General features: G+C 65.7%; 54 protein-coding genes (1 of these 54 running past the window's edge). 35 read left to right on the forward strand and 19 right to left on the reverse strand.

Going from position 1 to position 54,670, the window contains the following annotated elements; genetic code table 11:
• From AC1Q64_RS13915 to AC1Q64_RS13990, 16 genes are all read left to right on the forward strand, one after another.
• Positions 1-1,114, forward strand: partial view of a 3-isopropylmalate dehydratase large subunit gene (locus AC1Q64_RS13915; protein ID WP_492251726.1) — the 3' portion only. It extends 176 nt beyond the left edge of the window; 1,114 of the gene's 1,290 nt are visible here — the last part of the coding sequence; its start codon lies beyond the left edge, outside the window; its stop codon occupies positions 1,112-1,114.
• Between the two features lie 139 nt (positions 1,115-1,253).
• Entirely contained in the window at positions 1,254-1,763 is a 510-nt protein-coding gene (locus AC1Q64_RS13920) for a LeuD/DmdB family oxidoreductase small subunit (protein ID WP_492251727.1), read from the forward strand.
• Positions 1,756-3,462, forward strand: coding sequence for a hydantoinase B/oxoprolinase family protein (locus AC1Q64_RS13925; RefSeq protein WP_492251728.1), 1,707 nt, complete (start codon positions 1,756-1,758; stop codon positions 3,460-3,462). The genes AC1Q64_RS13920 and AC1Q64_RS13925 overlap by 8 nt, the downstream gene beginning before the upstream one ends.
• The gene (locus AC1Q64_RS13930) at positions 3,459-5,543 is read left to right on the forward strand and encodes a hydantoinase/oxoprolinase family protein (RefSeq protein WP_492251729.1); all 2,085 of its coding nucleotides are present in this window, start codon (positions 3,459-3,461) and stop codon (positions 5,541-5,543) included. Before AC1Q64_RS13925 ends, AC1Q64_RS13930 begins: the two co-directional genes overlap by 4 nt.
• Positions 5,540-6,163, forward strand: a complete 624-nt coding sequence (locus tag AC1Q64_RS13935; protein WP_492251730.1) for a cysteine hydrolase family protein — start codon at positions 5,540-5,542, stop codon at positions 6,161-6,163. Before AC1Q64_RS13930 ends, AC1Q64_RS13935 begins: the two co-directional genes overlap by 4 nt.
• A gap of 29 nt (positions 6,164-6,192) precedes the next feature.
• Positions 6,193-7,584, forward strand: coding sequence for an FAD-dependent oxidoreductase (locus tag AC1Q64_RS13940; RefSeq protein ID WP_492251905.1), 1,392 nt, complete (start codon positions 6,193-6,195; stop codon positions 7,582-7,584).
• A gap of 4 nt (positions 7,585-7,588) precedes the next feature.
• The gene (locus tag AC1Q64_RS13945; RefSeq protein ID WP_492251731.1) at positions 7,589-8,464 is read left to right on the forward strand and encodes an isocitrate lyase/PEP mutase family protein; all 876 of its coding nucleotides are present in this window, start codon (positions 7,589-7,591) and stop codon (positions 8,462-8,464) included.
• A gap of 106 nt (positions 8,465-8,570) precedes the next feature.
• Positions 8,571-9,113: a peptide-methionine (S)-S-oxide reductase MsrA gene (gene msrA / locus AC1Q64_RS13950; protein ID WP_492251732.1), complete on the forward strand. Its 543-nt coding sequence runs from the start codon at positions 8,571-8,573 to the stop codon at positions 9,111-9,113.
• Positions 9,114-9,313: 200 nt separating this feature from the next.
• Positions 9,314-9,739 (forward strand): Fur family transcriptional regulator, encoded by a 426-nt coding sequence (locus AC1Q64_RS13955; protein ID WP_492251733.1) that lies wholly within the window; start codon positions 9,314-9,316, stop codon positions 9,737-9,739.
• Entirely contained in the window at positions 9,736-10,419 is a 684-nt protein-coding gene (locus AC1Q64_RS13960; protein WP_492251734.1) for an ATP-binding cassette domain-containing protein, read from the forward strand. Before AC1Q64_RS13955 ends, AC1Q64_RS13960 begins: the two co-directional genes overlap by 4 nt.
• Positions 10,416-11,654, forward strand: coding sequence for an FtsX-like permease family protein (locus AC1Q64_RS13965; RefSeq protein WP_492251735.1), 1,239 nt, complete (start codon positions 10,416-10,418; stop codon positions 11,652-11,654). Before AC1Q64_RS13960 ends, AC1Q64_RS13965 begins: the two co-directional genes overlap by 4 nt.
• Positions 11,655-11,714: 60 nt before the next feature.
• Complete coding sequence (locus AC1Q64_RS13970; RefSeq protein WP_110958661.1) at positions 11,715-11,966, forward strand: hypothetical protein; 252 nt, start codon at positions 11,715-11,717, stop codon at positions 11,964-11,966.
• A 41-nt stretch (positions 11,967-12,007) separates the two neighbouring features.
• The gene (locus AC1Q64_RS13975) at positions 12,008-12,637 is read left to right on the forward strand and encodes a DUF3299 domain-containing protein (protein ID WP_492251736.1); all 630 of its coding nucleotides are present in this window, start codon (positions 12,008-12,010) and stop codon (positions 12,635-12,637) included.
• Between the two features lie 54 nt (positions 12,638-12,691).
• Positions 12,692-13,153 (forward strand): hypothetical protein, encoded by a 462-nt coding sequence (locus tag AC1Q64_RS13980; RefSeq protein WP_492251737.1) that lies wholly within the window; start codon positions 12,692-12,694, stop codon positions 13,151-13,153.
• A gap of 315 nt (positions 13,154-13,468) precedes the next feature.
• The gene (locus tag AC1Q64_RS13985; RefSeq protein WP_492251738.1) at positions 13,469-15,586 is read left to right on the forward strand and encodes a TonB-dependent receptor domain-containing protein; all 2,118 of its coding nucleotides are present in this window, start codon (positions 13,469-13,471) and stop codon (positions 15,584-15,586) included.
• 309 nt (positions 15,587-15,895) lie between these two features.
• Positions 15,896-17,518, forward strand: a complete 1,623-nt coding sequence (locus tag AC1Q64_RS13990) for a PAS domain-containing protein (protein WP_492251739.1) — start codon at positions 15,896-15,898, stop codon at positions 17,516-17,518.
• 63 nt (positions 17,519-17,581) lie between these two features.
• On the opposite strand, the gene modC is transcribed toward AC1Q64_RS13990, so the two are convergent.
• From modC to modA, 3 genes are read right to left on the reverse strand one after another with little or no spacing between them, the layout of a single operon-like run.
• A complete protein-coding gene (gene modC / locus AC1Q64_RS13995; RefSeq protein WP_492251740.1) occupies positions 17,582-18,670 on the reverse strand; it encodes a molybdenum ABC transporter ATP-binding protein in 1,089 nt (362 codons plus the stop codon).
• The gene (gene modB / locus AC1Q64_RS14000; protein ID WP_492251741.1) at positions 18,667-19,350 is read right to left on the reverse strand and encodes a molybdate ABC transporter permease subunit; all 684 of its coding nucleotides are present in this window, start codon (positions 19,348-19,350) and stop codon (positions 18,667-18,669) included. The genes modC and modB overlap by 4 nt, the downstream gene beginning before the upstream one ends.
• Before the next feature lie 39 nt (positions 19,351-19,389).
• Positions 19,390-20,157, reverse strand: a complete 768-nt coding sequence (gene modA / locus AC1Q64_RS14005; protein WP_492251742.1) for a molybdate ABC transporter substrate-binding protein — start codon at positions 20,155-20,157, stop codon at positions 19,390-19,392.
• A gap of 95 nt (positions 20,158-20,252) precedes the next feature.
• On the opposite strand from modA, the gene AC1Q64_RS14010 reads away from it, so the two are divergent.
• Entirely contained in the window at positions 20,253-21,005 is a 753-nt protein-coding gene (locus tag AC1Q64_RS14010) for a TOBE-like domain-containing protein (RefSeq protein ID WP_099730281.1), read from the forward strand.
• Between the two features lie 48 nt (positions 21,006-21,053).
• Here the strand turns inward: AC1Q64_RS14010 and AC1Q64_RS14015 are convergent, their stop codons facing one another.
• Complete coding sequence (locus AC1Q64_RS14015) at positions 21,054-21,449, reverse strand: DUF2845 domain-containing protein (RefSeq protein ID WP_492251743.1); 396 nt, start codon at positions 21,447-21,449, stop codon at positions 21,054-21,056.
• A 120-nt stretch (positions 21,450-21,569) separates the two neighbouring features.
• Between AC1Q64_RS14015 and AC1Q64_RS14020 the strand changes: the two genes are divergently transcribed.
• From AC1Q64_RS14020 to AC1Q64_RS14040, 5 genes are all read left to right on the forward strand, one after another.
• Positions 21,570-22,295 carry a response regulator transcription factor gene (locus tag AC1Q64_RS14020; RefSeq protein ID WP_056744825.1) on the forward strand — a complete coding sequence of 242 codons (726 nt, stop codon included), beginning with the start codon at positions 21,570-21,572 and terminating at the stop codon, positions 22,293-22,295.
• A complete protein-coding gene (locus AC1Q64_RS14025; RefSeq protein WP_492251744.1) occupies positions 22,292-23,689 on the forward strand; it encodes a sensor histidine kinase in 1,398 nt (465 codons plus the stop codon). The genes AC1Q64_RS14020 and AC1Q64_RS14025 overlap by 4 nt, the downstream gene beginning before the upstream one ends.
• A 177-nt stretch (positions 23,690-23,866) precedes the next feature.
• A complete protein-coding gene (locus AC1Q64_RS14030; RefSeq protein ID WP_492251745.1) occupies positions 23,867-24,952 on the forward strand; it encodes an ABC transporter ATP-binding protein in 1,086 nt (361 codons plus the stop codon).
• Between the two features lie 60 nt (positions 24,953-25,012).
• Positions 25,013-25,708 carry an HAD family hydrolase gene (locus AC1Q64_RS14035; RefSeq protein ID WP_492251746.1) on the forward strand — a complete coding sequence of 232 codons (696 nt, stop codon included), beginning with the start codon at positions 25,013-25,015 and terminating at the stop codon, positions 25,706-25,708.
• Between the two features lie 154 nt (positions 25,709-25,862).
• Complete coding sequence (locus AC1Q64_RS14040; protein ID WP_492251747.1) at positions 25,863-26,816, forward strand: AEC family transporter; 954 nt, start codon at positions 25,863-25,865, stop codon at positions 26,814-26,816.
• Positions 26,817-26,825: 9 nt separating this feature from the next.
• Here AC1Q64_RS14040 and AC1Q64_RS14045 read toward each other — a convergent pair whose 3' ends face one another.
• The gene (locus tag AC1Q64_RS14045; protein ID WP_291439802.1) at positions 26,826-27,077 is read right to left on the reverse strand and encodes a hypothetical protein; all 252 of its coding nucleotides are present in this window, start codon (positions 27,075-27,077) and stop codon (positions 26,826-26,828) included.
• Between the two features lie 15 nt (positions 27,078-27,092).
• Positions 27,093-27,734, reverse strand: coding sequence for a pyridoxamine 5'-phosphate oxidase (pdxH, locus tag AC1Q64_RS14050; RefSeq protein ID WP_492251748.1), 642 nt, complete (start codon positions 27,732-27,734; stop codon positions 27,093-27,095).
• 116 nt (positions 27,735-27,850) lie between these two features.
• Between pdxH and AC1Q64_RS14055 the strand changes: the two genes are divergently transcribed.
• From AC1Q64_RS14055 to AC1Q64_RS14065, 3 genes are all read left to right on the forward strand, one after another.
• Positions 27,851-28,423 carry a TetR/AcrR family transcriptional regulator gene (locus tag AC1Q64_RS14055; protein WP_291439805.1) on the forward strand — a complete coding sequence of 191 codons (573 nt, stop codon included), beginning with the start codon at positions 27,851-27,853 and terminating at the stop codon, positions 28,421-28,423.
• A gap of 145 nt (positions 28,424-28,568) precedes the next feature.
• Positions 28,569-29,030, forward strand: coding sequence for a (2Fe-2S)-binding protein (locus tag AC1Q64_RS14060; protein WP_291436760.1), 462 nt, complete (start codon positions 28,569-28,571; stop codon positions 29,028-29,030).
• A 15-nt stretch (positions 29,031-29,045) separates the two neighbouring features.
• Positions 29,046-31,328 carry a xanthine dehydrogenase family protein molybdopterin-binding subunit gene (locus AC1Q64_RS14065; protein WP_492251749.1) on the forward strand — a complete coding sequence of 761 codons (2,283 nt, stop codon included), beginning with the start codon at positions 29,046-29,048 and terminating at the stop codon, positions 31,326-31,328.
• A 110-nt stretch (positions 31,329-31,438) separates the two neighbouring features.
• On the opposite strand, the gene AC1Q64_RS14070 is transcribed toward AC1Q64_RS14065, so the two are convergent.
• On the reverse strand, positions 31,439-32,689 hold the full coding sequence (locus AC1Q64_RS14070) for an alpha-hydroxy acid oxidase (protein ID WP_492251750.1): 1,251 nt from the start codon (positions 32,687-32,689) through the stop codon (positions 31,439-31,441).
• Between the two features lie 114 nt (positions 32,690-32,803).
• Here AC1Q64_RS14070 and AC1Q64_RS14075 point away from each other — a divergent pair, with 114 nt between their 5' ends.
• A complete protein-coding gene (locus AC1Q64_RS14075) occupies positions 32,804-33,703 on the forward strand; it encodes a LysR family transcriptional regulator (protein ID WP_492251751.1) in 900 nt (299 codons plus the stop codon).
• Between the two features lie 89 nt (positions 33,704-33,792).
• Positions 33,793-34,350: a nucleotidyltransferase family protein gene (locus AC1Q64_RS14080; RefSeq protein WP_291436753.1), complete on the forward strand. Its 558-nt coding sequence runs from the start codon at positions 33,793-33,795 to the stop codon at positions 34,348-34,350.
• 17 nt (positions 34,351-34,367) lie between these two features.
• Here the strand turns inward: AC1Q64_RS14080 and AC1Q64_RS14085 are convergent, their stop codons facing one another.
• Entirely contained in the window at positions 34,368-34,892 is a 525-nt protein-coding gene (locus tag AC1Q64_RS14085; RefSeq protein ID WP_291436751.1) for a superoxide dismutase family protein, read from the reverse strand.
• 99 nt (positions 34,893-34,991) lie between these two features.
• The gene (locus AC1Q64_RS14090; protein ID WP_492251752.1) at positions 34,992-35,585 is read right to left on the reverse strand and encodes a gamma-glutamylcyclotransferase; all 594 of its coding nucleotides are present in this window, start codon (positions 35,583-35,585) and stop codon (positions 34,992-34,994) included.
• 107 nt (positions 35,586-35,692) lie between these two features.
• Between AC1Q64_RS14090 and AC1Q64_RS14095 the strand changes: the two genes are divergently transcribed.
• Entirely contained in the window at positions 35,693-36,217 is a 525-nt protein-coding gene (locus AC1Q64_RS14095) for an OmpA family protein (protein WP_291436747.1), read from the forward strand.
• Between the two features lie 114 nt (positions 36,218-36,331).
• Here the strand turns inward: AC1Q64_RS14095 and gloA are convergent, their stop codons facing one another.
• On the reverse strand, positions 36,332-36,745 hold the full coding sequence (gene gloA, locus AC1Q64_RS14100) for a lactoylglutathione lyase (protein ID WP_291436745.1): 414 nt from the start codon (positions 36,743-36,745) through the stop codon (positions 36,332-36,334).
• A complete protein-coding gene (locus AC1Q64_RS14105; RefSeq protein WP_121942929.1) occupies positions 36,742-37,293 on the reverse strand; it encodes a PaaI family thioesterase in 552 nt (183 codons plus the stop codon). Before AC1Q64_RS14105 ends, gloA begins: the two co-directional genes overlap by 4 nt.
• A 73-nt stretch (positions 37,294-37,366) precedes the next feature.
• Between AC1Q64_RS14105 and AC1Q64_RS14110 the strand changes: the two genes are divergently transcribed.
• Genes AC1Q64_RS14110 through AC1Q64_RS14125 form a run of 4 tightly spaced genes read left to right on the forward strand, consistent with a single transcriptional unit; the run spans position 37,367 to position 41,039 of the window.
• Positions 37,367-37,846, forward strand: a complete 480-nt coding sequence (locus AC1Q64_RS14110) for a MarR family winged helix-turn-helix transcriptional regulator (protein ID WP_291436741.1) — start codon at positions 37,367-37,369, stop codon at positions 37,844-37,846.
• On the forward strand, positions 37,836-39,095 hold the full coding sequence (locus AC1Q64_RS14115) for an MFS transporter (protein WP_492251753.1): 1,260 nt from the start codon (positions 37,836-37,838) through the stop codon (positions 39,093-39,095). The genes AC1Q64_RS14110 and AC1Q64_RS14115 overlap by 11 nt, the downstream gene beginning before the upstream one ends.
• Positions 39,096-39,127: 32 nt before the next feature.
• A complete protein-coding gene (locus tag AC1Q64_RS14120; protein ID WP_492251754.1) occupies positions 39,128-39,631 on the forward strand; it encodes a MaoC family dehydratase in 504 nt (167 codons plus the stop codon).
• 31 nt (positions 39,632-39,662) lie between these two features.
• The gene (locus tag AC1Q64_RS14125) at positions 39,663-41,039 is read left to right on the forward strand and encodes an MATE family efflux transporter (RefSeq protein ID WP_291436764.1); all 1,377 of its coding nucleotides are present in this window, start codon (positions 39,663-39,665) and stop codon (positions 41,037-41,039) included.
• Between the two features lie 75 nt (positions 41,040-41,114).
• Here AC1Q64_RS14125 and AC1Q64_RS14130 read toward each other — a convergent pair whose 3' ends face one another.
• Positions 41,115-41,924: an SDR family NAD(P)-dependent oxidoreductase gene (locus tag AC1Q64_RS14130; RefSeq protein WP_492251755.1), complete on the reverse strand. Its 810-nt coding sequence runs from the start codon at positions 41,922-41,924 to the stop codon at positions 41,115-41,117.
• A 530-nt stretch (positions 41,925-42,454) separates the two neighbouring features.
• Between AC1Q64_RS14130 and wecB the strand changes: the two genes are divergently transcribed.
• Positions 42,455-43,612 (forward strand): non-hydrolyzing UDP-N-acetylglucosamine 2-epimerase, encoded by a 1,158-nt coding sequence (gene wecB, locus AC1Q64_RS14135; RefSeq protein ID WP_492251756.1) that lies wholly within the window; start codon positions 42,455-42,457, stop codon positions 43,610-43,612.
• Positions 43,613-43,675: 63 nt separating this feature from the next.
• Here wecB and glmM read toward each other — a convergent pair whose 3' ends face one another.
• Positions 43,676-45,061: a phosphoglucosamine mutase gene (gene glmM / locus AC1Q64_RS14140; protein ID WP_492251757.1), complete on the reverse strand. Its 1,386-nt coding sequence runs from the start codon at positions 45,059-45,061 to the stop codon at positions 43,676-43,678.
• A 302-nt stretch (positions 45,062-45,363) separates the two neighbouring features.
• Here glmM and AC1Q64_RS14145 point away from each other — a divergent pair, with 302 nt between their 5' ends.
• Positions 45,364-46,302, forward strand: a complete 939-nt coding sequence (locus AC1Q64_RS14145) for a hypothetical protein (protein WP_492251758.1) — start codon at positions 45,364-45,366, stop codon at positions 46,300-46,302.
• Positions 46,299-47,117, forward strand: a complete 819-nt coding sequence (locus AC1Q64_RS14150; RefSeq protein ID WP_291436728.1) for a YaiO family outer membrane beta-barrel protein — start codon at positions 46,299-46,301, stop codon at positions 47,115-47,117. The genes AC1Q64_RS14145 and AC1Q64_RS14150 overlap by 4 nt, the downstream gene beginning before the upstream one ends.
• 48 nt (positions 47,118-47,165) lie before the next feature.
• Here the strand turns inward: AC1Q64_RS14150 and AC1Q64_RS14155 are convergent, their stop codons facing one another.
• The 6 genes from AC1Q64_RS14155 to AC1Q64_RS14180 all read right to left on the reverse strand — a co-directional run bounded on the left by AC1Q64_RS14155 (position 47,166) and on the right by AC1Q64_RS14180 (position 54,670).
• Positions 47,166-47,924, reverse strand: a complete 759-nt coding sequence (locus tag AC1Q64_RS14155; RefSeq protein WP_492251759.1) for a Crp/Fnr family transcriptional regulator — start codon at positions 47,922-47,924, stop codon at positions 47,166-47,168.
• A gap of 50 nt (positions 47,925-47,974) precedes the next feature.
• Positions 47,975-49,048: a hypothetical protein gene (locus AC1Q64_RS14160; protein WP_492251760.1), complete on the reverse strand. Its 1,074-nt coding sequence runs from the start codon at positions 49,046-49,048 to the stop codon at positions 47,975-47,977.
• 233 nt (positions 49,049-49,281) lie between these two features.
• A complete protein-coding gene (locus AC1Q64_RS14165) occupies positions 49,282-50,118 on the reverse strand; it encodes a hypothetical protein (RefSeq protein ID WP_492251761.1) in 837 nt (278 codons plus the stop codon).
• Between the two features lie 86 nt (positions 50,119-50,204).
• Positions 50,205-51,242, reverse strand: coding sequence for a polymer-forming cytoskeletal protein (locus AC1Q64_RS14170; RefSeq protein WP_492251762.1), 1,038 nt, complete (start codon positions 51,240-51,242; stop codon positions 50,205-50,207).
• Positions 51,239-52,489 (reverse strand): glycosyltransferase family 2 protein, encoded by a 1,251-nt coding sequence (locus AC1Q64_RS14175; protein ID WP_291436762.1) that lies wholly within the window; start codon positions 52,487-52,489, stop codon positions 51,239-51,241. The genes AC1Q64_RS14170 and AC1Q64_RS14175 overlap by 4 nt, the downstream gene beginning before the upstream one ends.
• A 444-nt stretch (positions 52,490-52,933) precedes the next feature.
• Complete coding sequence (locus tag AC1Q64_RS14180) at positions 52,934-54,670, reverse strand: SulP family inorganic anion transporter (protein WP_492251763.1); 1,737 nt, start codon at positions 54,668-54,670, stop codon at positions 52,934-52,936.

The raw sequence follows: 54,670 nt of genomic DNA on the forward strand, positions 1-54,670 counted from the left end.
GCAGATCTGGGACAAATCCCGCGTGGTCCTTGTCATGGACCACTACCTGCCCGAGCGCGACGAAGAATCCCGCCGCATCGTGCGCATTGCCCGCGACTGGGCGCGCGAGCAGGCCTTGCCCCATGTATATGACGGCCAGGGTATCTGCCATGTGGTGGTACCCCAGCACGGACATATCCGCCCCGGCATGTTCTGCGTAGGCGGCGACTCGCATTCGCCCACAGGCGGTGCCTTTGGTGCCTACATGTTTGGCATCGGCAGCACCGAAATGCTGGGTGTGGTGGTGACCGGCGAAATCTGGCTGCGCGTACCCCTCACATTGCAGATGCATTGGAGCGGACAGCTGGCCCCCGGTGTGACCGCCAAGGACATGATGCTGCACATGATTGGCCGCTTTGGCATGAACGGCGGCCAGTACCAGGCCGTGGAGTTTGCCGGCCCCGCCGTGCAGGCGCTGGGCATGCAGGAACGCATGACGCTCTCGAACATGAGCGCCGAGCTGGGCGCCCAGGCCGGGCTGATTGCCCCCGACGCCACCACGCGCGACTGGCTGCGGACGGCGGGCGTGCCCGACGCAGATCTGCAGGGGCTGGAGGCCTGGCGCACCGACGAGGGCGCAGCCCTCACGCGCCACACCTTTGACGCCACCACGCTCACGCCCCAGGTCGCCGCGCCGCACAGCCCCGCCAACGCAGCGCCGGTAGCGCAGCACGCGGGGCAGGGCATCGACGTGGCCTACATCGGCGCGTGCACGGGCGCCAAGCTGGACGACCTGCGCGCAGCCGCAGCCGTGCTGCGCGGCCGGCGCGTGGCACCCGGCGTGCGCCTGATGGTGGCCCCTGCCAGCCAGCAGGACCAGGCCGCCGCACGCGACGAGGGCGTGCTGCAGGTGCTGCAGGGCGCGGGGGCTGAACTGTTCCCTACCACTTGCGGTGCCTGCGCAGGCTATGGCGACACGGTGGGTGACAACACCACCGTCATCTCCAGCACCGCCCGCAACTTCAAGGGCCGCATGGGCTCGGCCACCGCGCAGGTGTATCTGGCGTCGCCGTACACCGTGGCGGCATCGGCCGTGCGCGGTTGCATCACCGACCCCCGCGAGGTACTCGCATGAGCATGATTCACCCCCTGAGTCGCTTCGCGCCTTCCCCCTCTCTCGCTGCGCGGGAGGGGGACGCCACCGGTGGCCTGGCAAAGCCAGTTCCACGGTGGCACTGGTCTGGGCCTTGCCGGTTTCATACACCGCGCGTTGGATGAACGACATGACGAATATTCACAGGGTATGGCGCCTTGGCGCTGACATCGACACCGATGTGCTCGCCCCCGGCCATGCCATGAAGCACGGCCTGGACGTGCTGGCGCGCCACTGCCTCGAATCGGTGCGGCCCGATTTCGTGGGCGGCGTGCGCAAGGGCGATGTGATCGTTGCTGGCCCCAACTTCGGCATTGGCTCCTCGCGCGAGCAGGCGGCCGCTGTGCTGGTGCGGCTGGGCATTGTGGCGGTCATCGCGCCGTCGTTCAGCGGCCTCTACTTTCGCAACGCCTTCAACCTGGGCCTGCTGCTGTTGACCTGCGCCGAGGCCGATGCACTGGCAGAAGGCGATGCCGTCACGCTCAACTGGCAGACGCCCGCTGTTGTCACCCCCCAGGGCCGTGCGCTGGCCTGCGACCCGATTCCCCCGTTTCTCATGGACATGGTGCGCGCTGGCGGTCTACTGAACCAGCTGCGCACCCGCTTTGGCAAGGAGGCCGTCAATGGCTGAACACAACACCACCACCGCACCGCCCGCTATGGACCCCGTCACCCTGGCCGTCTTGCGCGGCCGGCTGGAGCAGATCGCCGACGAGATGGATGCCACGCTGTACCGCAGCGCGTTCAACCCCATCATTGCCGAGGCGCATGACGCCTGCCACGGCCTCTATGACGCCATCAGTGGCGACACGCTGGTGCAGGGCAAATCGGGCCTGCCCGTGTTTGTGGGGGCGATGGCTTTCGCCGTGCGCGCTGCCATGCGGGCAGCGGGCGAGCGCGGTGGCATCACGGCGGGCGACACCTGGCTGTTCAACGACCCCTACGAAGGCGGCACACACGCCAATGACTTCAAGCTGGTGCGCCCCTTCTTTCGCGGTGGCAAGCTGTACTGCTTTCTGGCATCGGCCGCGCACTGGCACGACGTAGGCGGCAACGTGCCCGGCAACTACAACCCGGCCGCCACCGAGTGCTGGCAAGAGGCCGTTCAGATACCGCCCGTGCGCATCGTGCGCAGCGGCGTGTTCGACGATGACGTGCTCGCCATCCTCAAGGCCAACACCCGCCTGCCCGACAGCCTGTGGGGCGACCTCAATGGCCAGTTGGCCGCGCTCGACCTGGGCGAGCGCCGCCTGCACGACCTGCTGGACCAGTACGGCGACGCCCCGGTGCAGCAGGCCATGGGCGAGCTGCGCACGCGCGCCGTCAAGCTCATGCAGTCGCACATCGCGGCGCTGCCCGACGGGCGCTACACCTTCAGCGACCTCCTGGACAACGACGGGGTGAAGGATGAGCCGCTGACCATCGCCCTCGACATGACGGTGCAGGGCGAGCGCCTCACGCTCGACTTCTCGCGCACCTCGCCGCAGTGCGCCGGGCCCGTCAACATCTCGCGCGCCACGGCCATTGCGGCGTGCTACGTGGCGCTCAAGCATCTGTTCCCCGATGTGCCTGCCAATGCGGGCGTGCTGGACGCGGTGGACTTTGTACTGCCCGAGGGCCTCGTGATCAGCGCCGCGCGGCCGCGCCCGGTGGGTGGCTACACCGAGACCATCCTGCGCATGATCGACGTGATCTTCAGCGCCACCGCGCACGCCGACCCCAGGCGCGCCATGGCGCAGGCCTACGGCACCATCAATGCGCTGTCGATCGCGGGCCACCGCACCGATGCCGCGCGCAAGGGCCAGCGCTGGGTGATGTTCAGCTTCTTCGGCGGCGGTCACGGCGGGCACAGCGATGGCGATGGCCTGAGCCATGGCAATGCACCCATCTCCACCGCCACCATCCCGCCGCTGGAAATTCTGGAGGCTGCGTACCCCGTGCGCTTCACCCAATGGGCACTGCGGCCCGATTCGGGCGGTGACGGCCAGCACCGCGGTGGCCTGGGTGCCATCTATGAGATCGAGCTGCTGGAGCAGGACGCCGAGGTGTTCATCTTTGGCGAGCGTGGCAAGGCTGCACCCCAAGGCATTGCAGGCGGTAGCGCTGGTTCCATGAACGTCTTCAGCTATGAAAACAATAGTGAATGGAAGCGGCCACCCATGCGCTCCAAGATGATTGGTATCCACCTCAAGCAGGGCGAGCGCGTGCGCCTGGAGACCCCCGGTGGCGGTGGCTACGGTGCCCCGGCCGCGCGGGATGCGGCAGCGCGTGAGAAGGATCTGGCGATGGGCTATGTGAGCGCTCCCGCCGTAATGAAAGGCAAGGCATGAGCAGCGGCAAGGTTTCGGACAAGGCTTTGAGCGAGGCATCCTATGTGGTGGGCGTGGACGTAGGCGGCACCTTCACCGACCTGTTCGTGTTGGATGAGCGCGACGGCAGCGCCCGCATCGTCAAGGTGCCCAGCACCCGGGGCGAGGAGGCGCGCGGCTTCATGAATGGCGTGGCGCGCGTGGCCGACTCGGCCGGACAAATCGCCACCATCGTGCACGGCACCACCGTGGGCACCAATGCGCTGCTGGAGCGCAAGGTGGCACGCACCGGCATCATCACCACACGCGGCTTTCGCGATGTGCTGGAGATGCGCCGCCGCGACCGGCCGCAGACCTGGGGCCTGCGCGGCAGCTTCGAGCCCATCGTGCCGCGCAACCTGCGCCTCGAGGTGGACGAGCGCGTGCTGGCCGATGGCACGGTGCACACGCCCGTAGACATCGAGCAGGTCAAGGCCCAAGCGCGCGCGCTGCTGGAGGCGGGCTGCGAGGCTGTCTGCGTCTTCTTCATCAACACCTACGCCAATCCGGCCAACGAGCAGGCCGCCGTGGCCGCCGTGCGCAGCGTGTGGCCCAACCCGCATGTGACGGCCGCCAGCGAGGTGCTGCCCGAAATCCGCGAGTTCGAGCGCTGCTCCACCGCGACGCTCAACGCTGCGCTGCAGCCTGTGGTGGGCAGCTACCTGGAGCGGCTGGAGGGCGACCTGCGCACGCAGGGCTTTGGCGGCGAGCTGCTCATCGTGCAAAGCAACGGCGGCGTGATGTCGCGCCAGACGGCCTGCGATGTGCCCGTGCGCACCGCGCTGTCGGGCCCGGCAGCAGGTGTGATTGCCTGTGCAGCGATTGCGCGTGCGGCAGGTTTCCCCGATGTGATCACCGGCGACATGGGCGGCACCTCGTTCGACGTGTCGCTGGTGGCCAAGGGCGAGGCGGCGTTGGCCGCACAGACGGCCATTGAATTTGGCATGGTGGTGCGCTCGCCCATGATCCAGATCGAGACCATTGGCGCGGGCGGCGGCTCGATTGCCTCGGTGGACGCCAGCGGCATGCTGCAGGTCGGCCCCGAGTCGGCGGGCAGCATCCCGGGCCCGGCCTGCTATGGCCGGGGCAACACGCGCCCCACGGTGACGGACGCCAACGTGCTGCTGGGCCGTATTGCCGCCGACCGACCCCTGGGCGGTGGCCTGCTGGCCGCCATGGACGCGCAAAAGTCGCGCGACGCCATCGAGACCCATGTCGCCAAGCCGCTAGGCCTGGACGTGATGGCGGCTGCCGAAGCCATCCTCACCGTGGCCAATGCCAAGATGGCGGGCGCGGTGCGCGTGGTGTCCATCGAGCGCGGTCACGACCCGCGCCAGTTTGCCTACATGCCGTTTGGCGGCGGCGGTGCGCTGCATGTGTGCGCCATGATGCGCGAGGTGGGCGTGGGCACGGGCATCGTGCCGCGCTACCCCGGCGTCACCTCGGCCCTGGGCTGCGTGATGGCCGACATGCGCCACGACGCGGTGCAGACGCTGAACAAACCCCTGGCCGACCTGGACGTGGCCGACCTGCGCCAGCGGGTGGCCACACTCGCCGCCACCTGCCAGCAGCGCCTGGATTCAGCGGGCGTGAAGTTTGTGGAAGTGCAGGAGATCATTGCGCTCGACATGCTCTACGCCGGGCAGACCCACACCGTGCAGGTGCCCGTGGCGGCGGATGCGCTGAGCCACGAGGGCATTCGCGCCGCGTTTGAGGCTGCCTATTGCGCCGCCTTTGGCCGTGTGCTCGATGGCATTGCCGTGCGGGTGATGAACCTGCGCTACGCCCGTGTGGGCGTGCGCCCCAAGTTCGACCTGACGGTGCTGGCCCCGCAGACCACTACGGTGAACCCATCGCTCGGCGTACAGCGCGTGTTCCACGCCGGCCGCTGGTGGGACGCCGCGCGCCACGCACGGCTGGACCTGCCCGTGGGCACCCGCATCGACGGCCCCGCCATCCTGGAGCAGCCCGACACCACGGTGTGGCTGGAGCCTGGCTTCAGCGCCACGGTGGACCCGCTGGGCAACCTGCTGGTGCGGGCCGGTGGGGAGGGCGCGGCATGAGCCACAGCACCATCGACCCGCGCCACACAGCGCTGGTCATCATCGACCTGCAAAACGACTTTCTGGCCCCGGACGGCGCCTACGCGCGCGGCGGCGCGGTGAGCGCTGCCGCCCAGGCCTTGCCACCCCGGGTGGCTGCAGTCGCCAAGGCGCTCAAGGCCGCAGGCGGCATGGTGGTGGGCAGCCAGTTCACCCTGTGGCCTGACGCGCAGGGGGAGCCTATGGTGTCGCCCCACCTCAAGGCCTTGCGCCCATTTCTGCGCCGCGGCGACTTCGCCCCCGGCAGCACAGGCCAGGCGCATGTGGCCGAGATCGCACCGTGGGTGGACGTGTCGGTGTGCAAGGTGGCGTATTCGGCCTTCTTCAACACCCAGCTGGACTGGGTGCTGCGCCGCGCGGGCATCACCACCGTGGCGGTGTGCGGCATTGTCACCAACGGGGGCGTAGCCAGCACGGTGCGCGATGCACACATGCGCGACTACCAGACGCTGGTGCTGTCCGACGGCTGCGCGGCCTTCAAGCAGGCAGTGCACGACACCTCGGTGGCCGACATGGCCAACGTGGCGCAGGTGTTGAGCTGTGCCGACTTTTCTACTGTTTTGGCGGCTGCCTCCGCATGAGCACGCCCCGCATCTGCAAGGCCGAGCACATGCCCGGTACGGTGGCGCAAGACGCGCAAGACGCGCATGTGCCTGTGCTCATCTTGGGCGGTGGCGCTTGCGGGCTCACAGCCGCGCTGATGCTGCACGACGCCGGTGTGGACTGCGCGGTGCTGGAGCGCGACGCCACGCCGCTGGGCTCATCCGCTCTGTCGTCGGGCTTCATCCCCGCGCCCGACACACTGGTACAGCGCGCGGCGGGCATTGATGACAGCCCGGAGCGTTTTGCCGCCGACATCAGCGCCAAGGCCAAGGGCAGGGCGGCGGCCCATCTGGTGCAAGCCTATGCCCAGGCCATCGGTCCGGCGCTCGATGCACTGCAAGACCGCCATGGCCTGCAGTGGCAGGTGCTCGATGGATTTTTGTACCCCGGCCACAGCGTGCGCCGCATGCACGCCACGCCCGAGAAAACCGGCGTGGGCCTGATGGGCCGTCTGGCCAACGCGGTGACAGCGGCCGACATACCTCTCATCACCGAAGCCACCGTGCGCGAGCTGTGGGTCAACGCCCAGCAGCGTGTGATCGGCGTGGGCTACGAGCGGCCTGATGGCACGCTGGAGCACCTGGCCTGCGACGCACTCATCCTGGCCTGCAACGGCTTTGGCGGCAACCCGTCCCTGGTGCGCGAACTGCTGCCCGAGATGCGCGATGCGCTGTTCGCCGGCCACACCGGCAACGACGGTAGCGCCATCGCCTGGGGCCAGGCGTTGGGCGCCCGGCTGGCCGACCTGGGCGGCTATCAGGGCCACGGCTCCTGGGCCATTCCGCAGGGCGCGCTGATTTCGTGGGCGCTGATGATGGAAGGCGGCATCCAGGTGAATGCGCTGGGCGAGCGCTTTCACGACGAGACGCAGGGCTATTCCGAGGCCTCGGTGCATGTGCTGGCGCAGCCGGGCGGCGTGGCGTGGAATGTGTTCGATGCGCCCATCCTCGCGCTGGCACGAACCTTCCCGGACTTTGTCGATGCCGAAGCTGCGGGTGCCGTCAAGCACTGCGACAGCGTGCAGGCGCTGGCGGCCACCATCGGCTGCGAAGAATCAAAATTGATAGCTACCCTGGCAAGTACCACTAGCGCTAGCGGCCAAAATGACCAAAACCGCCGCACTTTTACCCGCCCACTGCAGGCCCCGTTCTGCGCAGTCAAGGTGACCGGTGCGCTGTTCCATACCCAGGGCGGGCTCGATATCGACGCCCAGTGCCGTGTGCTGGGTGCTGATGGTCGGCCGTTTCCTAACTTATTGGCTGCGGGCGGCGCTGCGCGCGGCGTGTCGGGCGATGCGGTGTGGGGGTATCTGTCGGGCAACGGCCTGCTCAGCGCCGTGGCCGGTGGCTACATCGCGGCGCACACGGCGGCCGAACTGGTCGCGTACTCGGAAGACTGAAACCATGACCACCCCATCCCCCCATCCATCGCTGCACCAACGCCTTCACGAACCTCGCGCCATCCTGGCCCCCGGCGTCTACGATGCCCTGAGCGCCCTGGTAGCCGAGCAGGCTGGCTTCGAGGCGCTGTACCTCTCAGGCGCATCGATTGCCTACACGCGCCTGGGCCGCTCCGACGTGGGCCTGACCACCTACACCGAGGTGGAAGACACCTTGGCCCGCATCACCGAGCGCGTGCGCACGCCGGTCATCGTCGATGCCGACACCGGCTTTGGCAACGCACTCAACACCCAGCGCACCGTGCGCGGCTTTGAGCGTGCGGGCGCGGCAATGATCCAGATCGAGGACCAGGGCTTTCCTAAGCGCTGCGGGCACCTGGATGGCAAGACGGTGGTGCCGGTGGGTGAGATGTGCGGCAAGCTCAAGGCCGCACTGGACGCCCGCCGCAGCCCCCACACGCTGATCCTGGCCCGCACCGACGCGCTGGCCGTCGAGGGCATCGACGCCGCATTTGACCGCGCCGAGGCGTACCTGGAATGTGGTGTGGATGCGCTTTTCATCGAAGCCTTGCGCACCCCCGAGCAGATGGACGCGGCCTGCCAGCGCTTTGCCCACCGCATCCCGCTGCTGGCCAACATGGTCGAAGGCGGCAAGACACCGATCCAGAGCGCGGCCGAGCTGCAGCAGCGCGGCTTTCGCATCGTGATCTTCCCCGGCGGCACCGCCCGCGCCGTGGCGCACACGCTGCAGGGCTACTACGCCAGCCTGCACACGCACCAGACCACCACGCCCTTCAAGGACCGGATGATGGACTTTGACGGCCTGAATGCGCTGATCGGCACGCCCGAGCTGATGGCACAGGGTCGCCAGTACGAGTAGCCTGACCCGACGTGTGCCCGGCAAATCCCCTGTCCGGGCTGCGCCGGGCAATGCCGCGTACCATGCCGTGGATCTCTTCCCCTGACTTCACCGCATGGAGACCCACATGGCCCACAACCCACAAACCATCACCCTGGGCGGCGGCTGCTTCTGGTGCACCGAAGCCGTTTTCGATCGCGTGCGCGGCATCACCGATGTGGAAAGCGGCTACACCAACGGCCACACCATCAACCCCACCTACGAGCAGATCTGCCAGGGCGACACCGGCCACGCCGAGGTGGTGCGGCTGACGTTCGATGCCGACGAAATCAGCCTGGAAGACATCCTGGAAATCTTCTTCCACACCCACGACCCGACCACGCTCAACCGCCAGGGCAATGACGTGGGCACGCAGTACCGCAGCGGCATCTACTACGAAAACCCCGAGCACGGCGAGATCGCCAACTCCATGATCCGCCAGATGTCGCAAGACAGGCTGTTCGGTGCGCCCATCACCACCGAGGTGAAGCCGCTATCGAACTACAGCATGGCCGAGGCCTACCACCAGGACTACTTTGCCAACCACCCCAATGCGGGGTACTGCGCATTTGTGGTGGGGCCAAAGGTGGAGAAGTTTCGCAAGACGTTTGCGCGGTATTTGAAGGGCTGACGCTGACGCGCTGGCGGCTGCCAGAGGGGCGGGATCCAGATCTTGCGCTCTGGGTTCAATGCTTGGAGGGAGCAAATTCGTTCAGAGCGAGGCTGCAGCCAGGCATAATGCAACCCGATTGCGTTATGCGCAGTTCATCCGCACCACCCATGTCTTCCCCGTCCCCTCAACGTCTCCAGCCTTGGTCGCTTCCCCCCGGCATGCGTGCCACCCGCGCCACACGGGCGTTGGCGGCCCTGTACGAGGCTCGGCCCGATGCGGCGCTGTCGGAGCCCGAGGTTGAAGCGGCCTTAGCTGCAGCGGGCGTTGCGGTCAACAAGGTCACGGTCTACCGCATGCTTGACCGTTTTGCTGCCGCCGGCCTGCTGCACAAGCAAGTCGATGCCGCCCGCGTGACGCGGTATGCGCTGGCGCCACAGGGGGAGGAGGGCGCTGCACCGCGGTTTGAATGCGACGACTGCCACCGCCAGTTCCGCCTGTCACAGGGTTCGGCCAAGGTGCAGAACGCCCTCAAGCAGGTGCTGCAGGCGCTGGCCACCGCAGGACACGAGAGCCTGGCGGTGGACATTGCAGTGCACGGGCGCTGTGCCGCCTGCGCGCACCCGGCCGAGGGCGCTGCCGCATGATCCGCACCCGGGGGCTTTCCTACGCCTATGCCACCGGTGGCGCCGCGCCGCTGCGCTTTCCGGATGTGGATCTGCGCCAGGGCGGCACGCTGCTGCTACGCGGGCGCTCGGGCACCGGCAAATCCACCTGGCTGGCGCTGATGGCCGGCCTGCGCGGTGCCAGTGGCGGTGACCTGTTCGTGGCGGGCACCCAGCTGGGCACGCAGCGTGGGGCCGAGATCGATGCCTGGCGCGCGCGCACCATTGGCTTCTTGCCGCAAAAGCTGTACCTCAGCAGCGCACTCACCGTGACGGACAACCTGGCGCTGGCGTACTTTGCGGCCGGGCTGCGGCGTGACGATGCGGCCATCCACCGCGCACTCGCCCAAGTGGGTGTGGCCGAGCTGGCCGCGCGCAAGCCGCACCAGCTCTCTGGCGGGCAGGCGCAGCGCGTGGCGCTGGCGCGGGCCGTGCTGCTGGCGCCGCAGGTGCTGCTGGCTGACGAGCCCACGGCCAGCCTGGACGACGAGGCGGCGGCCGATGCGCTGGCCCTGCTGCAGCACAGCGCTGCGGCCTGCGATGCCAGCCTGGTGATTGCCACGCATGACCAGCGTGTGGTGTCCGCCCTGGCGGGTGTCCAGACCCTCAATTTGAATGAAATCGGCACGGAGCGCCGGTTGAATATGCCTGAGCAGCTATGAATTCAGGAGTATTCAAACTCGCCCGCCTGTCCTGGCGCTACCTGTGGTCCCGCCCGCTGGCCGCCGTGCTCAACCTGCTGGTTCTCACGCTGGGCCTGGCCGCCATCACTTTGGTGCTGCTGGTGGCCACGCAGCTCGACAAGGCGTTTGAGCGCGACCTGAGTGGCATCGACCTGGTGGTGGGCGCCAAGGGCAGCCCGCTGCAGCTGATCCTGGCGGGCGTGTTCCACATCGACGTGCCCACGGGCAACATCCCGCTGCAAGAGGTGCAGGCGCTGCAGAAGAACCCGCTGGTGGAGCAGGTCATCCCGCTGAGCCTGGGTGACAGCTACCAGGGTTTTCGCATCGTGGGCACCACGCCCGACTACGTGGCGCACTATGAGGCCCAGTTTGCCGAAGGCGCGCTGTGGCAGCAGCCCATGGACGCGGTGCTGGGCGCCAGCGTGGCGCGGGGCATTGTCAAAGCCAGCCATCAAGGCGCGCCGCTGGTGGGGGCCACCTTCATCGGCAGCCACGGCCTGGGAGGAGGAGGGCACGCCCATGGCAACCACCCCTACCGTGTGAGCGGGGTGCTGGCGCCCTGCGGCTGTGTGCTGGACCGATTGATCCTGACCAGCACCGAATCGGTCTGGATGGTGCACGAGACCGCCACGGCCAACGATGCCGAAGACCTGGAAATCATGAAGGAAGAGCGTGAGGTGACCGTGGCCCTGGTGCGCTACCGCACGCCCATGGCGGCCATCACGCTGCCACGCCTGATCAACGGCGGCACCTCGATGCAGGCGGCGGCGCCCGCCATCGAGGTCACACGCCTGCTGCGCCTGCTGGGCGTGGGTGCCGATGTGCTGCGCGCCTTTGGCGGCGTGCTGCTGGCCGTGGCCGCGCTCAGCGTGTTCATCGCGCTGTGGAATGCCGTACGCGAGCGCCGCGCCGACCTGGCCATGCTGCGCATGCTGGGCGCGCCGCCGGGCCGCGTGGCCGGGCTGGTGCTGTGGGAGGCGCTGTGGCTGGCCGCGCTCGCGTCCATCCTGGGGCTGCTGCTGGGCCACGGCCTGGCGCAGGCCTTGGGCTGGGCACTACAGGCGCAGGGTTTGCTGCCGGTGACGGGCTGGATCTGGCTGCCCGCCGAAGCGGGGGTGCCGCTGCTGGCCGCAGGCGTGGCGGCGCTAGCGGCGCTGCTGCCGGCCATGCAGGCCTACCGCACCGATGTGGCCGACTTGTTGAGCCAGCCTTGATGTAGCCACCGAGTTCTGACCTCCATAAACCCTCTAGCCACTCAACCTGAAAGTCTTGCCATGAAAAAACTTTTCGCAGCTCTCGCCCTGGCCCCCATGCTGCTCGCCGGTGCCCTGGCCCACGCGCAAGCCCACAACGACAAGGACACCCAGGAAGACATCGCCCGCCACCGTGCGATGGCTGCCGCCCACGAGGCTGCCGCCAAGTGCCTGGAGTCCGGCAAGGGACACGATCAGTGCCAGAAAGACCTGCAGGCGGCGTGCAAGAACCTAGCCATTGGAAAATACTGCGGCATGAAACACGCGCACTGAGTGCCTGTTTTTTTGATGCTCGTTCGCCCGGAGTCCCCGCCATGTCCTGCACCTTGAAGCCCTTGCCCATCCCCGGCCTGATGGCTCGCGTGGCTTGTCTGGCCGCCATGCTGGTTCTGGCAACCGGTGCGCACGCGCAGCAAGGCAGCGCCACCAAGCCCGCGCCGGGCGCTTTTGAGCGCGCCAAGGAAGGCGCGGCCGCGGCGCCAGTGCTGTCGTCGCCCCTGCCTGCGGGCGCTGGCACCGTCGTGCCATCGGGGTCGGGTGCGGGCTACCACAGCCCCAACAGCCCGATTGCCCCGCTGCCCCAGCGCAACGACGTGGTGCCCTGGTCGGTGCTGACCGACCTGAGCAAAAAGACCACCAAGGACGGCATCCTGCCCGTGTTCAACGACGCCCAGAAGGGCATGGACAAGACCACGCAGCGCATCCAGGGCTTCATGGTGCCGCTGGACGCCAAGCCGACGCAGACGCACTTCATCCTCACCTCCGTGCCGCTGACCTGCTCGTTCTGCACACCGGGCGGGCCCGAGAGCATGGTCGAGGTCAAGGCCAAGACACCCGTGCGCTATTCGCTGGAGCCCGTGGTGGTGGAAGGCAAGTTCACCGTGCTCCCCAATGATCAATATGGCCTGTACTACCGTGTGGTGGATGCGGTACCAGTGAAGTAATCCCCGGCGTTGCCGCTGCAGCCTCTGCCGCAATCCTTTCCCTTTTTGCCTGACGTGACCCGCGCCTTCCTTCGCCCTTTGCACCTGCCGTCCGCCGCCCTGCGCGGCGCAGCGGTGCGGCGCGTGGCATTGGCGTGGCTGCTGCTGGCCCTGGTGGTGGTGCCCACGCTGGGGCGGCTGCACCAGGTGGTGCACGGCGGCGCGCTGGACCAGGCGCATGCCGGGCTGCTGGCCGCGCCCTCTTCGTTGCCCGGGCAGCCGGCGTGGGACCCGGCCCCCACTGCGCGGCCCGCTGCCACACCTGGCCACGGTCTGTGGCTCCCCTATCTGCTGGCCCACCACGCGCCGGTGGACTGTCTGTTGCTCGACCAACTGGCGCTGGGCGACGCATTGCATGCCGCCCCGCTGGCGCTGCCTGTGGCCGATGCGCCGCTGCCGCCGGCCGTGCATGCGGCAGGGCGGGCGAGCACACCCCACATTGCGCTGTTCCACGCGCGCGGCCCGCCCCAGGCCTGAAGCGCAGCGCACCTCCAGCCCCACCTTCTCAGTCGGCGTACCCGCTGTGTGCCTTGCAGGGCAACGCGGCGGTGTTGTGCCTGCTGGCGCAGGGCGCGGTATGCAAGCCGCTGTATGCAGGCCGATTTGGCGGCTGCCAGCGGCCGTACCACGGCGCGCCGCCAATCATTACTCCTGTTTTCATAGCTGCTAGCGCATATTTCACTAGCGCTTGCAGCGGTTTTTATTCATCAACTCGCGCCCCGGGCGCGGGTCGGCATGCGCAGGCGCGTTGGCACCGCCAGCGCCGCGCATGCCTTGTTGCAGGCCACCACCATGACCCACACCTTTTCTACCCACCGCTTTGCTTCCCGCCGTGCACGCCCGGCGCTCCACCCTGTGGCCCTGGCGACCCTGCTGGCGCTGTCTGGCACCAGCGTTGCCACCCAGGCGCAGACTGCACCCGCGCCCGCTGCGGCGGCTGACGCTGCGCCCAGCCTGCCCGCTGTCACCGTGTCGGCCAGCGGCCTGCAACTGGGCGCCAGCGACATGACCACCCCCGCCACCGTGCTGGAAGGGGATGAACTGGTGCGCCGCCGCGAGGCCACGCTGGGCGAAACGCTGAACAGCGAGCCCGGCATCACCAGCAGCCACTTCGGTGCGGGCGCCAGCCGGCCCATCATCCGCGGCATGGACGGCCCGCGCGTCAAGGTGCTGAGCGATGGCGCCGAGCTGCACGACGCCTCCACCATCAGCCCCGACCACGCCGTGGTGTCCGAGCCGCTGCTGGCCACGCAGATCGAGGTGCTGCGTGGCCCCTCGGCCCTGGTTTATGGCAACGGCGCCGTGGGCGGCGTGGTCAACGTGCTGGACGGCAAGGTGCCCACCGCCATTCCGCAAAAGGGATACGAAGGCAGTGCCGAGCTGCGTGCCAACTCGGGGGCGGGCGAGGGCGCCGGGGCCTTTTCGCTGACGGGCGGGGCGGGCAACCTGGCCGTGCATGTGGAGGGCGTGGCGCGGGATGCGGGCGACTACCGCGTGGGCAAGGGCTGGTCGGGCGGCAGCAAGGTGCTGGGCAGCTTCAACCGCACGGACACTGGCAGCGTGGGCCTGTCGTGGGTGGGCGACCAGGGCTACCTGGGGGCGGCCTACACCCGCCAGACCGCCAAATACGGTCTGCCCGGCCACAACCATAGCTTTGATGGCTGCCACACCCATGGCGACCACCTGCATTGCGGCGCCCATGCTGACGACGAAACCGACGGCCATGACCACGACCATGACGCTGCGGCAGGCGATGTGCCGGTGGTCGACCTGCGCAGCGAGCGCTTTGACGTGCGGGGCGAGCTGCGCAACCCGTTTACGGGCTTCTCGGCCCTGCGGCTGCGCGCGGGTGTCACCGACTACAAACATGACGAGGTCGAAGACGGAGCCATCAGCACCACCTTCAAGAATAAGGCCTACGACACGCGCGTGGAACTGCAGCACGAGCCCATCAGTGGCTTCAAGGGCGTGATCGGCCTGCAGACCTCACAGCGCAAGTTCAGCGCCGAGGGCGAGGAGGCCTATGTGCAGCCCACCGTGACCCGCAAGACAGGCCTCTTCGTGCTGGAGGAGTACCGCTGGAACGACTGGCGCTTTGAAGCCGCCCTGCGCCACGACCGCCAGACGGCCGAGGCCCAGACCAGCGGGATCGAGCGCAGCCACAACGGCACGTCGGCATCGCTGGGCGCGGTGTGGAAGTTCACGCCGGGCTACCAGGTGGGCACCTCGTTCACCCGCGCCAGCCGTGCCCCGTCGGCCGAAGAGCTGTACGCCCAGGGCCTGCACATGGCCACCAGCACGTACGAACGGGGCAATGCCGACCTGCGCTCCGAAATCTCGCAGAACATCGATGTGAGTCTGAAGAAGACCAGCGGCGACACCACCTTCGGCGTGAGCGTGTTCCGCAACCGCATCCAGAACTACATCTATGGCCGCACGCTCGACGCGCTGGACGGCCTGCAACTGCTGCAATACAGCCAGGCCGATGCCACCTTCACCGGCATCGAAGGCCAGGTGCGCCAGCGCCTCACGCGCAATCTGGGCATCACGCTGTTTGGCGACACCGTGCGCGCCAGGCTCGACGGTGGTGGCCTGCTGCCGCGCATCCCGGCCACCCGCGCCGGTGTACGGCTGGACGCCAACTGGCAGGCCTGGGAAGGCCAAGTGGAATGGGTGCAGGTGGCGCGGCAAAACCGCGTGGCCGACTTTGAAACCGCCACGCCCGGCTACGGCATGCTGAACCTGGGCGTGAGCTACAACGGCCAGTTCAGCAGCGGCACCCCCTGGCAGGTGTACCTGAAGGCCAACAACCTGACAGACCGACTGGCCTATGCGCACACCTCGTTCATCAAGAACGCAGCGCCGCTGATGGGGCGCAATCTGACGGTGGGGGTGAAGGTGGCGTTCTGACGGGTGAAGCCGTCGTGATGTGGGCGAGCCAGCGGCGGCGGAGGGCGTTGCTGGCTCGCACACCTCACGGCCCCAAACCACCCAAACCACCGAGTCCAAAGGTGACTTGGATGCATGCCATACTCGCTTTGACGTGGTTGATTTTCCGATCCGTCAAGGCGGCGCTGCCTCAGTCCCGTGGATGGCGCGCACCCGGTGTTCGAATGGTATTGGCACCGCAGCAAGCCACCCTATGCCGGGTTGCGCGACGAGCGAAGGACTTGTTCAGCGCGGCCCCGCATAAATCTGACCCATTTGCAATAGCCCTGCATGCCCACCACTCCCCCGCCGTCCGCAAACCTGTTGCAACTGCTTCCTGAGGCGGTGGTGCAGACCGATGCGCTGTGGGAGATCACTTATCTGAACCCGGCGTGGCACAAGCTCACCGGTCATTCGGTGGCGGTGGCGCTTGGCAGGTCTTTGCTGGAGTTTGTGCATCCCGACGACATCGGTACCATGCGCTCGGGCATGCCGGTGTTCCGCTTGCGCTTTGCCGACGCGGACTACCGCTGGGTGCGTCTGCAGTTCCACCCGGAGACGGATGCGGCAGATCGGGTGATCAGCCGCCAGGGTGTCCTGATCGAGATCACCGAGGTCACCGAACAGGTGCTGGTGGAAGTTCGCCAGCGCTTTCTGCGCTTGCTGGAAACCATTGATGGCGTGGTGTGGGAAGCTGAAATCGGGGTGGGCAATACCTTTCTGAGCCCGCAGGTTGAGCGGTTGTTCGGCTACTCCGTCGAGGAGTGGCGGGCTGACCCGGGCTTCTGGCGGGCGCATGTGCATCCCGATGATCTTGCGCAGGCTCTGGTGATCGACGATGCCGCTTACAACGCCACGCACAGCCGTGCCTACGAGATGAGTTACCGGCTGATTGCCAAGTCCGGTAAGGTCGTGTGGGTGCGTGATCTGTGCCGCGCGGTTGTCGAGCCGGGTCGGCCGAACCGCATGATCGGCCTGATGATCGATGTCACCCAGCAGAAGAACACCGAACTCGATTTGTTGCGCTCCGAAAACCGCTATTCGCTGGCGACTCGCGGATCCAACGACGGCATCTGGTATTGGGACTTGCGAACCGACGCCCTGCATGTGTCCGGGCGTTTTCTCCAGATCGTCGGGCTGGGTAGCGCCGATCTTGTGCATGACGGAGGCTGGCGCTTTCTCGAGCAACTCATCGATACCGAGGATCGCGGGCGCGTGCAGGAGGCTTACCGCAGGCACTTATCGGGAAACAGCCCGAACTTTTCCGTGGACTTCCGCGCGTTCCACGGGGCTGGGCGGCTGGTGTGGGTCAATTGGCGCGGGCTCGCCGAGTTCGAAGAGGGTGTTCCTGTGCGCATGGCGGGATCGTTGAGTGATCTGGCCGAGCGTGGCAGTTCCTACGACGCGCTGACCAACTTGCCCGGCCGGCCGTTGTTCCACGATCGCCTCGCGCAACTCATTGCGCAGCACCAGAACGACGGAGTGAACGGTGATGGCGTGCCGATGCGCAATGGATCCACGATGTTCGCTGTGCTGCTGCTGGATCTCAACGGGTTCAAGGCCGTCAATGACAGCTACGGACACCATGTGGGTGACCAGCTATTGCAACAGGTGGCGCGGCGGCTCGAATCCTGCGTGCGGGCGGTGGATCTGGTCGCCCGCATGAGTGGCGACGAGTTCAACGTGCTGTTGGAATCCATTGACCCCGCCGAAGCCAGCCAACGCGCTCACCAGATCGCCGCCGCCCTTGCAGTGCCCTATGTGATCGGCGAACACACCGTGATCAGTGGAGCGAGTGTTGGTTTGGTCAGCAGCGCATCCAGGCTGGCGACGGTCGACGACTACCTGCGTGCCGCAGACACCGCCATGTACCGGGCCAAGAGTCAGTCAATGGGCGTGTGCGTATCGCCATAAAGCGTCATGGCCTCGCCCGGCGAGGGCGTGCCGATCCGGGCGACAGGGCCGCAGTTGGCAGGCTCAAGGAACAATCGCCACCGATTTGACCTGGGCCCACACTGCGCTGCCGGGCACCACACCCAGCGCATGCAGGGACCGGTGGGTGACCCGTGCGAGCAGAAAAGACTCCCCACAGCGCAGCCGTACCAGCGCCTGCGAGGGGTGGGCGTCGGGCGCGACCGAGTCGATCTCGCAGGGCAGGTGGTTCTGGATGCTGGTCTGCATGGGCTCCTGCACCGTCAGGCTCACGTCGCGGGCCAGAACCCGCAGCCGCACCGCCTGGCCTACGGGCAGACCGCTGTCGCGCAGCCACATGGCGCCACCGGCAAAACCCACGCGCGCCAGGTGCCAGGCGGTGTCCCGCTCCAGCACCTGGCCGCGCAGCAGCGCGCCAGCGTCGTCGCCCAGCACTACGGGCAGGTGCACCGACGACAGCACCTGGTCCACTGGCCCGGCGGCCTTGACCTGGCCGCCATCCAGCACCACCAGGTGGTCGGCCAGCCGTGCCAGTTCGTCGGCAGAGTGCGTCACATACAGCATGGGGATGTGCAGCTCGTCGCGCAGGCGCTCCAGCCAGGGCATGATCTCCTGACGCCGCGCCAGGTCCAACGCGGCCATGGGCTCGTCCAGCAGCAGCAAGCGGGGGGAGGTTGCCAGGGCACGGGCAATGGCCACCCGCTGGCGCTCGCCGCCCGAGAGCTGGCCTGGCCGGCGCTGCAGCAGGCGGCCGATGCCCAGCAGCTCGATGGCGGTCTGCAGCGTGGCCTCGGCCTGCGCAGACCGGGCGCGTTTCAGGCCATATCGCAGGTTGCCCAGCACGTTGAGGTGCTCGAACAGGCTGGCCTCCTGGAACACATATCCCAGCGCCCGCTGGTAGGTGGGCAGAAACACCTGGGCGGCATCGTCCTGCCACACCTCGCCAGCCACCACCACCAGGCCGGAGTGTGCACGCTCCAGTCCCGCCACGCAGCGCAACACGCTGGTCTTGCCCGAGCCCGAGGCGCCAAACAGCACCGTGATGCCGCTGCCGGGCAGGTGCAGGTCCACGGCCAGTTCAAAGTCGGCACGCGGCAGAGTGAGCCGGATGCGCAGGTCGCCGGGCGCACTCATGGCAGCACCCGCGAGCCACGGTTCTTGAGCAGCGCCAGGCACAGCAGCACCACAAATGAGAACAGCACCATGCCGCCCGCCTGCCAGTGCGCCTGGGCATATTCCATGGCCTCCACATGGCCGTAGATCTGGGTGGAGACCACCCGCGTCTTGCCCGGGATGTTGCCGCCAATCATCAGCACCACGCCAAACTCGCCCACCGTGTGGGCAAAACTCAGGATGGCCGCCGTGAGCAGGCCGGTACGGGCCTGCGGCAAGGCCACCGTAAAAAACGCATCCACCGGGCTGGCCCGCAGGGTGGCGGCGACCTCCATCGGGCGGCGGCCCATCGATTCAAAGGCATGCTGCAGCGGCTGCACCGCAAACGGCATGGAGAACACCACCGACCCGATCACCAGGCCGGTGAAGGTGAACGACAGCAGGCCCCAGCCCATGGCCTGTGTGAACTGCCCCAGCGGCCCGGCAGGCCCCATGGCCACCAGCAGGTAAAAGCCAAGTACCGAGGGCGGCAGCACCAGCGGCAGGGTCACAAAGGCGCCCACGGGTCCCTTCCACCACGACTCGGTTTGCGACAGCCACCAAGCCAGTGGCGTGGCGATCAACAGCAGCACGAGCGTGGTGAGGGTGGCAAGCTGCAGGGTCAGCCAGATGGCTTGCAGTGCTTCAGGGCCCAGAGGCATAAAGGAAAAGGGCGGTGGGGGAGATGGGGTGTGAGTATCTCAGTGCTCGTAGCCAAAGCCGCGGATGACCGCCCGCGCATTGTCGCCCTTAAGGTAGTGCAGCAATGCTGCCGCTGCCGCATTGCCTTGGCCCTTGTTCAGCAGCACGGCGTCCTGGCGCAAGGGGGCGTAGAGCGTGGCTGGTATTGCCCACACCGAGCCCTCCACCAGACGGCCATCGGCCATCACCTGCGACAGGGCGACAAAGCCGAGCTGGGCGTTTTGGGTGGCAACGAACTGGTGGGTCTGGGCAATGTTCTCGCCCTGCACAAACTTGGGCCGCAGGGTGTTCAGCACGCCCAGTTGGTTCATCACTTCCACTGCGGCGACTCCGTAGGGTGCGAGCTTGGGGTCAGCCAGCGCGATCTTGTCGAACTTGCCGGATTGAAGCACCTGGCCCTGTGCATCTACCAGGCTGGGCTGCTTGCTCCAAAGGGCCAGCTTGCCAATGGCATAGGTGAAACGGCTGGGATCGACCGCCAGGCCTTCCTTGGCGAGCCTGGCCGGGGTTTCATCGTCGGCGGACAGCAGCAGGTCAAACGGTGCACCGTTCTTGATCTGCGCATAGAACCGCCCGGTGGAGCCAAAAGCCAGCGTGGCTTTGTGGCCGGTGTCCTGCTCGAACAGGCGGGCAATCTTTTGCATCGGGGCTGTAAAGTTGGCCGCCACGGCCACCGACACCTCACCCGCATGGACCGAAACTGCCATCGCCAACGAGGCGACTAGGTACAACAGGAAGCGCTTCACGACAAGCTCGCTATTCTTCATTGGAATAGCGGGACTGTAGCATGTCAGCCGCTGCGCTATTCCGTTGATGAACAGCGATGCCTCAAACGTCTGCACCACCCAGTTAACATGCCCGCATGAGCAATTCTTCACTGCCACTGGCCGAGGTGCTGGGCCACGAGGCCACGGACAAGCGCATCGACATCCTGCGCCGCATCGGCGAGGTGGGCTCCATTTCCGAGGCGGCGCGGGGCGCGGGCGTGAGCTACAAGGCCGCCTGGCAGGCACTGGAGACGCTGACCAACCTGGCCGGGGTGCCGCTGGTGGAGAAGGTGGTGGGCGGCAGCGGCGGCGGCGGGGCCGCGCTCACACCAGCCGGCCAGCGGGTGCTGCAGGCGGCCCATGCGCTGGCCGATGCACGCCAGCAGGTGCTGGGCCGATTGAAAAGCGACGACGACGCAGCGACCGGCCGCGCCGCACTGGCGCTGCGCACCAGCATGCGCAACCAGTTTCCTTGCACCGTGGGCAAGGTGCGGGCCGTGGGAGGGCAGGTGCGTGTGCAGTTGCTGCTGGCGGATGGGCAGGCGCTGCATGCGTCCATCACGCGGGTCAGCGCCCAGCTGCTGGGTTTGAAGGCAGGGGTTGGTGTGCTGGCGCTGTGCAAGGCGACGGCGGTTCAAGTGGCTCCTGCCCCTGGCAGTCCCGCAGGCAATGCGATGGCCGGGGTGGTGCGGAGCGTCGCTCGCGGCGCCGCCCCCGAGGTGGTGCTGCAGCTGCCCAGCGGCATCCAGCTGGTGGGCTTTGCCGCTGAAGGAGCCAAGGTCCGAGCGGGCCAGCAAGCCACGGCGGTTTTTGACGAATCCAGCATCGTCATCGCCGCGGCTTCCTGAGGGTTGAGCGCCTTCCAGCGCATTTGACACAAGGGCCAGCGGGCCCCGCTACCTGCTGCGATCGCCGTCGCGCACGGATTCGATCGTGCCGTTGTAGATGCGAACCACCCCCAGGAAGGTGCCCGGCCCCCGGTCGTACGTCCACTCTTCCATGGGCACACACTGGTTGGCCAGCACCGCTGCGGGACTGCCCGGGCGGTAGGGCGTCACCACCCATCCCAGCTGCAGCATGGAAACGCACACCCCCTGGCGGTAAATGGGGTCACCACATTTCTGCAGCAGCGTCACGGGAGAGTCGCCTTTGCCCACCAGTGATCCATTGCAGCGCAGGGACTGCGAGGCCTGGGCCGGCAGCACCGTGCACAGGGCCAGTGCGGTTGCCACCAGCTGCAAGGTCCTTTGCTGAAGGCCAGGCAGCGCTGTCTGGTTCCGGAGGTATCTCATGGAGGCGGTTTCGAAAATTCTGCGCTTTACTGTACAGCGACACCGCCTTTCGCTTCGCTTTCATCGCCCCTCCGTAAAAGCACAGTGGCCCAGGCCCGCCACAGGCGGCATGATCGGGGGATGAAACTGCTGTTGGTCGAAGACGATTTTGATCTGGCCGGGGCCCTGAGCCGCAGCCTGGTGGCGCGCGGGTTTGAGGTGTTGTGCTGCGCCGATGGCAAAGAGGCGCTGGCGGCAGCGCGGCGCACCGCGTTTGACGTGATCACGCTCGACCTGTCGCTGCCGGGCCTGGACGGGCTGGAGGTGCTGCGGCGCCTGCGCGATGGCGGCAGCACCACGCCGGTACTGGCATTGACGGCCCGCGCTGCCGTCACGGACCGGGTGGCAGGACTGGAGGCCGGGGCCGACGACTACCTGGCCAAGCCGTTTGATCTGGACGAACTGGTGGCACGGCTGCGGGCCCTCACGCGCCGTGTGGGGCGCGACGGACAGTTGCGCTGCGGCGCGCTGTACCGCGAGCCGGGCAGTGGCGTGTTCTACAACGACGCATTGCCCCTGGAGCTGTCGCAACGGGAGTCCGAACTGCTGCGGCTACTGATGTCGCGCGTGGACCGGGTGGTGAGCAAGGAAGAGCTGCGCACCCAGGTGTTTGCCAACACGGACGAGCAGGTACAAGCCGATGCGGTGGAAGTGGTGGTGCACCGGCTGCGCAAGAAGCTGGTAGGCACCAATGCCGAGATCGTGACGCTGCGCGGCGTGGGCTACCTGCTGTGTGATGCCGACAGCATGGCAGCCCACAAGACGGACAAAGCCGACAAATCCGATAAAGGCGGGGTGGCCCGGTGACGCTGCGGTGGTGGCAGCGGCGGCCCTGGCGGCCGCGTGGTGGATCATTGCAGCGGGTGCTGCTGGTGGGCTGGCTGGTGCCGCTATGGGCGCTGGTGGCCTTGATCTGCGCGGTGCAATCGGCACAGCAGGCGCGGCATGACGCATCTGCGCAAGACGAGGCCCTGCGCCAGGCGCTGGCGCAATGGCCTGCAGGCCTGTCAGCAGAGCCCGCCGCATCCCTGCCTGCCCAGTCAGCGCCCGGTGTCTGGTACCGCGAGAGCAATCTGGAGGGCGAACGCCTGGCGGGCAGTCCAGACTTGCCGCGTGTGCCCCCCAACGAGGCTGTGCATGACCTAGGCGCCGTGCACTTCTACCTCGCGCAGGTTGGCGACCGCCTTGTACGGGTGGTGGTGACCCTGCACCAGCCCAAGGCCATGGATGCAGGGCAAGCGGCGGCTAACCCTGTGGTGCGCCAGGTGGCACGCCCGTTGGGCGAGCGCCTGCCAGGTGTGCGCAGCCTGCTGACCGGTGGCTCGGGCCTGCTCTGGGTGGTCCTGCTGGCGATGGCCATGACCGCCGTGGGCGTGGCATTGGCGTGGGTGGCGTCGGCATGGCTTCGGCATGCCGATATGTCGTTGATGCGGCCAACCAGTGGTGACGTGGCGGGCGGTGCAGGCCGAGCGTACGAGGGTCCGTCGGAGCTGGCCCCAGCCGTGCAGCATTTTGGCGAGCTGCAGCAAAACCAGAGCCGCTGGATCGACGAGCAGCGGCGCTTTCTGGCCGATGCCACCCACCAGCTGCGCACCCCCATGGCCGTGCTGCGCACCCAGCTGCAGGCCGCCATGGCGGGTGACATGCTGGTGGGCGATGCGTTGCAGCAGATGCTGCACACCGTGGACCGCGCCTCGGGCCTGGCCAACCAGTTGCTCAGCCTGAGCAAGGTGGAACAGCTCAAGCGCATGGGCGAACTGCCCAGCGTGGACCTGAACACGATTGCCCGCGAAGCCGTGATGGAGCTGGCACCGCTGATTGCGGCCAAACGGCTCGACTTTGCGCTGGAGGGCCCTGACACGCTGTGGGCACCCGGCGATGCAGCGCTCCTGGGCGAGCTGATGCGCAACCTGCTGGCCAACGCCATCCACCACACGCCCACCCATGGGCGGCTGGGTGTGCTGCTGCGCGACAACACCGGGCGGCGCGAGGTGCTGGTGTGGGATGAGGGCCCGGGCATCGACGACGCCGTGCGGCAGCGACTGTTCCAGCCGTTTTCGGCGGGGAAGGGCGGGGTGGGGCTGGGGTTGTCCATCTGCCGGCAGATTGCCGAGGCGATGGGCGCCCAGGTCACGCTGTTCAACCGCATGGACGCGGGGCAGGTCATCGGCGTGGATGCCGTGGTGGCCTGGGAAGGTTGATATGAAGCCCCCCTGTGTCGCCTGCGGCGCCTTCCCCCCAGGGGGACGCAGCCCTCGCTGCGGGGCAGCCCTTGCTCGGCTGCTCTGGCGCAGTGCGCGTCGGTTTCATGGGGCCCGTTGTCGTTCATTGAGCTTCCCATCGGCCTCAGACACGACAGTCGCCAAAACGTACGCACCATGACAAACCCTGCGGGCCATCACGGCATTGAATTCAGGGATGTGTGCAAGCGGTATGGAGCATCGCCCAGCGCCCCGCTGGTGGTGGACCACATCAGCTTCAGCGTGTCGCGCGGCACACTCACCACCATCCTCGGGCCGTCGGGCTGCGGCAAGACGACCACGCTGCGTCTGATTGCCGGGCTCGAATCTCCGACATCGGGACGCATCTTCATCGACGGGCAGGACGTGACCCCCCTCGGTCCGGCGCAGCGCAACGTGAGCCTGGTGTTCCAGAACTACGCGCTGTTTCCGCACATGAACGTCATCGACAACGTGATCTATGGCCTGCACCTGACGGGCCTGGGCAAGCAGCAGGTGCGGGACAAGGCGCGTGCCATGCTCGACACCGTGGGCCTGCACGGCCTGGACCAGCGCAGGCCGCACGAGCTGTCGGGCGGGCAGCAGCAGCGCGTGGCCCTGGCCCGCGCGCTGGCGCTGGAGCCCGCCGTGCTGCTGTTTGACGAACCCCTGTCCAACCTGGACGCCCGCCTGCGCCGTTCCATGCGCGAGGAAATCCGGGCCCTGCAACAGCGGCTGAAGCTCACCGTGGCCTATGTCACCCACGACCAGTCCGAGGCCCTGGCCGTGAGCGACCAGATTGTGGTGATGGACCGGGGCGCCATCGCCCAGCGCGGTGCGCCCAGCGAGCTGTACGAGCAACCCACGTCCGAGTTTGTGGCGGGTTTCATGGGCGAAGCCATGCTGTTCGCGGCCCAGAACCACGCGCCCAGCGCGGGCAGCAATGCAGCCACCGGGTATGCGCAGCTGGGCCCGCTGCGTGTGCCGTCACCCGCCACACTGCCCGCAGGCCCGGTCAAGATCGCCGTGCGCCCGGAGGCCTGGGTGATCGGGCCGGCCACATCGGCGGGCCTGGCCGCGCGGGTCACCCGCTGCACCTATCTGGGCAGCGTCATGGAATACACCTTTGCCAGCGCCCTGGGCGCCATCTTTGTGGTGTCGCCCCTGGTGGAGTTGCCGCTGGATGTGGGGGCCCCGGTCAGCCTGACGCTGGCAGACCACGGGGTGTCCGTCGTGGCCGGATGAGGCGGACGGCGTTTGCCCGGTACGCGCCACGCCGTTCAGAGACACTTTTTTTGATGAGCTATGCCCTTGGACTACACCGTTGCTGTTTTTGATTTAGACAACTGCCTGATGGATGCCCGGGCGGTGGGGCCCTTGTTCGAGCCCGCCTTCGAGGCTGTGCGGCAAGCCAACCAGGGCGCATTGAGCCCTGCGACCCTTGAGCAAGCGCTGCAAGCCTGCTGGTTCACCGCGTTCGACCTAGTGGCCCAACGCCACCATTTCACGCCCGCCATGCGCGCGGCGGGGTGGCAGCAGTTCAGCCAGATGGAGGTGAAGGCGCCGTTGCGAGGCTATGCCGATATCGAACTGCTGCCCCGCATCCCGCTGCAGCGCTATCTGGTCACCAGCGGCTTTCGGCGCCTGCAGGACAGCAAGATCGATGCGCTGGGAATCCGCCCCTGGTTCGAACAGGTGCTCATCGACGCGATTGACGCACCACCCACCGGCGGCGCACATGGCAAGCAGGCGATTTTTGAGCAGATCCTGGCCAGCGAGGGCTGCGCGCCCCGCCAGATGCTGGTGGTGGGCGACAACCCCCTGTCCGAGCTGGCGGCCGGGCGCGCCCTGGGGGTTACCACCGTCCAGACCGTGCGGCCGGGGGTTGAGCCCTGGGCGTTGGCTGACTACCGGGTGGACGGGCTGGCAGGCTTGCTGGAGCTGCTGGGCCAGTCGTCACCGCCCCGTACGGGCGTTGGGCGCAGGAGCACTACTGTGTGATGGATATGGCACGAAATGGGCGGAAGGCGCAGGTGATACATGCCCTGACAGCTATCAATAACAGAGCATTGCTGCGCGATCAAGGCAACAACTCAGGCCACAATACGCGTCCACACCGCCCGCTTGTCTGTTCGCGCGCCTGTCGCTTTGCCCTTTGAACTCTCCCGTCTTCACCTCGCTGATCCCCGTCATCCTGTTCATCGCCATCGGCTTTTATGTGGGGCGGCGCGGCTGGATACGTGCCGAATCCGTCAAGGACCTGGCCAACCTGGTGTTCATGGTGCTTACGCCCGCGCTGCTGTTTCGCACCATGAGCACGGTGCACATCGAAGACCTCAACTTTGGCCCCGTGGGCATCTACTTTGTGGCGTTTGGCGTGGTCTATGCAGCCACGCTGGCCGTGCAGGGCTTCAACACCCTGGGAGCCGCCCGGGCGCTGGCCAACACCTTCAGCAACACGCTGATGATCGGCGTGCCCCTGGTGGGGCTGGTGTTTGGCGATGCGGGGCTGGTCACGCTGTTTACATTGATCTCGGTGCACTCGCTCATCCTGCTGACCGCAGCCACCGTGGTGTTCGAGCTGGCGGCTGCGCGCGAACATGCCGGGCGCGCGGGTGGGGTGCAGCAGCCCATGTGGCGCATCGTGCTGCAGGCCATCCGCAACGGCATCGTGCACCCGGTCCCACTGCCCATCATTGCAGGCCTGCTGTTTGCGCAGACTGGCTTGGCAGTGCCACAGGTGGTGGACAAGCCCCTGCTGCTGTTGGGCCAGGCGCTGGGGCCCATCGCGCTGCTGCTGGTGGGGGTGACGCTGGCCTTCACCAAGGTCGGCCACCAGTTCAAGGCCGCGCTGCGTATTGCGCTGGTGAAATGTGTGGCGCACCCGCTGGTGCTGGCCGGCATGGGCTGGGCGCTGGGCCTGTCAGGCATGCCGTTGGCTGTGATGATTGTGGCGGCATCGCTGCCCGTGGGGGCCAATGTGTTCCTGTTCTCGCAGCGCTACCGCGTGGCAGAGGAAGAGGTGACGGCCAGTGTGGCGGTGTCCACCGCGCTGGGGTTGGTGACGATGCCGCTAGTGATCGTGGCGGTGACGCGGTGGGTGGTGTAACGGCAACGCTCAACGCTGGTGCGCGAACCGCCCCATCAGCAGCCCCACGGTCAGGGCGGCAACCAGTGCAATTGCGCTGCTAACCACCAGCGCTATGGGCCAGAAAGGGTCCAGATAGCCCAGATACATCCAATTGCCAAGCTGAAAGAGCAAGGGGGGCACCATGCTTGTCAGGCCCAGTGCGGCCGGTTTTTTCAGGTACGCGAAGGCCGGCACCCCGACCAGCAAAACCAATAGCAAAAGCAGCAAGAGACTGGCCATCGTGATCTCCCTGGGTCAGGGTGCCAGGCGTTCGCGCACCCAGTCGCCACCGTCCAGGCGGTAGCGCAAGCGGTCGTGCAGGCGGCTTTTGCGCCCTTGCCAGAACTCCCACTGATCAGGCTTGAGGCGATAGCCGCCCCAATGCGGCGGGCGGGGTGGCTTGAGCATGAACTGCGCCCCGTACTTGGCCGCGTTGGCCACCAGCACGCCCCGGCCTGAAATGACCTGGCTCTGCGGGCTGGCCCAGGCACCGATGCGCGAGTCGAGCGGGCGGCTGTTGAAATATTCGTCGCTTTCCTCGTCGCTGACCTTTTCCACCGTGCCTTCGATGCGCACCACACGTTCAAGCTCCACCCAATGGAACTGCAGCGCTGCGTAGGGGTTGCCTGCGATCTGGCGGCCCTTGCGGCTGTCGTAGTTGGTAAACCAGACGATGCCGCGCTCGTCATAGCCTTTGATGAGCACGATTCGGGTGCTGGGGCGCAGGTCGCTGCCCACGGTGGCCAATGTCATGGCATTGGGCTCGGGCACTTCGGCACTGATGGCTTCTTTCAGCCACCGGTCAAACTGCTGCAGGGGGGCGGCGTGCGAGGCGTCTTCGTTGAGTTCGGCGCGCTCGTAGCTCTTGCGAAGGTCGGCGATGGAATTCGTGGTCATGGCCACGATTGTGCATCCCTCGTACGATGGCGCTTTGCGTTAGTGCTGGATGCCGGAGCCCTGCACAGCGGCTTTGTCAGTGGTCGAATTTTCGTTCGTTTATATTTCTGATTCCGATGAAACCCAAAGACGACGAGAAACAGCGCGCCATTGCCCAGGCCACCTTTGAGCTGGTGGCCCAGCGCGGCCTGAGCGGCCTGACCCTGGCCGACATTGCCCGGGCGGCGGGTGTGGCCACGAGCACGCTGTACGTGTACTACCCGTCCAAGGACGAACTCATCAGCCAGCTGTACCAGGACGCCAAGACCGTGACCGCCGCGCGCATCATGGACGGCGTGGCGCCCGGCATGCCCTACCGCGCGCGGGTGCGCCGCGCCTGGGGCAACCTGCTGCGCCACCGGCTGGACCAGTATGCGGAGGTGGTGTTTCAGGAGCAGTACTACAACTCGCCCTGGTTCACCCAGGGCAACCGCGAGTTTTCGACCCGGCTGATGGCGGGGTTCTTTGCGTTGATGGAAGAGGGCCAGCAGCAGGAAATCCTCAAAGCCGTGCCCATTCCGCTGCTTACGGCCAGCCTGGTGGGGTCAGTGCGCGAGACAGGCAACCTGATCCGTACCGAGGTGCTTCCCGACGACGACGCTGTGCACCAGATGGCGTTTGGCCTGTGCTGGGACGCGATCAAGGCGTAAATCGGGCCGCTGCAAAAACTTGGGTTTTGCGGTTTAATCGAATAGTTATTCTCTTAAAACAACAACGCGGCTCGATGCCTGCCCGCGCCGCCCCCTGCTTGCGCTGTGCTTTTGAGCGCTGACCTTCATCCCAAGGAGTCCCACGATGCCCAACCTCAATATCAACGGCAAAGACACGGCTGTGGATGCCGACGAATCCACCCCCATCCTCTGGGCCCTGCGCGACACGCTGGGCATGACCGGCACCAAGTTTGGCTGCGGCCAGGCGTTGTGCGGTGCGTGCACCGTGCACCTGAATGGCGCACCAGTGCGGTCCTGCATCACGCCCATCTCGGCGGCAGCAGGCCAGAAGATCACCACCATCGAGGCCGTCACGGCCAATGACAAGGTGGGCAAGGCCGTGCACGCCGCCTGGGTGAAGCACGATGTGGCCCAGTGTGGCTACTGCCAGAGCGGCCAGATCATGAGCGCCACCGCGCTGCTCAAAGGCAAGAAGAAACCCAGCGACGCCGACATTGACGCCGCCATGGCAGGCAACGTGTGCCGCTGCGGCACCTACGTGCGCATCCGCGCCGCCATCCACGACGCCGCCAAAACCCTGGCCTGATTGAAGGAGACCACCATGCACTTCGAACCCCAAGCCCTGCAGGGCCAGGCAGAGCATTTCATGCCAAAACACCTCCAGGCGCTAGTACATAAAGCACAAGGCGCTATGGATTCAGGAGCGCTTGACGCATCGGAAGGTGTGGCGCGCCGCACCTTCCTGAAGGTGTCTGCTGCCTCGGGCTTTGCGCTGGGCGCCTTTCCGCTGGTGTCCGCTGCGCAGGGCGCAGCGGCTGCGGCGCCTGCAGGCCTCAAGCCGCACGAGCAGCCATCGGCCTTTGTGCGCATCGATGCCGATGGCATCGTCACCGTCACCATCAACCGGCTGGACTTTGGCCAGGGCGTGCAAACCGGCCTGCCCATGATCCTGGCCGAGGAGCTGGATGCCGACTGGAGCAAGGTGCGCAGCGTGCACGGCGACGCTAACCCAGCCTATGCCGACCCCGCATTTGGAATGCACCTCACCGGTGGCTCCAACTCCATCAAGAACTCCTACACACAGTACCGCGAACTGGGCGCCCGCACGCGGGCCATGCTGGTGTCGGCGGCTGCCGCCCAGTGGGGAGTGGACGCATCGGCCCTGCGCACCAGCAACGGCTTTGTGGTCGGCCCCGGCGGCAAGAAGCTGGGCTACGGCGCACTGGCCGAAGCCGCCATGAAGCAGCCCGTGCCCGAAAAGGTCACCCTCAAGGACCCCAAGCAGTTCCGCCTCATCGGTAAACCCACCGGGCGGCTCGATGCCAAGGCCAAGTCGAGCGGCCAGCAGGACTACGGCATTGACGTGCGCCTACCCGGCATGTTGACGGCCGTGGTGGCCCGCCCGCCCGTGTTTGGCGCCAAGGTGAAGTCGCTGGACGACAGCGCCGCCAAAGCCATCAAGGGCGTGAAGGCCGTGCTGCGCGTGCCCACCGACCGGGGCGGCGAGGGCGTTGCCATCGTGGCCGACGGCTATTGGCCCGCCAAGCAAGGGCGCGACGCGCTGAAGGTGGAATGGGACACCAGCGCGGTGACCAAGCCCGACACCACGGCGCTGCTGGCGCAATACCGTGAGCTGGCCGCCAAGCCCGGCAACGTGGCCATGCAGGCCGACATGGCGCCGCTGGCGGGGGCGCCCCACAAGATCAGTGCCGAGTTCGTGTTCCCATATTTGGCGCACGCGCCCATGGAGCCGCTCAACTGCACCGTGAAGCTGGACAGTGACAAGGCGGAACTGTGGATGGGAACCCAGATGCCCGGCCTCGATGCCATGGCCGCCGCCAAGACGCTGGGTCTGCAGCCGCAGAACGTCAAGGTCCACACCCAGATGGCCGGTGGCGGCTTTGGCCGCCGTGCCATCCCCACCAGCGACTACGTGGTGGAGGCCTGCGGCGTGGCCAAGGCCGCGCGCACCGCTGGCATCACGGCGCCGGTGCGCACCCTGTGGAGCCGCGAGGACGACATCAAGGGCGGCTACTACCGCCCCATGCATGTGCACCGCGCCGAAATCGGTTTTGACGCCCAGGGCAAGATCCTGGCGTGGGACCACACCATCGTCGGCCAGTCCATCACCAAGGGCTCGCCGTTCGAGGCCTTCATGGTCAAGAACGGCATTGACGCCACGGCCATCGAAGGCATGAAGGAGCCATACGACGTGCCCATGAAGCTGTCGGTGCACCACCCGGATGTGAACGTGCCGGTGCTGTGGTGGCGCAGCGTGGGTTCCACCCACACGGCCTACGCCATGGAGACCCTGATCGACGAAGTGGCCCGCACGACAAAGCAAGACCCGGTGGCCTACCGTCTGGCCCTGATGGGCGACAAGCACCCGCGCCACAAGGCGGCGATGCAGCTGGCCGTCGCCCAGTCGGGCTATGGCAAGAAGAAGCTGGCCGCAGGCCGTGCCTGGGGCGTGGCGGTGCACGAGTCGTTCGAGTCGGTGGTGGCCTATGTGGTCGAGGCCTCCGTCAAAGACGGCACGCCCAAGCTGCACAGCATCACCGCAGGCGTGCATTGCAACCTGGTGATCAACCCCAAGAGCGTCGAAGCCCAGGTGCAAGGCGCCGCACTGATGGGCCTGGGCACCTGCCTGCCTGGTGCCGCCATCACGCTCAAGGATGGTGTGGTGGAGCAGAGCAACTTCGGCGACTACGCCGTGCCCCGCATCACCGACATGCCACAGGTGACGGTGCACATCGTGCCCAGCGCCGATCCGCCGAAGGGCATGGGCGAGCCAGGGTTGCCACCGCTGGCGCCTGCGTTTGCCAACGCCATCGCCCAGATCACAGGCAAAACGCCGCGCGAGCTGCCGTTTAAGCTGGCTTGACGGAGGCACAGAGACCGGCTGACCGTCGGTTTTCACTCCCCACAGGGTGCACTTCTTTGAGGGGTGCCCCCTGTTTGTATTTGGTCCCTGAGCATGCTGCGGTTTGCGCGTCACCCATGGCTTGCCCAGACTGGCTGCCGGAGCATCAGGTGCTCTTTGCCCAGTTCGGAACAAGACGTAGCGCCCAGCATGGCCAGGTTGCGGTCCACCTCGGCCCGCAGCAGAGCAATGGCGGCTGCAACGCCCGCCTCACCATCCACCGCTGCTGCGTAGTTGAAGGGGCGACCCACAAACACCGCCTGCGCACCCAGCGCCAGGGCCTTGATCACGTCGGTGCCCCGGCGGATGCCGCCGTCCAACATCACTGTCATGCCGCTGCCTGCCTGCTCGGCAATGGCGGGCAGCACGCGCAGCGGGGCCACGGCACCGTCGAGCTGGCGGCCGCCGTGGTTGCTGACGATGATGCCGTCCACGCCGTGCTGGCGGGCGAGGGCGGCATCCTGCGGGCTGAGGATGCCCTTGACGACCAGCGGCCCGCGCCACTGGCGACGGATGTGGGCGATGTGGCTCCAGTCGAAGTGGTCGCGTGCGGCAAAGTCGCGCTGCACACGCGAGGACAGGATGGGCGCCCCCCGCTCGGCGAACGAGTTCTCGAAATGCGGCATGCCGTGCTGCACCAGCGTGCGCAGCAGTGTGCCTGCCAGCCAGCGCGGGCGCACCATGCCGTCCCACGCCAGACGCAGGCCGGGACGTAGCGGGGTGGAGAAGCCCGCGCGGATGTTGTTCTCGCGGTTGCCTGCTACCGGGATGTCCACCGTCACCACCAGGGTCCGCACACCAGCGGCCTCCACGCGCTGCAAAAGGGCGTCAATGCGCTCGGGCGTGCCCGGCAGGTAGGCCTGGAACCAGGTGCCTGGGGCCGCGTCCATCACTTCTTCCAGCCGGATCAGCGAGCTGCCGCTGAGCACAGCGGGAATCTGCGCCGCCACTCCGGCCCGCGCCAGCACCACATCGCCGCGGTAGGCCGATAGCGCTGCAATCCCCATGGGCGCAATACCAAAGGGGCTGGCGTAGCGTGTGCCAAACAGTGTGATGCCTTGCTGGCGCTGGGCCACGTTGCGCAGCACGCGGGGCACCAGGGCCAGCTCGTCGAAGGCCTGGCGGTTGTCGGCCAGTGCCCGGTTGTCCTCTGCCGCTCCCGACACATACCCAAAGATGGGGCGTGGCAAAACGCCGCGCGCTGCGGATTCAAAGTCATCGAGCGACAGCAGGTAGCGGGTGCGTCCGCTGCGGCGTGCGCCATCGAACGCCTGCCAGGCGTTGATTGCGGGTGAGGCCTGAGGAGGGGAGGGCATGGACATGGACGATTCCGGGCAAAAACAATCAAGGACAGGAAGTCAGTGTCCGTAAAGGGAGAAAATCAAGAAAGCGAATTTATTCATATCTATTTGTTCGCCAAATAGAAACAACGAACCATGACCCTCAAACAGCTCGAAGCCTTCTACTGGGCGGCCACCTGCAACAGCTTTGCCATGGCCGCCGAGCGTATGCACCTGTCGGTGTCGTCACTGTCCAAACGCATTGCCGAGCTGGAGGCATCGCTGGGGCAGGTGCTGTTTGACCGGGGCCGACACCGCGCCGCATTGACAGAGGCAGGCACGCGCCTGCTGCCTCTGGCCGCTGCGTTGCTGCAACAGGCAGACCGTCTGCAGCAAGAGATGGGCAGCAGCCCCGGCTTGCGGGGCCCCTGCCGCCTGGGCGTGGGGGAACTCACGGCCCTTACCTGGTTGCCGCGCCTAGTGGAGGCGCTTTCTGTTGACCATCCTGCGCTGGAGGTTTCCGTGCACGTGGATGTGGGCGCGGCCCTTGCCGAGCGGCTGGACAAAGGCGAACTGGATGTGGCCGTGATTGCTGGCCCCGCCAGCCGCAGTGCGCTGACATCAGTGCCATTGGCGCACGCCCGTTTTGCCTGGTGTGCAGGCCCGAAGGTGGCGCAGGGCCTTCGCCAGATGGATGCCGACGCAATCCAGTCGCACCGGCTGGTGGCGCTGCCGCAGGGCTCGGGGGTGACTCATCTCATCGATGACTGGCTGCGGCAGACCGATGCCCGCCCTGCGCGAAGACTGGTGTGCAACCACTGGGGCGCCATCGTGGGTTTGCTGGCGCAAGGCCGTGGCATTGGCCTGCTGCCCGAGGGCTGGGCGCAGGCACTGTGCGCCAGGGGGGTGGTGCAGGTGTTGCCCAGCCCTGTGCCGCTGGGGTCGCTCGGCTATGCGCTGCACAGCCGGCGTGACGACCTGCGGCCGCTGGTGAGCACGCTCCACGGCCTGGCGGCGCAGCACGCGGATTTCACGGTGGCGAGCAGCGCGTTCTGAGGGCAGCAACTGCTCTGGCCCGGCACTAGAATCGCGGCCGCTGCATGTCGCGGCCCATGGCCCTGCTCGGGCATTTCAGGCGGAACACCATGCCCACTCACCTTTCGGCGCCCGTTGTGCTGGTCCTGGCCTCTGGCCGTGGCGAGCGATTTGCCGCGTCAGGGGGAGCCGTACACAAACTGCGTGCGCCCTTGGGTAGCACAACTGTGCTGGAACACACTCTGGCCGCCGTGCGTGCCAGCGGCTTGCCCTGGCACCTTGAAGATGTCGGCCACCCGGGCATGGGCGACTCGATTGCCGCTGCTGTGCGCGCCACAGCCGGTGCGCCTGGCTGGCTGGTCTTGCCGGGGGACTTGCCACTGATTCGCCCAGAAACCTTGCGCACCATTGCCGCTGCACTGGCCGACTGCGCCGTGGCCATGCCAGTGCACCACGGTGAGCGCGGTCACCCCGTAGGGTTTGGGGCGGAATGTTTGCCGGGTTTGCTGGCGCTAGGCGGCGAACAGGGCGCCGCCAGCGTGGTGCGCGAGCAGGTGCAGCAGGGCAGGGTGCGCTGGGTGGATGTGGATGACGAGGGCACGGTGACCGACGTGGACACCGTGCAAGACCTGGAGCGCGCCGCGCAGTTGCTCGCAGCGCGGGGGTAGCCGCCGCTTAGGATGCTTTATTTGGCCGCAATCACTGCGCAGGCCAGGCGTGGTCCGGCGTTGCCAGTGGGCTGGGTCTTGTAGTCGTCGGGGTCGCGGTGGACGATCAGGCCCTTGCCGACGATGTTGTTGTCGGTGCTACCCACGCGAATGGTTTTCGACTCGAAGTTAAAGGTGGCAACACCGTTGGAATCGGCCTTCAGACTGGGCAGGTCTCCCGTGTGGTGCTCACCAGCACCATGGCTGCCGTGCGGCTTACCACCAGGGTTGAAATGGCCGCCTGTGCTCATGCCATCGCCACTGCTGCAGTCACCTTTTTCATGCACATGAAAGCCATGTTCCGCTCCCGGCTTCAAGCCGCTGACGGTGCCTGATACTTTCACAACATCGCCCGATTGAACAAAAGACACCGTCCCGGCGGTACTGTTGCCACGGGTGGGCTCAAGCTTGGCGGTCGCGGTAGGGCCCGATGAATACGAAGCACAGCCTACCAAGGCAAGCGCGGCGACGGATGACAGCACAAAGGCAAAACGGATCTTCATGACTCAAACTCCTTGGCACGTTGAAAAGACACAGTATTGAACTTGTCGCCGGGGCGCCATCGGCCCGTCACCAGCCGATGCGTCCAGCAAAAGAGTGCACTATGCCTCTTTTTGGGCCAATGCGATCAACCGGGCCAGAGCCCTGTCGTGGATGCCGTGCTTTCGCAACTCTTCGTAGGTGGCCTGGGCATAGTCGCGCGTAGTGCCGTAGCGTCCACGCGCCTGCGCAAAAATGCGGCAGTACTCGTGGTCGGGCAGCTCGCCCGTGTGGTTGGGGCTTTTGCGCGACAGGGTGAAGGCCAGCGCCCGCACCGGGCCGTGAGGCGTGTGGCACAGCAGCCAGCGCGGGTCGTACACGGCGGTGACCATCTCGCGCTGCCACAGGTTGATCATCACCTGCCGGGCATGTGCCTTGTCCACGCGAAACACCATGCCCCGGCAGCTGCCGCCCGACAACATGCCAAAGACCAGGCCCGGGCACTCGGGCGTTCCCCGGTTGATGCGGCTCCACATCTTGAGCGCGCGGTGCCAGCCGTGTACCTTGGCCGGGCGGCGCTCGGCATAGTCAAAGTCTGGTCGCCAAATCAGCGACCCGTAGCCAAAGATCCACAGGTCCGCATGGCCGCCCCATTCCTGAAGGGCACGCTCCAGCATCGGCGCCGGGTCGCGCAGGGGGGCGGGCAGATTCGTCATGTCTTGACTCTACAATCGAAAGCTTTGCTGCAAATGGCCGGGGCCTTGTTTTCACAAAGCCTGCATTGGCCAGCCAACCACTTTATTCATTACTACGGGGATCTTCCATGTCCAGCTCTGACGACGATAGCCAACAACGTTTTGCCCTCGGTTTTCTGTTTGCACTGATTGCGTTGGTGATTTCTGTGGTGGTGGGCACCGTGGTGGTCAAGCGCTTGGGCGCCAAGGCACCGGTCCAGCCTGCCGCCGTTGCAGCCAGCAATGCACCCGCTGCACCCGCCGTAGCCGTGGAAGAAGATATTGCCAGCGTGCGCGTTGAAAACGGCGTAGTGAAGTTCTACTTTGCCACTGCCAAGGCCGAATTGGCCGCAGGTGCCAATGAAGCTCTGGCCGACGTGGTCAAGGGTGTGGCCGAAGGCAAGAAGGCCGTCGTTTCCGGCTTCCACGACGCGACGGGCGATGCCGCCCTGAACGCTGAACTGGCCAAGCAACGTGCTTTTGCCGTGCGCGATGCGCTCAAGGCCCTGGGCATTGCCGAAGACAAGGTGGAGCTGAAGAAGCCCGAAGAAACCACCGCCACCGGCACCAACGCCGAAGCCCGCCGCGTGGAAGTGACGCTGGGTGCCCTGTAAGCGCTGCCTGCTTCTCCAATAAAAAACCCGGCACTGCCGGGTTTTTTTGTGGTCCAAATGGCCGCTTGCGCTAGTGAAACATGCGCCAGCAGCTATATATTTGATAGCACATGACTACCGCAGGCCCTGGCCACCTGCACCTTCGACGCGCTGGATCAACTCGATCTTGTAGCCGTCCGGGTCCGTCACGAACGCGATGACCGTGGTGCCGCCTTTGACCGGGCCTGCTTCGCGCGTCACGTTGCCGCCCGAGGCCTTGATCTTCTCGCACGCGGCATACGCATCAGGTACGCCCAGCGCAATGTGGCCGTAGGCGGTGCCCATGTCGTAGCTCTCGGTGCCCCAGTTGTAGGTCAGTTCGATCTCGGCCTGGCCGGGGTTGCCGCCCTCGAAGCCCAGAAAGGCCAGCGAGTATTTGTACTCGGGGTTCTCGGACTGGCGCAGCAGTTGCATGCCCAGCACCTGGGTGTAGAAATCAATCGAGCGTTGAAGGTTGCCAACGCGCAGCATCGTGTGGAGGAATTTCATCCCTTCGATTGTGCAGGCAGATCAAAAACCAGGCAGGTGGTGGTGGCGTGGGCATACAGCGTGCCGTCCGGCCCCACCAGGCGCGCCTCGGCCGTGGCCAGCTGGCGCCCGCTGTGGATCACCCGGCCCTCCGCGCGCACGCGTTGCACTTTGGGCGTGATGGCCTTGACCAGGTTGATGCCCAGCTCGGCGGTGGTGTAGCCACGCCCGGGCTCCATGCGCGTGTGCACTGCGCAACCCAGGGCGGAGTCGAGCAGGGTGGCAAACCAGCCGCCGTGCACGGTGCCCATGGGGTTGAGGTGCTCAGCGCGGGGCGTGCCCTGGAAGATGGCTGTGCCTTCGCCCACCTCGACAATCAAGAAATCCAGTGTCTTGGCGATGGCTGCATAGGGCAGCTCCCCACGCAGCATGGCCTGCATCTGCTGCAGTCCGTTGAGATGGGCAATCTGCTCACGGCGGGCCACGCCCGGGCCGGGGCCTGCATCCAGCGTGGCCAGGATGTCGCGCTCCTGCGCCAGCCAATGTTCAAGGTGGTTGTGTTGGGTCATGGGTTGTCCGGGTTGTGGGTAGGGTTTGCATGCAGAAGTTGCATATGCAATTATTGCAGATACAATTAAATCCATGCAAGCCGAACTACCGTCCCTGGCACCCTTGCTGCCGCAGGGCTGCACCAACTTCAAGCTGCGTCAGTTGATGCGCCGCGTGGCCAGCCACTACGACGCCGAGATGGCGAAATGCGGGCTCAAGACCACGCAGTATTCGCTGCTGTCGCATGTGCTCAAACTGGGCCCAATCCGACCTGGCGACCTGGCCACGGAGATGAAGATGGATGCCTCTACGCTGACGCGCAATCTGCGCCCTCTGGTGGATGCAGGGTGGGTGACGCTGGAAGCAGGCGCTGACGCACGCAGCCGCCTTGTGCACATCACCGACACCGGCCGCGACAAGCGCGCCGAGGCTCAGCGCCACTGGAAGGCTGCGCAATTGGCGCTGAACGACACATTGGGCGTGCAGCGGGTGGCGGCACTGCATGCGCTGGTGGATGAATCCATGGATTTGCTGGCGGCGCTGCCAGCGCAGGAGGCCGGTCATGACGAATAACAACGCCTCTCAAGCCAACACCACGTCTACGACGCCGCTGGCTCTGTGGCTCGTGTTGCTCGCCGCAGCAGGCGCCTTTGCGCTGACCATGGGCACGCGCCAGACTATGGGCCTGTTCCTGTCGGCGCTCAACACATCCACCGGTCTGGGAATTGGCAGCATCAGCTTGGCGTTTGCGTTTGGCCAGCTGTGGTGGGGGCTGACGCAGCCGTTTGCCGGGGCTGTGGCCGACCGCATCGGTACGGGCCGTGTGATCCTGATCGGTGTGGCGCTGGTGGCGCTGGGCACCTTCATCACGCCGTACATGACCACTACGGCCGGGTTGATTTTTGCGATTGGCGTGTTGGCAGCGGGTGGCGCAGGCATGGCTGGGCCGTCGGTGCTGATGGCGGCCACCGCGCGGCTGGTGCCCTTGCAAAAGCGCGGCCTGGCCAGCGGCGTGGTGAACGCGGGTGGCTCGTTTGGCCAGTTTGTGATGGCACCCATTGCCATCAGCCTCACAGCAGCCGTGGGCTGGGCCAGTGCGATGCAGTGGCTGGGAGTGCTGGTGCTGCTGGCGCTGCCTGCAGTGTGGGTACTTCGGGGCAATTCAAATGCCTTGGCCGCGCAAGCTGCCGCCGTATCCGGCCAAAAGGCACTGACGGCGCGCGAGGCCATTGCCCAAGCGCTGGCCACACCCAGCTACCGGTATCTGGCGGCAGGCTTTTTGGTGTGTGGCTTTCACGTCGCGTTTTTAGCCACGCACTTGCCTGGCGTGATCGCGGCCTGCGGGCTGGCGCCCGAGGTAGGGGGCTGGTCGCTGGCGGTGATCGGGCTGTTCAACATTGTGGGAAGCCTGGCCATGGGCTGGGCAGTAGGGCGCTGGCGCATGAAGTCGCTGCTGTCGCTGCTGTACGCCACGCGAGGTCTGGCGGTGCTGATTTTCCTGTTTGCTCCCAAGACGCCGGCCGTGGTGCTGGTCTTTGCCGCCGTCATGGGCATCACCTTCTTGTCCACCGTACCACCCACGGCCGGACTGGTCGCCAAGATGTTTGGCACGGCCAACATGGCGATGTTGTTCGGCATCGTGATGCTGTCGCACCAGATCGGTGGATTCCTGGGCGCCTATCTGGGCGGCAGCGTGTTCCAGGCCACCGGCAGCTATGACTGGGTCTGGTACATCGACATCGTGCTGGCCGTAGGCGCGGCGCTGGTCAACCTGCCGATCCGAGAAGCACGCGTGGCGCGCCCCGCCGCCACGGCCGCCTGAACAACCGTCTTCTCTTCACGAAAGCCATCAACATGACGCAGACCCCTGCCAGCCGCGCTTCGACAACCCCCAAGTCCCCGATTTACCTGGACGACCTGTCTGTGGGCGACCAGTTCAAAAGTGGCGAGCACGCCATGGATGAAGCGCAGATCACCAGCTTTGCCGCGCAGTTCGACCCGCAACCTTTTCACCTGGACGACGCTGCTGCGCGCGAGACGCTGTTTGGCGGTCTGGCCGCCAGCGGCTGGCACACGGCGGCCGTGACCATGCGTCTGCAAGTGACCAGTGGGCTGCCGATTGCGGGCGGCATCATCGGTGCGGGGGGCGAACTGAACTGGCCCCGGCCCACACGCGCCACCGATGTGCTGCATGTGGTGAGCGAAGTCGTGCAGATTCAGCCCTCCAAATCCAAGCCAGACCGGGGCATGGTTACGGTGCGCAGTGAAACCCGCAACCAGTACGGCGATGTGCTGCAGCTGTCTACCGTGCGCATCGTGGTGCCGCGCAGGCCTGCGGCCAGTGGGGCAGGGGCCTGATGTGACCGAGGCCCTGAACCCGCGCACCCGCATGCTGCTGGAGGCGCCCATTGCGCCCACCTTGCTGCGGCTGGCCGCGCCCAACGTGCTGGTGATGCTGGCGCAAGCGGGCGTCGGGCTGATCGAGACCTACTTTGTCGGCCAGCTGGGCACCGATGCGCTGGCGGGCATGGCGCTGGTGTTTCCGGTGGTCATGCTGATGCAGATGACCTCGGCGGGCGCCATGGGCGGCGGCATTGCCTCGGCCATCGCACGCGCTCTCGGCGCACGGCGGCGGGACGATGCCGACGCGCTGGTGCTGCATGCGCTGGCCATTGCGGCGGTGTTTTCGCTGATCTTTACCGTGGGCTTGGTGGGAGGAGGGCGCTGGCTCTACACCCGCATGGGCGGCACGGGCGGCGCGCTGGATGCAGCGCTGGTCTACTCCAACTGGGTGTTTGCGGGCGCGTTTCTGGTCTGGCTGTTCAACACGCTGTCGGCCGTCATCCGGGGCACGGGCAACATGGCCGTGCCGGCGTATGTCACGGTGCTGGGGGCGTTTGTGCTGGTGCCGCTGTCGCCGCTGTTCATCTTTGGCTGGGGCCCCATGCCGGGCCTGGGCATTGCCGGGGGGGCCGTTGCGCTGATGGCGTATTACCTGATCGGCAGCGCAGTGCTGGCCACATACCTGTGGTCGCCGCGCAGCCTGCTGAGGCCGTCGCTGGCACACATCCGGTTTCGCTGGGTGTTGTTCAAGGACATCCTGCGGGTGGGGCTGGTGGGTACGGTTTCTACCGTCGCCACCAATCTGGCGATTGGCGTCACCACCGCATTGGTGGGTGGTTTTGGCACGGCGGCCATTGCGGGCTACGGCACCGCATCGCGCCTGGAGTACCTGCTGGTGCCGCTGGTGTTTGGCCTTGGCGCACCACTGGTGGCCATGGTGGGCACATGCATCGGCGCTGGCCAGCGCGAACGTGCCTTGCGCGCCACCTGGATCGGCGCGGCCATGGCGTTTGTGATGGCCGAGGCGATTGGCCTGTGGGCAGCGGCGTTTCCCAACGCGTGGCTGTCCCTGTTCAACAGAGACCCCGCCATGCTCGACGCGGGTGCGCTGTATCTGCGCACCGTCGGCCCCGTGTACGGATTTTTCGGCCTGGGCCTGGTGCTGTACTTTGCCTCGCAAGGGGCAGGGCGCCTGCTCTGGCCGGTGATCGGCAACATCGTGCGCCTGGCGTTGGCCGTCACCGGCGGCTGGCTGGCGCTGCGCTGGGGCGGTGGACTGGCCGCCGTGTTTGCAGCGCAGGGGGCGGCGCTGGTGCTTTACGGCTTGGTCAACGCCTGGGCGATAGCTGGCGGCGCCTGGTTCGGTCCGGTGGGCTGGCCGCGCAGCACCACCCGGCTGTTGCAGCGCATGCCACAGGCCTGAAAGTGATGAAAACAGCTGCTAGCGCTAGTGAATCATGCGTTGGTAGCTATCAAAAAAGGAGCGGTCAGAAGTGCGTCAGACCGGCACGGTGTAGTTGAGCGTCATGCGCCCGCCGTCCACAGTCACGATCTCGCCGGTCACATAGCTGGCCGCATCGCTGGCCAGCCAGGCCACCACATCGGCAATCTCGGACGGCTCGCCCAGCCGCTTCATGGGCGTGCGGCTCATGATCTTGTTCTTGGCCTCATCGCTGGTCAGCACGGCCTTGGCGGCCAGCTCGGTGGCGATGGTGCCCGGCGCCACCGCGTTCACGCGGATGTTCTTGTCGGCCAATGCCAGCGCCATCACCCGCGTGAGCTGGTTCACGCCGCCTTTGCTCACGTTGTAGCTGGAGATATTGGGAATGGTCAGCACACCGTTGACCGAACTCATATTGACGATGGAGCCGCCACCATGGCCACCTTGTTGGGCGACCATGGCCCGCGCCACCGCTTGGCCGACCAAGAACGAGCCCTTGAGGTTGACCCGCAGCACCGCGTCAAAGTCGGCCTCGGTCACATCCAGAAAGTCTGCCGCACGAAAGATGCCCGCGTTGTTCACCAACACGTCGATGCGCCCATGGGCCGCCAGGGTCTGGGCCACCAGTGCATCCACCTGCGATTTATCGCCCACATCGCAGCGCACATACAGCGCGCCCAGCTCCTGCGCCAGCGCCTGGCCACGCGCATCGTCCACATCGACGATCACCGGCTTGGCGCCTTCTGCCGCAAAGCGGCGGACACAGGCCTCGCCAATGCCTTGGGCGCCACCCGTGACAATACAGACGCGGCCCTGATGACCGAAGTGGATGGACGATGTAGAAGGTGCTTGGGTGGGAAGGTTCATGGGCGGTGATGGTAGCGGCTTGAGCAGGATGCAGGGCCGACGGCGCATTGGCGCTTCGTTGGGATGACATCGTTAGTACTAGATACGATGTATATTATGTTAATCGTCAAACGAAGATTCTCCGGAGATTGATGAGTCAGCTGTCTTATGTCGCCCTTGCCCGCTGAATACGTCGATTCCATGGCGAGCTCAGTTGTCGCGGCTGCACCACCCCTGGCGCAAAGAACACCGCACATTGTCGCCGCCGCATTCGCGTCTGCTGCGGCGTTGAACTAAACCAGGTCTCCTCAAAGCTGCGGCCGCCCGAATGGTCGCCTGGACTATCCGAGCACTCGCTCCGGGATTGGCACCCGGTACGCACTCCGTACGGTGTCGAACAGACACCCCGAGGCGCTCAACCGCACCATGCGTCCGCCCTTGGGGGCACTTGCCGTGCGCGGCGCTCTCCTGGGTTTCTCCTTCAAACAGTCCGTCTGGACTGTTTCCAACGCCCCATACCGAACGCGTGCGCCGCCGCGCCGAAAGATCCCATGACCACTTACCTTGCCTGTTTGGGCACGCGCCCTGAAATCATCAAGATGGCTCCGTTGCATCGCGAGCTGAAGCTACGTGGGCATCGCGTGGTGGTGCTCCACACCGGGCAGCATGCGGAAGTGGCCGAGGTGCTTTACCAGTTCTTTGACATGGGGCCAGACCTGCGCTTGGTACTGGAGCGGCGCACACCGAGGCTGGGAGACCTCACGGCGTTGTTGCTGGAGGGGGTGGACAGGGTGGTGGCCGAGACCCAACCTGACGTGGTACTGGTGCAGGGTGACACGACGTCTGCACTGGTCGGTGCCCTCAGTGGTTGCTACAACAACAAGCCGGTCGCGCACATCGAGGCGGGTTTGCGCACAGGCACACGCGAGCCATTTCCAGAGGAAAAGAACCGGGAGCTGATTGCACGGCTCGCCCATTGGCATTTCGCCCCTACAGCCCGGACCCGGGACAACCTGTTGCGCGAGGGGATTGCAGACGCGTGCATCTCCGTGGTGGGCAACACGGTGATCGATGCCGCGCGCTGGACGCAGCAGCGCCTGCAAGCCCACGCATCGTCCTCGCCTTCCGCCTTGTCTTCTGTTGTGCCAGCCTTGGTCGCAGAGTTTCTGGGCCTGCAAACAAGCCAGCGGCTGCTGCTGGTGACCGCACACCGCCGCGAGAGCTGGGGCGAACCCATTCGCAACATTGCCGCTGCTATCGGGCAGTTGCTGGCGGCCCATGGCGATTTGGTTGTGGTTTGGCCGCTGCACCCCAACCCGGCGGTCAGTCTAGCGGTGAGGCCTGTCATCGACGCACTGCCGGACGACCTGCGCCAGCGGGTGTGCCTGACCGAGCCCGTGGACTACCCTGCCCTCATCAGCCTGCTGGAACGCTGCTACTTCACGCTGACAGACTCGGGCGGCATTCAGGAAGAGGCCTCAGCGCTGAAGCGGCCAGTGCTGATTGCGCGCGACAGTACGGAGCGACAGGAACTGGTGGAAGCAGGCGGTGCAGTGCTGGTGGGCACAGACATCAGCCGCATCGTGACAGAGGCGGCACGCTTGCTGCGCGACGATGGGGCATACCGCAGCATGCAGCTGGAGACTAGCCCGTTTGGCGATGGCCACACGGCCCAGTACATTGCAGACCGGCTCTGCGCAGTGGATTGACAGGCTTTCGGGCCTACAACCATCCTGGTCCGTGGGCCTGGATGGTGTGGCGTCGGAGGCTGTTCAGGCGGTGACAGCGTCCAGCGCTGCGGGTGCCGTCAGCAGTTGGCTCACCTCTTTGGCAAACCGGATGGCCATCTGCTGCGCCCTGAGCGCTGTACGGCACTCCACCAGTACCCGCACGACGGGCTCGGTGCCCGAGGCGCGCAGCAGCACCCGACCATCGTCACCCAGCAACTTCTCGGCCCGCAGCTGGAAATGGGGCATCCAGGTGTTGTCAGCCATTCCGGCGCCGCGGATCACCGGCACGTTGACCAGGCACTGAGCATTCATGCGCAGGTCGCTGCACAGCTGCGACAGGCTGCGCTGCGAGCGCTTCATGGCAGCAACCACCCGCAAGGCAGACATCACGCCATCGCCGGTGCTGTGCCAGTCCAGCCCAATCAGGTGGCCGGATCCCTCGCCGCCCAAGCGCCACCCCCGCTGCTTGAGCAGCTCCAGCACGTGCCGGTCACCCACGGCAGACCGTGCAAAACCAAGCCCACGGCGCAGCAGCGCTTGCTCCAGCCCCTGGTTACTCATCACCGTGCCCACCACCCCACCCTGCAGGCCGTCGTTGGTCTGGGCATCCACTGCCAGCACGTACAGCAGTTCGTCCCCCGCATAGATGCGGCCCTCGCTGTCCACCATTACCAACCGGTCTCCATCGCCATCCAGTGCCACACCGACATCCGCCTGGTGGGCCAGCACGGCCTCGCTCAGGTGCTTGGGCGATGTGGCGCCCACGTTGTTGTTGATGTTCTGCCCATCGGGTGAGGCGCCCACGGCAATGACCTGGGCGCCCAACTGTCGGAACACCTCGGGGGCAATGCGATGGCAGGCGCCGTGGGCAGCGTCGATGACGATCTTCATGCCCTTTAGGTGCAAACCTGAAGGCAATGCCTGCCTGCAAAACTGGATGTACAGATCGGAGGCCTCTGGCAGCTGCGACACGCGGCCCAAGAGGGACGATGGCAGACAGACCATGGGCTGGTCCATGGTGCGCTCGATCTCGGCCTCCATCCCATCGGGCAGTTTGTCGCCCGTGGCCGAAAAGAACTTCACCCCGTTGTCCTCACAAGGGTTGTGCGATGCACTCACCACCACACCCGCCTGGTAGCCGCGTAAGCGCGTCAGGTAGGCTACGCCGGGTGTGGGCAGCTCGCCGCACATCACCGTGTCCACTCCGGCCGCAGAAAAGCCAGCCTGCAGCGCCGCCTCGAACATCGGGGCCGACCCGCGCGTGTCGGTGCCCACCGCCACCACCGGCCGTGGGTTCAGTCCCGTGTGCCTGCGGCTGAGCAGCTGTCCGCAGGCATGTGCCAGCCTCATGATCGTCTGTGGGGTCATGGGCTCCATGCCCACCTGGGCGCGCACCCCGTCAGTTCCGAACATTTTTTGCGTAGTCATGGGTAGTCCTCGTTGAATGAGATTCGCCAGATAACCTGCACCCCAGGTCAAGGCGAACGCCGACGGTAGGGGCCACGCGTAGATACGGTCTGTGCGCTATCGAACCCGCCATGCTGTGTTCGGTAGCGAACAGACGGCGCTATGCGCTCACGCCGACCATGGCTTCCCATGCCACGGACCATCCATTGAACCCAGACTCTCCAAAGCCACCGCGCCCTTGCTGGTCGCGTACCCGCTCCTGCCTGCCACGCTGGATAGGCTGTGCTCTGGCATGCGCTGTCCTCGCAACACCACTTTCTGCTTTGGCGGCTGTACTGGATCTAGAAGGGTATGCCGATGCCTCGGGGGCCATCTCGGTGCAGCGCCAGGGCGACACGGTAGACCCCTACTTTGCCTTGCAGGCGCTTCTCCTGGCCCACAGCAATGGGCTGGATGTTTCGAAGCCTGCCAAGGCCTGGGGCGCCTGGTTGGTACAACGCCAAAAGCCCGACGCGACCTTTGACCGTTTTTGCCGCAATGGCCCGGTGTGGGCCCCCTGCAAAACAGCCGATGCCGACGATTCGGTGCTGGGCCTGTGGCTGGCTTTCATGGATTCCATGCCTGCCACACAACGCGGCCAAGCCAGCTGGGTGCGCAGCCGCACTGCCACCAGTACGGCGCTGGCCAAGCTGGTAGACCCCAATCAGGGTATCTACCTGGTATCGCCTGTGTACCAACATGGGCTGTTCATGGACAACCTGGAGCTGTGGGCCTACACCTTCACCCACAAGGCCGCCCAAAACACGCGCCACCCCAACTTCACCAAAACTCTGGCGGCCGTGTTCTGGGACGATCAGCGCAAGCGCTATCTGGTTTCCACCCAGCCCGGCCAGCGTGACACAGTACATGCCTTCTACCCCGACGCCGTGGCGCAGATCTTTCCGCTGCTGGTGCGTTTTCCGTTGATCCCTGGAGGGGCACCCGCGCACTACCGCCGCTGGATGGCTGAGCACCGCGACGAGTGGCTGGCCCAGGTGAAGGACGACTTTGCCTGGGGTCTGGTAGCTGTGGTGGCACTGCAGCAGGGCGACATCCCCTCTGCCCGCTGCTGGCTGCAAACCGCCCTGCCCCACCGGCACAGCGCCCACTGGACGGTGACCGACGAAGTCGCCGCACAAATCCTGGAGTCCAAAGCCATCACTGCAGCCCAGGAAACAACTGCCTGTACCAGTCCTCGTCACTCCCTCACCCAGTCGCCATGAACGCCCAACACATCATCTGCCCTGCCCCCGCCCTTGTTCTGGCCCTGGGCTTGTTGGCCAACGGCTTGCCCGCAGCGCATGCGCAAGAGGCCACAGACCTGCCCGCCCCGGTCCGGGGCATTGAGGCTTACACCAGCCGCCATACCCTCACCAACGGGTATGGGAACTGGCATGAAACGGGCGTGCGTGGCCAATGGGGAGTGAACAACCAGCTGCTGGGCATGGAGTTGGCCACCATGCGGCGGTTTGGAGAGTCGGGCCAATTCATCGGGCTGTCAGACACCGTGACCTGGAACGAAGACTGGTTCACCGCGCTGTCGGTGGGCGCAGGAGACGGGGCGGCCTACTTGCCACGCTACCGTGTGGACGCTTTTATCAACCGCAAGCTGCTCCCGACGCGCCAGTGGGTGGCCACCCTGGGCGCAGGCTACTACCGGGCGCCGGACGGCCACGTCGACCGCAACATCAGCCTCGGGTCCACCTACTATTTCGAGTCGCCGTGGGTAGTACAGGCAGAAATACGCTTCAACAACAGCTCCCCCGGAGGGGTTCGAACCCACCAGCAGTTTGTAGCGGCCACTTGGGGGCGAGCGCACCAGACCCAGATCATTGCCCGCCATGGCTGGGGGGCTGAGGGCTACCAAGCGATTGGCAACGGGGTGTCTCTCGTCAACTTTGACAGTCGGCAGTCACAGCTCACGCTGCGCCAGTGGCTGGGCCCACAGTGGGGTTTTACGGCAGGCGTAGAGCGTTACAGCAACCCCTACTATTCCCGCAACGGCGCCAAGCTGTCGCTGTTTTGGGAGCTGCCATAGGTCGGTAGTAGCGGTGCCTCCAAGGGGCTGTGAGATCGTCTGCAGGCGCTAGCTCCCGGCTGCCGACATCACCCGCTCATAGATCTCTAGGTCCTGGTCAAAGCACGCACAGCTATGCGCCAGCAACGCATCCCGGTTCAGCACCAGGATATGCCCGCGCGCGTACTGGATCACTCCGCTGTCTTGCAGCTTGCCCGCCGCCAGCGTCACGCCCGCCCGGCGCACCCCCAGCAGATGCGCCAGTGTTTCGTGGGTCATCTGAATGTCGGGAGCGCGCAAGCGGGTTTCGCACATCAGCAGAAACCGAGCAAGACGCTGCTCCAGGGAGTGAAAGTGTCCGCAGGCCACCATCGTGCCCATTTGCGACAGCTCGACATACATATAGCGGGTGGTCAGCAGGCTCAGCGATCGACTGGCCAAACAATGGCTGCGCCACGCATCCAGCTGGATCCGCCATGCCTGCCCTGCCCCCGAGACCACCGCATCGAAGGCCGAGGCCGTCACCCCCAGCCCTGCACTGGCGCCCAGCATGCCCTCAAAGCCGATCTGCCCAGCCTCGAAGTGGCGCGCACCCTCCAGATTGGAGAGCAGCGAGATCATGCTGTTGGTGGGAAAGTACACATGGCTCAACCGTTCGCCGGCGCGCCCGAGCGTTTGTTGGCTCTCCAGCTCCACCCAATCGGCTACCGACAGCAGGCGTGACCGCTCTGCAGGCCGCAACAGGGACAAGAATCGGTTGGCAAGGGATTGGTCGATGTGTGGCTTCTTGAGATCGGGACGGGGAAGCTTTGAATTCTCGGGGGGCATGCCGTCTCTATCTGTCTGTTGTCGAACATTGCACTTGCGAAAATTTCCCTTCATGCCGTAGTGCTGCCGTTCAAAACGGATTTGGTGCGGAGGTAAAAACCCAGTTCATTGATGGTGACCAGGCTGCGGTTGGCGGCAAAGGTTTTGTCCATGGCCGCCAGTTGCGTACGCGCCGCGCTGCTTTGCCCGCGCAACGCAGCGACGTACCCCAGGATGGCCCAGGGGAAAGGATCGTGACGCCCGGTTTCCCAGCCTGGCGACTGGGTGTTCAGGTAGTTCCACCCTGTAGAAAACTGCGCCGTCAGCTCGCGCAGCCCAAAGGCTTGCGGGTACACCTGACAGGTGGTGCCGGGGTAAAAGTCGGAGCTGGGTGCGGGCGTGGCGTCACTGGCCAAAAATGCCTGTGCGGAGCCCTTGAAAAGCTGGCGCGCGATGCCGTCGGCGGTATTGGTTGCCAGCAGGTCGTAGTAGTTGGCTTCGGACAGTTCACTGCGGGACCGCAACACCGCCGCAAAGTCGCGCAGGCCTCGGTAGCCTTCGCAGTTGTCCATGAGGTAGCCGCTGGCGTTGGTCTGGCTGCGTGGCGCCTGGAACACGGCAGTCAGACCCGAAGGCTTGGCCGTCAAAGCCAGGTTGCGGTAAGCGATGTTTTTGAGTGCCGCCTTGTGCGCCTCCCACCAGGCCCAGTTGCCACTGGATATCACATAGCGCGACGCCAGCGACAGAAATGTGGACGCGTAGGCGTCGTCCGAGTCAGACAACACCCTCTTGACCACCGAGGTGTTGGCCCGGCCATAGGGGAAGTCAATGTCCGCAATGGTGCTGGTGACCGGGTCAGTGCTGGCCAGATAAAGGTTCAGGTACGGCAGGATATAGGTTTGCAAATCGGCAGTCCCGAGCAGCGGGACCAAGGGCAACAACCCCAGGTTGGCAAAGTACCAGTTGAGGCGGCCATTGGGCGCCAGCTCATAGCCACCTGCGTAGGGGCCCGACGGGATGCGCAACGCCTTGATCTCCGCCACGGTGTCGATGGGAACCGGAGCGTCTGCGGCCCAACTGGCCGGACCCAGAAGCCAACCGGCACCCAAGGCAGGCACCTTTTCTAACAATGAACGACGTCGCATGTGCACGATCTCCGAAGGCAAGCCCGGACACCGCTTTCAACATCTGGAGAGCAACAGCGCAAAAAGGAGCGCACTGCCAGGAAGGCCGACACCCCCGGGAAAAGGATGGCGAGTCCATTCTGCAGAGATTGCCTTCGTTTTCTTCACTGCGTACGCAGGCGTACAGACAAGTGAAATGGACGGTGCCGGGGATTGTCCGGCAGCGGACATACGCAACGGGCGGGCGCGGCGCCTCAGTGTGTGGCGGACAAGGGGGCCGTGCTGGCCGCCCAAGCATACAGAGCCACAAACACCATCATGTCGAACAGCGCCCCAAAGCACAGGTACAGCACAGGCATGAACACCACCGACAGGTGCTGCAGGATCAGCATATGCACCAGGGCCTGCTGCGGCACCATCACCCCAAAAAACAACAAGATGAGCAAGGTATGCACGACCTTGGCCTGCCAGCTGATCTGCAGCGGGTAGTAGCCCAACGCCATCAGCACAGGTATGGCCAGAATAAGCAGGTAGCCTGCATCCAGCAGGTCCATCACATGGTTCAGCATCAGGTGCGGGAACGGCATCGGCGCAAACCAGAAGTACAGCAGCGCCAGTGCCTGCACCACACACAGCACCCGCACCAGATACTGCGCGGGCAGCCACCGCCCCCGTAGGCGCAGTGCCAGGCCCCAGGCCACAACAGTCAACACTGCAGCCAGTGCAGCACCGGTAGTGATGGACAACCCCTGGTCGCCAGCGCCTGGCAACCAGCTGAGGCCCAGCAGGTCTTGGCGCGATGACGCTGACGCCGACTGCAGCGGCAAATGTAACCACTGCGCCCAGGTGAGCAGGTAGCTGCGCCAAAACGCATACAGCGGTTCTCGCAATCCGTAGATCAGAGACACCCACACCACCGGCAGTCCCACGATCTGCAACAGCAGCCATGGATTGAGCCGGATGCGACTGAGTGCCCGGTGGGGCAACTGGTGCCTGTGGGACTGTTGGGCCTGCGCCAGCAGGCCGCGCGCGGCGTTGAAGGCCAGCTCGCGGTCTTGGCGGCTGTGGGGAGTGACGGTGGGATGTGGCAAGGAGAAGCCCTCTGTGGCGGTTCAGCGGATAGAACAAGACGAGGGTGCTGGCCGCCGATCAGCCGTGCACAGCGGGTGCGCCGCATTCAGGCTGACCACACGATGCCCAGTTGGCGGGCCCACACCGTGCCATGCGCGCGGGCGCCGGCCTCGGCCATGATGGTTTCTGCGCTGACCGTGGTGAGAGCCTGCGGCGAGCCCACCTGTACTCCAGCGCCAAGCAAGATGCCCGACTCAGACACCACGGGGCCGGTCACCTGGGCATGGTCCAGGAGCTGGATCTGCTTTTCACTACACAGAGAGCCGTGCACACGCGCGTGGTCGCCCATGACGATGCCGCCACGGGCTTTCACGTCGCCTTCAATCACGGTGCCAGCCCCAATGAGCAGACGCCCCGTGACCACCAGCGAGCCGTGATATCGGTGCATGCGCGGCAGTTTGCAGTCGCCCCGCACCAGTGTCACATGCTCGCTCTGGCGCAGAGCGCCCTCCAACCGGTCAAAACTGGCCCCAATCAACGGGGCCTGCTCGCGTTCAGATTGCACTGCCGCATCACCACCAAAGCGAATGTGTGGCGCCTGGATCCGTTCAAAGCAGCAGTCGGCCTCCAGCTCCACGGCGGTGGATGAAGACAGGCGCCGCAGCCCCGAGCAGCCCTGGGCCAGGTGCAGGGACGCGTCTGCATGCGCCCATTTCCCCACATCACAACCCGTACCCAACCGGATACGCCCCTGCGCCAACAGGCCCGCAAAGCGGCTGTGCGCCGGTGCTTCAAAGTCGCCATGCACGAACAGCGGCGCAGCGCACTGGATGGCCGCCTGTGGCTTGACCGAGCCCAGGCAAACCATCGGCCGAAGCATGCCGGCCCAGTTCACACTATCGAGTGACACGGGCGCAAAATCAAACTCGTTGGCATAGGGGCCGGGCACCTGCGCCTGGTGTGCCTGCACCAAAGCGCGAAACCGGTCGGCGAAATGGTCGATGTCAGTGGTGTATTGCGGTAACACCTGCAAAGCCTCGGTATCGGTGGGGTGTCGCCACTCGCGCCAGGTGGGGCCAAAGGCAATCACCATCAATCCCATGCTGACCAGCACAAAGGCCAGGTAGAACAAGGCAGTGTTCATTGCTCGACGCTCGGTTGGCGGTACCGCACCGTCTTGTCCCACACCATGTCGCGGCGCAGCAGTTTGTCCATCAACTGCCCCCATACCGATGACGAAATGGCAAACAGGCTGATTACAAAGCCCAGCAAGCTGAGTGGCAGCAGGCGCAACCGCCTGCGCTTGCCGTCTAGCAGAACCGCCACGGCGATCTCGAAGAACGCTGCAAAGTTGCCCAGCGTGCCGTAGGCCATCAGCGCAAACAAGGAGATCAGCCCCGTCAGCATGTCTCCCGCATTGAAGAAGTAAAGGCCCAGAGCCAGCAACCAGCCCACCAGCAGCAGGGGTGGCAGCGCAAAAACGAACAAAAGCAGCAGCCCGTCCAGGCGTTCGCGCCAGCTCAGGTAAGGACTGAATGCAAAGCGCAAGCCATAGCGCACCATCACCTGGTTGTGTCCCTTGGCCCAGCGCTTGATCTGCTTGATGCGCACTTGCCAGTCCTGTGGCACCTCCTCGTAGCACTCGGACCGGTTGGTGTACACAGTCTTCCAGCCGTTGAGCAACAGGCGGTAGGTGATGTCCGTGTCTTCGGCCAGCGTATCGTCGTGCCAGCCGCCCACCGCAGCCACGGCAGAACAGCGCACGCCGCCCACGGTGCCGCCGTACTGCGGCACCAGGCGCAGATTCATGCGGGCCTGCTGGTCCACTTGGTAGCCGCCGCTGCGCTCGAGATCCAGCATGCGTGTGAGCAGGTTCACCCCCGTGTTGACCGGCACCACGCGGCCCATCACAGCCCCCACCTCGGGGTCAAAAAACGGTGCCACCAACTGCTTGAGCAGACCACGGCCGGGCACATAGTCGGCGTCAAAGATGATCACAATGTCGCCCTGCGCGTGTTGAAGGGCATCCTTGAGCGCTGCGGCCTTGCCTGGCTTGCCCTTGGTACGGTGAAACGGCTCGATGCGCCCCGGGTAGCGGCCTACCCAGTCGTCGATGATGGCGCGCGTGCCATCGGTAGAGCGGTCGTTGACCGGCACCACCTTCAGCCGGTCGAGCGGGTAATTGGTGTCCAGCAGGGCCTGCAGGCACCCAGCGATCACCTGTTCCTCGTTGTGGGCGGCAATGAACACCGTGATCAGCGGCCAGTCCGCCTGGTCGATGTCGAGGTACGGATGGCGCTGGTGTCCCAGCAGGCGGTTGAGTGTGAGCACACCGTGCCGTGCGGCGTACACCATCATCACCACGATGATCATGGCCAGCAGCGCCGCCATCGCGGACAGTGCAGCGTAAGCCACTGGCCCTGGCACCCACCGTTGTGCCAGCGCCTCCGTGGAGTTGAGCGGCTGCGCTAACACGGTCGCCCATGTATTGGAGCCTCCCACCAGGGTGGCAAATGCCGTCGCGCACCAGCGCCACATTCCTGGGCGGGTATGGGTTGCACCGCTGCGCTCAGCGGCACCAAGCCGCCGGCTCTCTCGATTCAAGTGCATAGAACGCCTTTTGCTCCGACCATCGCAGGACCCTGCGCAGAGGATGGGGTGGCGGCGTCTTGGGAACCCGTTACGTCACACCCTGCAGGGATGTGAGACGGAATGTAAGCAGCGGGTCGGGCTCGGTCTGTTCGATGGCGAACACAAGCAACGCCCAAGCGCAATGGGACCGTCGAGGTCTTTCAAAGAACCAATGCGGCCGGTCGCCCAATACCAACAGCTGAGCTATCGGGCCAACGATGGTGATGGATTTGACGGGGCAGTCGCCCTGCGGTGTGCAAAGTCAAACGCCGCATGCGTGCTCAGAAACACCCTGTCCTCCAAACGCTGCCCCAGCGGCGTGTTCTGCAGGCGGTCCAGCACGGGTCCCTTGACTTCGGCCAGCAGCAGCGCCATACCGCGCTGGGCCAGGCTGCGTTCCAGGTCGGACAGCACACCCAGGGCGGTGGTGTCGATCTGGTTGATGGCCGAGCACACCAACAGCACATAGTGCGTATCGGGCTGTGCCGCCACCAGCGATTCAACCGTGTCGAGCAGTGCATCCGAGTTGGCGAAGTACAGGCTTTCATCCACCCGAACGGCAATCAGGCCCGGCTCTGTGGTCACCGCGTGGCGGGCCACGTTCCGAAAGTGCTCGGTGCCAGGCACGCGCCCTACCACCGCAATGTGTGGATGGCTGCTGCGCCAAACCAAAGTGCCCAGCGACAACGCCACCCCCATAAAGATACCGACCTCCACACCAAACGCGATCACCCCACCCGCGGTGGCCAGCAGCGACATGGCGTCGGCCTTGTCGTAGCGCCAGGCCTCACGCAGGGTCTGTATGTCGATCAGAGATACCACCGCCACGATGATGGTGGCCGCAAGCACAGCATGGGGCAAATAATGGAAGAGGCCGGTCAGCACGGCGATCACCACGCCCATCAGCCCGGCAGAAATCACGCCAGCCAGGGGCGTGTTGGCACCCGCCGCAAAGTTGACCACCGACCGCGCAAAACCTCCAGTGACAGGAAACCCACCCGACAACGCACTAGCGACATTGGCAGCGCCCAGGCCGAGCAGTTCCCGGTTGGGCTGGATGCGCTGATGTCGCTTGAGTGCCAAGGACTGCGCCACCGACACGCTCTCCACAAACCCCACCAGGGAAATAAGCAACGCGGGCAGCCACAAGGAGCCGACCGCCACCAACGACACCGATGGCAACCCGAGCTGTGGCAGGCCTTGAGGGACTGCCCCCACAATGCTGACGCCCGCAGACTGGTCCCACCGCATGGCGGCCACCAATACAGTGGACACCACCACGGCCAGCATGGGAGCGAGCTTGGCCGCAATATCTGCCAGCCGGGGGGGGGTGCCCAGGCGGACCAGCCAGGGCGATAGTGACCGGCGGGCCAGTACCAGGAACAGCACGCTCCCCGCACCGATGCCCAGCGTCACCAGGTTGGTTCCAGGCAGCGCATGTACCAGTTGCACCAGGGTGTCGAGAACATCACTACCGCCCGCTTTTACCCCCAGCAGGTGCTTGACCTGCCCGACTGCGATGAGTACGGCAGAGCCGGAGATGAACCCGCTGATGACCGGATGGCTCAGAAAATGGGCTAGAAAACCCAGCCGCAACACGCCAAACAGCAGCAACATGCCACCCGACAACAGCGAGAGCACCATGGCCAGGGCGACGTAGTCGGGCGAGCCTGCCGTTGCCAGTGGCTGCAGCGCACTCGCCGTCATGAGCGAAGCCACCGCCACTGGTCCCACGGCCAGCGTCATGCTGGAGCCCAGCATGGCATAAGCAATGATGGGCAGGATGCTGGCGTACAAGCCAACCTCGGGCGGCAGGCCCGCCAACAGGGCATACGCCAGGCTCTGCGGGATCAACATCACCGTAACGATCACACCGGCGACAAGGTCCCCAGAGAGCCAAGACTTCTGATAAGTGCGGATCCAGCCGGGCACTAAGTTCAT

This window comes from Acidovorax sp. GW835-FHT14G06 (genome assembly GCF_058793595.1).

Bases quoted from the DNA above. Each gene is read 5' to 3' on its own strand.
- AC1Q64_RS13920 (WP_492251727.1), top strand. From the start codon at position 1,254: ATGAACGACATGACGAATATTCACAGGGTATGGCGCCTTGGCGCTGAC.
- AC1Q64_RS13925 (WP_492251728.1), top strand. From the start codon at position 1,756: ATGGCTGAACACAACACCACCACCGCACCGCCCGCTATGGACCCCGTC.
- AC1Q64_RS13930 (WP_492251729.1), top strand. From the start codon at position 3,459: ATGAGCAGCGGCAAGGTTTCGGACAAGGCTTTGAGCGAGGCATCCTAT.
- AC1Q64_RS13935 (WP_492251730.1), top strand. From the start codon at position 5,540: ATGAGCCACAGCACCATCGACCCGCGCCACACAGCGCTGGTCATCATC.
- AC1Q64_RS13940 (WP_492251905.1), top strand. From the start codon at position 6,193: ATGCCCGGTACGGTGGCGCAAGACGCGCAAGACGCGCATGTGCCTGTG.
- AC1Q64_RS13945 (WP_492251731.1), top strand. From the start codon at position 7,589: ATGACCACCCCATCCCCCCATCCATCGCTGCACCAACGCCTTCACGAA.
- msrA (WP_492251732.1), top strand. From the start codon at position 8,571: ATGGCCCACAACCCACAAACCATCACCCTGGGCGGCGGCTGCTTCTGG.
- AC1Q64_RS13955 (WP_492251733.1), top strand. From the start codon at position 9,314: ATGCGTGCCACCCGCGCCACACGGGCGTTGGCGGCCCTGTACGAGGCT.
- AC1Q64_RS13960 (WP_492251734.1), top strand. From the start codon at position 9,736: ATGATCCGCACCCGGGGGCTTTCCTACGCCTATGCCACCGGTGGCGCC.
- AC1Q64_RS13965 (WP_492251735.1), top strand. From the start codon at position 10,416: ATGAATTCAGGAGTATTCAAACTCGCCCGCCTGTCCTGGCGCTACCTG.
- AC1Q64_RS13970 (WP_110958661.1), top strand. From the start codon at position 11,715: ATGAAAAAACTTTTCGCAGCTCTCGCCCTGGCCCCCATGCTGCTCGCC.
- AC1Q64_RS13975 (WP_492251736.1), top strand. From the start codon at position 12,008: ATGTCCTGCACCTTGAAGCCCTTGCCCATCCCCGGCCTGATGGCTCGC.
- AC1Q64_RS13985 (WP_492251738.1), top strand. From the start codon at position 13,469: ATGACCCACACCTTTTCTACCCACCGCTTTGCTTCCCGCCGTGCACGC.
- AC1Q64_RS13990 (WP_492251739.1), top strand. From the start codon at position 15,896: ATGCCCACCACTCCCCCGCCGTCCGCAAACCTGTTGCAACTGCTTCCT.
- modC (WP_492251740.1), bottom strand. From the start codon at position 18,670: ATGAGTGCGCCCGGCGACCTGCGCATCCGGCTCACTCTGCCGCGTGCC.
- modB (WP_492251741.1), bottom strand. From the start codon at position 19,350: ATGCCTCTGGGCCCTGAAGCACTGCAAGCCATCTGGCTGACCCTGCAG.
- modA (WP_492251742.1), bottom strand. From the start codon at position 20,157: ATGAAGAATAGCGAGCTTGTCGTGAAGCGCTTCCTGTTGTACCTAGTC.
- AC1Q64_RS14010 (WP_099730281.1), top strand. From the start codon at position 20,253: ATGAGCAATTCTTCACTGCCACTGGCCGAGGTGCTGGGCCACGAGGCC.
- AC1Q64_RS14015 (WP_492251743.1), bottom strand. From the start codon at position 21,449: ATGAGATACCTCCGGAACCAGACAGCGCTGCCTGGCCTTCAGCAAAGG.
- AC1Q64_RS14020 (WP_056744825.1), top strand. From the start codon at position 21,570: ATGAAACTGCTGTTGGTCGAAGACGATTTTGATCTGGCCGGGGCCCTG.
- AC1Q64_RS14030 (WP_492251745.1), top strand. From the start codon at position 23,867: ATGACAAACCCTGCGGGCCATCACGGCATTGAATTCAGGGATGTGTGC.
- AC1Q64_RS14035 (WP_492251746.1), top strand. From the start codon at position 25,013: ATGCCCTTGGACTACACCGTTGCTGTTTTTGATTTAGACAACTGCCTG.
- AC1Q64_RS14045 (WP_291439802.1), bottom strand. From the start codon at position 27,077: ATGGCCAGTCTCTTGCTGCTTTTGCTATTGGTTTTGCTGGTCGGGGTG.
- pdxH (WP_492251748.1), bottom strand. From the start codon at position 27,734: ATGACCACGAATTCCATCGCCGACCTTCGCAAGAGCTACGAGCGCGCC.
- AC1Q64_RS14055 (WP_291439805.1), top strand. From the start codon at position 27,851: ATGAAACCCAAAGACGACGAGAAACAGCGCGCCATTGCCCAGGCCACC.
- AC1Q64_RS14060 (WP_291436760.1), top strand. From the start codon at position 28,569: ATGCCCAACCTCAATATCAACGGCAAAGACACGGCTGTGGATGCCGAC.
- AC1Q64_RS14065 (WP_492251749.1), top strand. From the start codon at position 29,046: ATGCACTTCGAACCCCAAGCCCTGCAGGGCCAGGCAGAGCATTTCATG.
- AC1Q64_RS14070 (WP_492251750.1), bottom strand. From the start codon at position 32,689: ATGTCCATGCCCTCCCCTCCTCAGGCCTCACCCGCAATCAACGCCTGG.
- AC1Q64_RS14075 (WP_492251751.1), top strand. From the start codon at position 32,804: ATGACCCTCAAACAGCTCGAAGCCTTCTACTGGGCGGCCACCTGCAAC.
- AC1Q64_RS14080 (WP_291436753.1), top strand. From the start codon at position 33,793: ATGCCCACTCACCTTTCGGCGCCCGTTGTGCTGGTCCTGGCCTCTGGC.
- AC1Q64_RS14085 (WP_291436751.1), bottom strand. From the start codon at position 34,892: ATGAAGATCCGTTTTGCCTTTGTGCTGTCATCCGTCGCCGCGCTTGCC.
- AC1Q64_RS14090 (WP_492251752.1), bottom strand. From the start codon at position 35,585: ATGACGAATCTGCCCGCCCCCCTGCGCGACCCGGCGCCGATGCTGGAG.
- AC1Q64_RS14095 (WP_291436747.1), top strand. From the start codon at position 35,693: ATGTCCAGCTCTGACGACGATAGCCAACAACGTTTTGCCCTCGGTTTT.
- gloA (WP_291436745.1), bottom strand. From the start codon at position 36,745: ATGAAATTCCTCCACACGATGCTGCGCGTTGGCAACCTTCAACGCTCG.
- AC1Q64_RS14105 (WP_121942929.1), bottom strand. From the start codon at position 37,293: ATGACCCAACACAACCACCTTGAACATTGGCTGGCGCAGGAGCGCGAC.
- AC1Q64_RS14110 (WP_291436741.1), top strand. From the start codon at position 37,367: ATGCAAGCCGAACTACCGTCCCTGGCACCCTTGCTGCCGCAGGGCTGC.
- AC1Q64_RS14115 (WP_492251753.1), top strand. From the start codon at position 37,836: ATGACGAATAACAACGCCTCTCAAGCCAACACCACGTCTACGACGCCG.
- AC1Q64_RS14120 (WP_492251754.1), top strand. From the start codon at position 39,128: ATGACGCAGACCCCTGCCAGCCGCGCTTCGACAACCCCCAAGTCCCCG.
- AC1Q64_RS14125 (WP_291436764.1), top strand. From the start codon at position 39,663: ATGCTGCTGGAGGCGCCCATTGCGCCCACCTTGCTGCGGCTGGCCGCG.
- AC1Q64_RS14130 (WP_492251755.1), bottom strand. From the start codon at position 41,924: ATGAACCTTCCCACCCAAGCACCTTCTACATCGTCCATCCACTTCGGT.
- wecB (WP_492251756.1), top strand. From the start codon at position 42,455: ATGACCACTTACCTTGCCTGTTTGGGCACGCGCCCTGAAATCATCAAG.
- glmM (WP_492251757.1), bottom strand. From the start codon at position 45,061: ATGACTACGCAAAAAATGTTCGGAACTGACGGGGTGCGCGCCCAGGTG.
- AC1Q64_RS14150 (WP_291436728.1), top strand. From the start codon at position 46,299: ATGAACGCCCAACACATCATCTGCCCTGCCCCCGCCCTTGTTCTGGCC.
- AC1Q64_RS14155 (WP_492251759.1), bottom strand. From the start codon at position 47,924: ATGCCCCCCGAGAATTCAAAGCTTCCCCGTCCCGATCTCAAGAAGCCA.
- AC1Q64_RS14160 (WP_492251760.1), bottom strand. From the start codon at position 49,048: ATGCGACGTCGTTCATTGTTAGAAAAGGTGCCTGCCTTGGGTGCCGGT.
- AC1Q64_RS14170 (WP_492251762.1), bottom strand. From the start codon at position 51,242: ATGAACACTGCCTTGTTCTACCTGGCCTTTGTGCTGGTCAGCATGGGA.
- AC1Q64_RS14175 (WP_291436762.1), bottom strand. From the start codon at position 52,489: ATGGCGGCGCTGCTGGCCATGATCATCGTGGTGATGATGGTGTACGCC.
- AC1Q64_RS14180 (WP_492251763.1), bottom strand. From the start codon at position 54,670: ATGAACTTAGTGCCCGGCTGGATCCGCACTTATCAGAAGTCTTGGCTC.